The sequence below is a fragment of the Enterobacter cloacae complex sp. P40C2 genome (assembly GCF_014930695.1).
GTDB lineage: Bacteria > Pseudomonadota > Gammaproteobacteria > Enterobacterales > Enterobacteriaceae > Enterobacter > Enterobacter pasteurii.
Map to the genome: position 1 here is coordinate 57,129 of NZ_JADBRP010000013.1, position 57,417 is coordinate 114,545.

Annotated in this window: 51 protein-coding genes (2 of these 51 running past the window's edge); 27 read left to right on the forward strand and 24 right to left on the reverse strand. The window is 57.5% G+C overall.

All coding sequences use genetic code 11. The annotated features are described in order from the left end of the window. A protein-coding gene (rhaR, locus tag IM304_RS19230) for an HTH-type transcriptional activator RhaR (protein ID WP_193355907.1) crosses the window boundary here: on the forward strand, positions 1-666 show its 3' portion. The gene continues 183 nt to the left of window position 1, outside the view; 666 of the gene's 849 nt are visible here — the last part of the coding sequence; its start codon lies off the left edge, out of view; the stop codon is at positions 664-666. Here rhaR and rhaT read toward each other — a convergent pair whose 3' ends face one another. Next, on the reverse strand, positions 667-1,701 hold the full coding sequence (gene rhaT, locus IM304_RS19235) for an L-rhamnose/proton symporter RhaT (protein WP_148422508.1): 1,035 nt from the start codon (positions 1,699-1,701) through the stop codon (positions 667-669). It lies immediately after the preceding gene. 288 nt (positions 1,702-1,989) lie between these two features. On the opposite strand from rhaT, the gene sodA reads away from it, so the two are divergent. Continuing rightward, complete coding sequence (sodA, locus tag IM304_RS19240; protein WP_003861999.1) at positions 1,990-2,610, forward strand: superoxide dismutase [Mn]; 621 nt, start codon at positions 1,990-1,992, stop codon at positions 2,608-2,610. Between the two features lie 66 nt (positions 2,611-2,676). Further along, positions 2,677-3,351: a 6-hydroxyaminopurine reductase gene (gene yiiM, locus IM304_RS19245; protein WP_193355906.1), complete on the forward strand. Its 675-nt coding sequence runs from the start codon at positions 2,677-2,679 to the stop codon at positions 3,349-3,351. A gap of 89 nt (positions 3,352-3,440) precedes the next feature. Here yiiM and cpxA read toward each other — a convergent pair whose 3' ends face one another. Continuing rightward, positions 3,441-4,814 carry an envelope stress sensor histidine kinase CpxA gene (cpxA, locus tag IM304_RS19250; RefSeq protein WP_148422766.1) on the reverse strand — a complete coding sequence of 458 codons (1,374 nt, stop codon included), beginning with the start codon at positions 4,812-4,814 and terminating at the stop codon, positions 3,441-3,443. Then, on the reverse strand, positions 4,811-5,509 hold the full coding sequence (cpxR, locus tag IM304_RS19255) for an envelope stress response regulator transcription factor CpxR (RefSeq protein WP_148422767.1): 699 nt from the start codon (positions 5,507-5,509) through the stop codon (positions 4,811-4,813). Before cpxR ends, cpxA begins: the two co-directional genes overlap by 4 nt. Positions 5,510-5,659: 150 nt before the next feature. Here cpxR and cpxP point away from each other — a divergent pair, with 150 nt between their 5' ends. The 6 genes from cpxP (at position 5,660) to IM304_RS19285 (ending at position 11,787) form a co-directional block, all read left to right on the forward strand. Continuing rightward, positions 5,660-6,166, forward strand: a complete 507-nt coding sequence (cpxP, locus tag IM304_RS19260) for a cell-envelope stress modulator CpxP (RefSeq protein ID WP_148422768.1) — start codon at positions 5,660-5,662, stop codon at positions 6,164-6,166. Between the two features lie 153 nt (positions 6,167-6,319). Beyond that, positions 6,320-7,213: a CDF family cation-efflux transporter FieF gene (fieF, locus tag IM304_RS19265; protein WP_148422769.1), complete on the forward strand. Its 894-nt coding sequence runs from the start codon at positions 6,320-6,322 to the stop codon at positions 7,211-7,213. Between the two features lie 174 nt (positions 7,214-7,387). Then, positions 7,388-8,350, forward strand: coding sequence for a 6-phosphofructokinase (gene pfkA / locus IM304_RS19270; RefSeq protein WP_028014852.1), 963 nt, complete (start codon positions 7,388-7,390; stop codon positions 8,348-8,350). 214 nt (positions 8,351-8,564) lie between these two features. After that, positions 8,565-9,554, forward strand: coding sequence for a sulfate ABC transporter substrate-binding protein (locus IM304_RS19275; RefSeq protein WP_193355905.1), 990 nt, complete (start codon positions 8,565-8,567; stop codon positions 9,552-9,554). Between the two features lie 111 nt (positions 9,555-9,665). After that, positions 9,666-10,409 carry a CDP-diacylglycerol diphosphatase gene (locus tag IM304_RS19280; RefSeq protein ID WP_148422771.1) on the forward strand — a complete coding sequence of 248 codons (744 nt, stop codon included), beginning with the start codon at positions 9,666-9,668 and terminating at the stop codon, positions 10,407-10,409. Positions 10,410-10,482: 73 nt separating this feature from the next. Next, entirely contained in the window at positions 10,483-11,787 is a 1,305-nt protein-coding gene (locus tag IM304_RS19285) for an SLC13 family permease (RefSeq protein WP_193355904.1), read from the forward strand. 98 nt (positions 11,788-11,885) lie between these two features. On the opposite strand, the gene tpiA is transcribed toward IM304_RS19285, so the two are convergent. After that, a complete protein-coding gene (gene tpiA / locus IM304_RS19290; RefSeq protein WP_006808674.1) occupies positions 11,886-12,653 on the reverse strand; it encodes a triose-phosphate isomerase in 768 nt (255 codons plus the stop codon). 111 nt (positions 12,654-12,764) lie between these two features. After that, entirely contained in the window at positions 12,765-13,361 is a 597-nt protein-coding gene (locus IM304_RS19295) for a DUF1454 family protein (protein WP_193355903.1), read from the reverse strand. A 112-nt stretch (positions 13,362-13,473) separates the two neighbouring features. On the opposite strand from IM304_RS19295, the gene IM304_RS19300 reads away from it, so the two are divergent. Next, on the forward strand, positions 13,474-13,893 hold the full coding sequence (locus IM304_RS19300; protein ID WP_148422774.1) for a DUF805 domain-containing protein: 420 nt from the start codon (positions 13,474-13,476) through the stop codon (positions 13,891-13,893). Here IM304_RS19300 and fpr read toward each other — a convergent pair whose 3' ends face one another. The 4 genes from fpr to IM304_RS19320 all read right to left on the reverse strand — a co-directional run bounded on the left by fpr (position 13,894) and on the right by IM304_RS19320 (position 18,296). Beyond that, entirely contained in the window at positions 13,894-14,640 is a 747-nt protein-coding gene (gene fpr / locus IM304_RS19305) for a ferredoxin--NADP(+) reductase (RefSeq protein ID WP_148422775.1), read from the reverse strand. Between the two features lie 96 nt (positions 14,641-14,736). After that, positions 14,737-15,747, reverse strand: coding sequence for a class II fructose-bisphosphatase (gene glpX, locus IM304_RS19310; RefSeq protein ID WP_148422776.1), 1,011 nt, complete (start codon positions 15,745-15,747; stop codon positions 14,737-14,739). Positions 15,748-15,920: 173 nt separating this feature from the next. Continuing rightward, entirely contained in the window at positions 15,921-17,429 is a 1,509-nt protein-coding gene (gene glpK, locus IM304_RS19315) for a glycerol kinase GlpK (protein WP_176609189.1), read from the reverse strand. A gap of 21 nt (positions 17,430-17,450) precedes the next feature. After that, on the reverse strand, positions 17,451-18,296 hold the full coding sequence (locus IM304_RS19320) for an MIP/aquaporin family protein (protein WP_003862030.1): 846 nt from the start codon (positions 18,294-18,296) through the stop codon (positions 17,451-17,453). A gap of 399 nt (positions 18,297-18,695) precedes the next feature. On the opposite strand from IM304_RS19320, the gene zapB reads away from it, so the two are divergent. Next, on the forward strand, positions 18,696-18,935 hold the full coding sequence (zapB, locus tag IM304_RS19325) for a septal ring assembly protein ZapB (protein WP_022649799.1): 240 nt from the start codon (positions 18,696-18,698) through the stop codon (positions 18,933-18,935). Positions 18,936-19,520: 585 nt separating this feature from the next. Here zapB and rraA read toward each other — a convergent pair. From rraA to priA, 7 genes are all read right to left on the reverse strand, one after another. Then, complete coding sequence (gene rraA / locus IM304_RS19330) at positions 19,521-20,006, reverse strand: ribonuclease E activity regulator RraA (protein WP_023304635.1); 486 nt, start codon at positions 20,004-20,006, stop codon at positions 19,521-19,523. Between the two features lie 92 nt (positions 20,007-20,098). After that, positions 20,099-21,019, reverse strand: coding sequence for a 1,4-dihydroxy-2-naphthoate polyprenyltransferase (menA, locus tag IM304_RS19335; protein WP_193355902.1), 921 nt, complete (start codon positions 21,017-21,019; stop codon positions 20,099-20,101). Between the two features lie 68 nt (positions 21,020-21,087). Beyond that, entirely contained in the window at positions 21,088-22,419 is a 1,332-nt protein-coding gene (hslU, locus tag IM304_RS19340; protein WP_148422560.1) for an HslU--HslV peptidase ATPase subunit, read from the reverse strand. Between the two features lie 9 nt (positions 22,420-22,428). Continuing rightward, complete coding sequence (hslV, locus tag IM304_RS19345) at positions 22,429-22,959, reverse strand: ATP-dependent protease subunit HslV (RefSeq protein WP_003862036.1); 531 nt, start codon at positions 22,957-22,959, stop codon at positions 22,429-22,431. A 94-nt stretch (positions 22,960-23,053) separates the two neighbouring features. Then, the gene (ftsN, locus tag IM304_RS19350) at positions 23,054-24,022 is read right to left on the reverse strand and encodes a cell division protein FtsN (protein ID WP_193355901.1); all 969 of its coding nucleotides are present in this window, start codon (positions 24,020-24,022) and stop codon (positions 23,054-23,056) included. A 92-nt stretch (positions 24,023-24,114) separates the two neighbouring features. Continuing rightward, positions 24,115-25,140, reverse strand: a complete 1,026-nt coding sequence (gene cytR / locus IM304_RS19355; protein WP_193355900.1) for a DNA-binding transcriptional regulator CytR — start codon at positions 25,138-25,140, stop codon at positions 24,115-24,117. A 119-nt stretch (positions 25,141-25,259) separates the two neighbouring features. Continuing rightward, positions 25,260-27,455, reverse strand: a complete 2,196-nt coding sequence (gene priA, locus IM304_RS19360) for a primosomal protein N' (protein WP_193355899.1) — start codon at positions 27,453-27,455, stop codon at positions 25,260-25,262. 200 nt (positions 27,456-27,655) lie between these two features. On the opposite strand from priA, the gene rpmE reads away from it, so the two are divergent. After that, positions 27,656-27,868, forward strand: coding sequence for a 50S ribosomal protein L31 (gene rpmE / locus IM304_RS19365; protein ID WP_003862040.1), 213 nt, complete (start codon positions 27,656-27,658; stop codon positions 27,866-27,868). 48 nt (positions 27,869-27,916) lie between these two features. Here the strand turns inward: rpmE and metJ are convergent, their stop codons facing one another. Further along, entirely contained in the window at positions 27,917-28,234 is a 318-nt protein-coding gene (gene metJ, locus IM304_RS19370; RefSeq protein ID WP_003862042.1) for a met regulon transcriptional regulator MetJ, read from the reverse strand. 276 nt (positions 28,235-28,510) lie between these two features. On the opposite strand from metJ, the gene metB reads away from it, so the two are divergent. The 4 genes from metB to katG all read left to right on the forward strand — a co-directional run bounded on the left by metB (position 28,511) and on the right by katG (position 35,596). After that, a complete protein-coding gene (gene metB / locus IM304_RS19375) occupies positions 28,511-29,671 on the forward strand; it encodes a cystathionine gamma-synthase (RefSeq protein ID WP_126304437.1) in 1,161 nt (386 codons plus the stop codon). Positions 29,672-29,673: 2 nt separating this feature from the next. Next, entirely contained in the window at positions 29,674-32,106 is a 2,433-nt protein-coding gene (locus IM304_RS19380) for a bifunctional aspartate kinase/homoserine dehydrogenase II (protein WP_148422565.1), read from the forward strand. Positions 32,107-32,379: 273 nt separating this feature from the next. Next, entirely contained in the window at positions 32,380-33,270 is an 891-nt protein-coding gene (gene metF, locus IM304_RS19385) for a methylenetetrahydrofolate reductase (RefSeq protein ID WP_176609195.1), read from the forward strand. A 145-nt stretch (positions 33,271-33,415) separates the two neighbouring features. Then, positions 33,416-35,596: a catalase/peroxidase HPI gene (gene katG, locus IM304_RS19390; protein ID WP_193355898.1), complete on the forward strand. Its 2,181-nt coding sequence runs from the start codon at positions 33,416-33,418 to the stop codon at positions 35,594-35,596. Positions 35,597-35,677: 81 nt separating this feature from the next. On the opposite strand, the gene IM304_RS19395 is transcribed toward katG, so the two are convergent. From IM304_RS19395 to ptsP, 3 genes are read right to left on the reverse strand one after another with little or no spacing between them, the layout of a single operon-like run. Continuing rightward, positions 35,678-36,781 carry a glycerol dehydrogenase gene (locus IM304_RS19395; protein ID WP_148422567.1) on the reverse strand — a complete coding sequence of 368 codons (1,104 nt, stop codon included), beginning with the start codon at positions 36,779-36,781 and terminating at the stop codon, positions 35,678-35,680. A 12-nt stretch (positions 36,782-36,793) separates the two neighbouring features. Further along, on the reverse strand, positions 36,794-37,456 hold the full coding sequence (fsa, locus tag IM304_RS19400) for a fructose-6-phosphate aldolase (protein WP_193355897.1): 663 nt from the start codon (positions 37,454-37,456) through the stop codon (positions 36,794-36,796). Positions 37,457-37,470: 14 nt separating this feature from the next. Continuing rightward, entirely contained in the window at positions 37,471-39,972 is a 2,502-nt protein-coding gene (gene ptsP / locus IM304_RS19405) for a phosphoenolpyruvate--protein phosphotransferase (RefSeq protein WP_193355896.1), read from the reverse strand. Between the two features lie 302 nt (positions 39,973-40,274). On the opposite strand from ptsP, the gene IM304_RS19410 reads away from it, so the two are divergent. The 5 genes from IM304_RS19410 to IM304_RS19430 are packed head-to-tail and all read left to right on the forward strand — an operon-like array spanning position 40,275 to position 45,237. Further along, positions 40,275-41,354, forward strand: a complete 1,080-nt coding sequence (locus IM304_RS19410) for a PTS fructose transporter subunit EIIC (RefSeq protein WP_020686915.1) — start codon at positions 40,275-40,277, stop codon at positions 41,352-41,354. 14 nt (positions 41,355-41,368) lie between these two features. Next, on the forward strand, positions 41,369-41,689 hold the full coding sequence (locus IM304_RS19415; RefSeq protein WP_148422570.1) for a PTS fructose-like transporter subunit IIB: 321 nt from the start codon (positions 41,369-41,371) through the stop codon (positions 41,687-41,689). 53 nt (positions 41,690-41,742) lie between these two features. Then, positions 41,743-44,037: a formate C-acetyltransferase gene (locus IM304_RS19420; protein WP_193355895.1), complete on the forward strand. Its 2,295-nt coding sequence runs from the start codon at positions 41,743-41,745 to the stop codon at positions 44,035-44,037. Continuing rightward, complete coding sequence (locus tag IM304_RS19425) at positions 44,003-44,878, forward strand: [formate-C-acetyltransferase]-activating enzyme (RefSeq protein ID WP_176609201.1); 876 nt, start codon at positions 44,003-44,005, stop codon at positions 44,876-44,878. The genes IM304_RS19420 and IM304_RS19425 overlap by 35 nt, the downstream gene beginning before the upstream one ends. Before the next feature lie 2 nt (positions 44,879-44,880). Further along, complete coding sequence (locus IM304_RS19430; protein WP_029882885.1) at positions 44,881-45,237, forward strand: PTS fructose-like transporter subunit IIB; 357 nt, start codon at positions 44,881-44,883, stop codon at positions 45,235-45,237. Here IM304_RS19430 and IM304_RS19435 read toward each other — a convergent pair. The 3 genes from IM304_RS19435 to argE all read right to left on the reverse strand — a co-directional run bounded on the left by IM304_RS19435 (position 45,224) and on the right by argE (position 50,276). Continuing rightward, positions 45,224-46,072: an AraC family transcriptional regulator gene (locus IM304_RS19435; protein WP_193355894.1), complete on the reverse strand. Its 849-nt coding sequence runs from the start codon at positions 46,070-46,072 to the stop codon at positions 45,224-45,226. The genes IM304_RS19430 and IM304_RS19435 overlap by 14 nt on opposite strands. 94 nt (positions 46,073-46,166) lie before the next feature. Further along, positions 46,167-48,818, reverse strand: a complete 2,652-nt coding sequence (gene ppc / locus IM304_RS19440; RefSeq protein WP_193355893.1) for a phosphoenolpyruvate carboxylase — start codon at positions 48,816-48,818, stop codon at positions 46,167-46,169. 306 nt (positions 48,819-49,124) lie between these two features. Beyond that, complete coding sequence (argE, locus tag IM304_RS19445) at positions 49,125-50,276, reverse strand: acetylornithine deacetylase (protein ID WP_176609203.1); 1,152 nt, start codon at positions 50,274-50,276, stop codon at positions 49,125-49,127. A gap of 88 nt (positions 50,277-50,364) precedes the next feature. Between argE and argC the strand changes: the two genes are divergently transcribed. From argC to oxyR, 4 genes are all read left to right on the forward strand, one after another. Next, a complete protein-coding gene (gene argC, locus IM304_RS19450) occupies positions 50,365-51,369 on the forward strand; it encodes an N-acetyl-gamma-glutamyl-phosphate reductase (RefSeq protein WP_193355892.1) in 1,005 nt (334 codons plus the stop codon). Between the two features lie 6 nt (positions 51,370-51,375). After that, positions 51,376-52,152, forward strand: a complete 777-nt coding sequence (gene argB / locus IM304_RS19455; RefSeq protein ID WP_148422577.1) for an acetylglutamate kinase — start codon at positions 51,376-51,378, stop codon at positions 52,150-52,152. Between the two features lie 77 nt (positions 52,153-52,229). Further along, a complete protein-coding gene (gene argH, locus IM304_RS19460; RefSeq protein WP_193355891.1) occupies positions 52,230-53,603 on the forward strand; it encodes an argininosuccinate lyase in 1,374 nt (457 codons plus the stop codon). Positions 53,604-53,930: 327 nt separating this feature from the next. After that, entirely contained in the window at positions 53,931-54,848 is a 918-nt protein-coding gene (gene oxyR / locus IM304_RS19465) for a DNA-binding transcriptional regulator OxyR (RefSeq protein WP_025758848.1), read from the forward strand. Here oxyR and sthA read toward each other — a convergent pair. Beyond that, complete coding sequence (sthA, locus tag IM304_RS19470) at positions 54,831-56,231, reverse strand: Si-specific NAD(P)(+) transhydrogenase (RefSeq protein ID WP_148422579.1); 1,401 nt, start codon at positions 56,229-56,231, stop codon at positions 54,831-54,833. The genes oxyR and sthA overlap by 18 nt on opposite strands. 196 nt (positions 56,232-56,427) lie before the next feature. On the opposite strand from sthA, the gene fabR reads away from it, so the two are divergent. Together fabR and IM304_RS19480 are read left to right on the forward strand one after the other, a co-directional pair. Further along, complete coding sequence (fabR, locus tag IM304_RS19475) at positions 56,428-57,066, forward strand: HTH-type transcriptional repressor FabR (protein WP_125915679.1); 639 nt, start codon at positions 56,428-56,430, stop codon at positions 57,064-57,066. A 9-nt stretch (positions 57,067-57,075) separates the two neighbouring features. Then, positions 57,076-57,417, forward strand: partial view of a YijD family membrane protein gene (locus IM304_RS19480; RefSeq protein WP_148422580.1) — the 5' portion only. Its footprint extends 18 nt past the window's final position; 342 of the gene's 360 nt are visible here — the first part of the coding sequence; it begins with the start codon at positions 57,076-57,078; its stop codon lies beyond the right edge, outside the window.

Here is a 57,417-nt window from a genome sequence, read left to right on the forward strand (position 1 = left end):
CGCGGGGATCTGTTCTACATCCGCGCCGAAGACAAACACGCCTACGCCTCGGTTAACGATCTGGTGTTGCAGAACGTCATCTACTGCCCGGACAGACTCCGGCTGAATATCGACTGGGCGGCCAGCATCCCCCGTTTTCTTGATGCCGGCGGCGAACCGCACTGGCGCTTAAGCAGTAGCGGCATGGCTCAGGTGCGCCAGACGATCTCCCAGCTGGAGCAGGAGAGCCAGAAAAGCGATCCGGTGGCTAACCAGATGGCGGAACTGCTTTTCGCCCAGCTGGTTATAACCCTCAGGCGCCATCGTTACGCCACCGATAACCCCTCCGCTACCGCGCAGGAAGCGCTGCTGGACAAGCTGATCGCCCGGCTCGCGGGCAGCCTGAACAAAAGCTTCGTGCTGGAAAAGTTTTGCGAGCAGGAGCAGTGCAGCGAGCGCGCGCTGCGCCAGCAGTTCCGCACCCAGACGGGGATGACGGTGAACCACTACCTGCGCCAGCTGCGCATCTGCCACGCCCAGTACCTGCTGCAGCATACGGAGCTGATGGTCAGCGAGGTGGCGATGCGCTGCGGCTTTGAGGACAGTAACTACTTTTCGGTGGTGTTTAACCGCGAGGTGGGGATGACGCCGGTTCAGTGGCGTCATCACAGTCGAAAGGCGGCCTGATCAGCTCGCCATGCCGAGGCCGACAATGTTGGCGGCAATGATAATCACCACGCAGCCCAGGCTCAGCACGCCCACCGGACGACGTCCGGCGTTATTCCACTCCTTCAGCACCAGCCCAACCAGCCCGCCGCACAGGACGTAGAAGCTCATGTGCAGCATCCAGCTTATGTAGTCGTACTGCGGCGGAATGCTGGCGTGGCCCCAGGCGTAGAAAAAGAACTGCAGATACCACATCAGGCCGCCAAGGGCGGAGAGCAGCACGTTGGTGATGATTAAGGATTTTGCCAGCGAGAAGTCGGCTTTTACCGACAGATTTTTCACCTTTGCCAGACGAATAAAGCAGAAGCCGAGGTTTACCAGCGCGCCGCCGCCCATGATCACCACGTAGCTTGGCAGGGCCACGTACAGCGGGTCGACGCCCAGCGCGGCGGCCGCTTCGTGCATAGGCTTCGCCGCGTTCATGGCGAACGACATGCCCGCCGAGAAGATGCCGCACATCACCGCCAGCAGCAGCCCTTTCTTCAGGTTAAAGTCTTCGGCCTTGATGCCCATCCTGCGCTCTTTCAGCTGGCCCGCACGGGTGACGATACCCACGCCGATCACCGCTACCAGCACGCCCAGCAGGGTCATCCGCCCGCCCTGGGTGTTGATCAGCACGTCGAAATCGCCGTTGAGGATCGGCGTCATCAGCGTGCCGACGATCAGCGTAATGCCAATCGCGATGCCAATCCCCATCGACATGCCGAGGTAGCGCATGGTCAGGCCGTAATTGATATTACCGATGCCCCACATCGCGCCGAACAGAAACACCGGCAGCAGGGTGGAGGCACTGAAGGAGGAGAAGTAGCCCCAGAAATCCGGAAGCAGCATGGCGCTGATGGTCCAGGGCAAAATCAGCCATGATACCGTACCGCCAACGGACCACATGGTTTCCCATGACCAGCCCTTAATCTTTTTAAACGGGGCATAGAAACAGGCTGCACTGGCCGCGCCTATCAAATGCCAGAAGATACCCATCGTAATCGCATGATTCATTTTTACATCCTCATCGTTTTTATAGTCGGTGGCTTCCCGCCGACCTGATGAGTGTAAAAATTAGGCGGTTCAGTAACCTTGAGAAGGTTGCCGCACTTTTGTTCAGGGTGGCAATTATCACGTTAAGCAGGTGAGCAGACTCACAATTTTGTGATTTATCGAAACGCGAATAACCTTATAAAAACTACGGCATTGATAATCATTTTCAATATCATTTAATTAACTATAATGAACCAACTGCTTACGCGGCATTAACAGCTGTGCCGCCCGACACTAATGGAGAGGATTATGAGTTATACACTGCCATCCCTGCCGTATGCCTACGACGCACTGGAACCGCATTTCGACAAGCAGACGATGGAAATCCATCACACTAAACACCACCAGACCTACGTGAACAACGCGAATGCTGCGCTGGAAAGCCTGCCAGAGTTCGCAAACCTGCCTGTTGAAGAGCTGATTACCAAACTGGACCAGCTGCCGGCAGACAAAAAAACCGTGCTGCGTAACAACGCTGGCGGTCACGCTAACCACAGCCTGTTCTGGAAAGGCCTGAAAACCGGCACCACCCTTCAGGGCGACCTGAAAGCGGCTATCGAGCGCGACTTCGGCTCCGTTGATAACTTCAAAGCGGAATTCGAAAAAGCGGCTGCAACCCGTTTCGGCTCTGGCTGGGCGTGGCTGGTGCTGAAAGGCGACAAGCTGGCGGTTGTTTCTACCGCAAACCAGGACTCCCCGCTGATGGGTGAAGCTATTTCTGGCGCATCCGGTTTCCCAATCCTGGGTCTGGACGTGTGGGAGCACGCTTACTATCTGAAGTTCCAGAACCGTCGCCCTGACTACATCAAAGCGTTCTGGGATGTAGTGAACTGGGACGAAGCAGCAGCGCGTTTCGCCGCTAAAAAATAAGGTTGCATTGACGCCTGCGAGAAGCGAGTCTGATGACTCGCTTTTTTTGTATCTGAAGGAGTAGAGATGCATTACCCGGTGAATGTGTTTACAGGCAAGGTAAGGGAGTACGACGGCAGCCGCCCGAGCGCCATCGCCAAGGTGCAGGTCGACGGCGAGCTGACGCTGACCGAGCTCGGCCTGGCGGGTGACCAGCAGGCTGAAAAGAAGATCCACGGCGGGCCCGAGCGCGCGCTGTGCCACTATCCGCGCGAGCACTATCAGCACTGGAAAACCGAATTTCCTGAGCAGGCGGACCTGTTCGTCGCGCCGGCGTTTGGTGAAAATCTGTCGACCGAAGGGCTGACGGAGAAGAACGTCTTTATCGGCGATATTTACCGCTGGGGCGATGCCCTGATTCAGGTGACGCAGCCACGCTCGCCGTGCTTCAAGCTTAACTACCATTTCGGCATTCAGGACATGTCGGCCCGGCTGCAAAACGCGGGTAAAACCGGCTGGCTGTACCGCGTGGTGCAGGCGGGAGAGGTTTCTGCGGATGCGCCGCTGGCGCTCGCCTCGCGCCTGAGCGATGTCTCCGTGCATGAGGCCTGCGCCATTGCATGGCATATGCCGTTCGATGACGAGCAGTATCATCGGCTGCTGTCGGCGGCGGGGCTGTCGACAAGCTGGACCAGAACGATGCAGAAGCGGCGGATAAGCGGGAAGATCGAGAGCAGTTCGCGGAGATTGTGGGGGAAATAATGCCCCTCACCCTAACCCTCTCCCCACAGGGGAGAGGGGACTAAAAACACCCTCTCCCCTGTGGGGAGAGGGCCGGGGTGAGGGGAAAACTACGAACGCTTATACAGCGGCAGCCACAGCGTTAACCGCAACCCGCCCAGCGGGCTGTCATCGGCCTTCACCCAGCCGCGGTGCTGCTGCATGGCGGTTTCGACAATCGCCAGTCCCAGCCCCGTACCGCCAGATTCACGGTCGCGCGCTTCGTCGGTACGATAGAACGGACGGAAAATTTGCTCGCGATCTTCCGGGCTGACGCCTGGACCGTCGTCGTCCACGATGATGGTGATCCCGTCTTTATCCACCGAAAACGCCACTTCAATCTTCGTATGGGAATAGCGCAGGGCGTTACGCACGATATTCTCCAGCGCGCTTTCCAGCGTGTTGGGGTTACCGTACAGCGGCCACGGGCCCGGCGGGAAATTGACGGTGAAGGATTTGCCCATCTGCTCCGCTTCGAACGCCGCGTTGTCCAGCACCTCGTGCCACAGCTGATTGGCTTTCACCGTTTCGCTCACCAGCGCGTTTTTCTGCTGATTGCGCGACATCACCAGCAGATCGTTGATCATGCTGTCCAGGCGCTGGGCTTCCGTCTCAATACGCTCCAGCTCTTTGCTCTCGCCGCTGCGGCGACGCAGCAGGGCGGTACCCAGCTGCAGGCGCGTGAGCGGCGTACGCAGTTCATGCGAGATGTCCGACAGCAGGCGTTGCTGTGCGGTCATCATGCGGTCAAGAGCGCTTACCATCTGGTTGAAGCTGGTTCCCGCGGCCAGAAACTCCTGCGGCCCGGATTCCAGCTCCGGATGCTGCCTCAGGTTGCCCTGTGCCACTTCGTCCGCCGCGTTTTTCAGCTTACGCGCCGGTTTCGCCAGGCTCCATGCCAGCCATAACAGCAGCGGAGAGCTGACCAGCATCGTGACAATCAACAGCAGAAGCGGACGGTCAAACAGCAGGTTGATGAAGTCGGACTGGGAATTGCTCGCTGGGCGAATCAGATAGAGCTGGTAGTTGTCTTCCCCATCCCGTACCGAGAAAGGGCCAACCATCTCTACCCGACCATATTTCTTTTTCTGTGGGTGATCGGCGTTATCCGCCTGGCCAATAAAGTTGCGGATAATCTGCATCTCATTGCGATCGGCCCCAATGACGCGGCCTTCGCTGGTCACCAGCAAAAGGCGTTGTCCGGGGGGCGCCCACTTGTCGATAGCGCGAAACAGCCTGCGCCACCACATTAAATCGTTCGGCGGATCGTTTGCCAGCTCCGCTTCCACGTGCTGCTCGATCATCACGCCCTGACGTTGCTCGCTGTCCAGCAGCTCCGTCATCTGGCGTGAGTCGAGTTTTGGCAACATCAAAACGAGCATTAAAACCAGTGCCAGCGTCAGCCAGAAGATGGCGAAGATGCGGGCGGTTAAGCTGCCTATCATGAAGCGGAAACCATCAGATAACCGCGACCACGCAGGGTTTTAAACCACGGATGACCGTCTTTACGCTCCGGCAGCTTACGGCGCAGGTTCGAGATATGCATATCGATAGCGCGATCGAACGGCGTGAGGCGTTTACCCAGCACTTCCTGGCTTAAATGCTCACGCGACACGACCTGGCCGAGATGCTGCGCCAGCAGATACAGCAGGGTGAACTCGGTGCCGGTCAGCTCAAGAACTTCACCGTCGAAGCTCGCTTCCTGACGGCCCGGATTCAGGCTCAGGGAGTCAACTTCCAGCGTTGGTGAGCTGTTGTCGGTATTCTGCTGCTGCTCGCTCCAGTGGGAACGGCGCAGGATGGCGCGAATACGGGCTACCAGTTCACGATCGTTGAACGGCTTAGGTAAATAGTCATCCGCACCCAGCTCAAGGCCGAGTACACGGTCAAGCTCGCTGCCGCGCGCGGTCAGCATGATAACGGGGGTCTGGTGTGTCTGGCGAAGCTCTTTCAGCGTATCAATACCGTTTTTCTTCGGCATCATTACGTCGAGCAAAAGTAGATCGATGCTGTCGTCAAGGAGACTCAGCGCCTGTTCCCCATCATGGGCAACCAGGACGTTGAAACCTTCCATGTCGAGCAACTCCTTTAAAAGGGATGTGAGCTCTCGGTCATCATCAACTAACAGGATTTTATTCATTGTTTAAATACCTCCGAGGCAGAAATTACGACATCAAGGCTATCTAATCCATGACTTTACGTTGTTTTACACCCCCTGACGCATGTTTGCAGCCTGAATCGTAGACTGTCTCTCGTTGAATCGCGACACGAAAGATTTTGGGAGCAAGTGATGCGCAAAGTTACCGCTGCCGTCATGGCCTCAACGCTGGCGTTCAGTGCGTTTAGCCAGGCTGCTGTAGCTATCAACAGCGATAACGGTTCCTCACTGGAGGGCGCAACGCAGCACAGCAGCCAAAGCCATATGTTTGACGGCATAAGTTTAACCGAACATCAGCGTCAACAGATGCGAGATCTGATGCAGAGGGCACGACACGATCAGCCCCCTGTTAATGTTAGCGAAATGGAGACAATGCATCGCCTTGTCACCGCAGAAAATTTTGACGAAAGCGCTGTACGCGCTCAGGCAGAAAAAATGGCGCAGGAACAGGTTGCCCGCCAGGTAGAAATGGCGAAGGTCCGCAACCAGATGTTCCACCTGTTAACGCCCGAGCAGCAGGCGGTTTTGAATACCAAACATCAGCAGCGTATGAACCAGCTGCGTGAGGTTGCACGGATGCAGCGAAGCTCAGATATGACGCTTTTCAGTAGCAATAGCAGTACCCGTAGTAACCAGTAAACCCTGTTTTCCTTGCCATAGACACCATCCCTGTCTTCCCCCACATGATGTGGGGGTTTTTTTTGCCCGTCGTTCAGGTTTGTTAACGCTTTATTCATCCTTTCACTCCACCACCATCCGTTATACTAGCGCCATGGCATGACAGGAGTGTTTATGAATCAATCCTATGGACGGCTGGTAAGCCGGGCCGCAATAGCCGCGACGGTAATGGCGTCGTGTTTGCTGATCATTAAAATTTTCGCGTGGTGGTACACCGGGTCGGTCAGTATTCTGGCGGCGTTAGTGGACTCTCTGGTGGATATCGCCGCCTCGCTGACCAACCTGCTGGTGGTGCGCTACTCGCTGCAACCGGCGGATGAAGAGCATACGTTCGGCCACGGCAAAGCGGAATCGCTGGCCGCGCTGGCGCAAAGCATGTTTATTTCCGGCTCGGCGCTGTTCCTGTTTTTAACCGGCATTCAGCACCTTATTTCGCCTTCTCCGATGAACGATCCGGGCGTTGGCGTGGTCGTAACGGTAGTTGCACTTATAAGCACACTTGTTCTTGTAACGTTCCAGCGCTGGGTGGTAAGAAAAACACAAAGCCAGGCGGTACGGGCAGATATGCTTCATTATCAGTCTGATGTTATGATGAATGGGGCTATTCTTATTGCGCTTGGTCTGGCCTGGTATGGCTGGCACCGGGCCGACGCGTTGTTTGCGTTAGGGATAGGGATCTATATTTTGTACAGCGCGTTGCGCATGGGGTATGACGCGGTACAGTCGCTTCTGGACCGTGCGCTACCCGACGCAGAACGTGATGAAATTTATACCATCGTGACCTCCTGGCCTGGCGTCAGTGGTGCCCACGATCTTCGTACGCGGCAGTCAGGGCCGACCCGCTTTATTCAGATTCATTTGGAAATGGAAGACAACCTGCCGCTGGTTCAGGCGCATATGATAGCTGAACAGGTGGAGCAGGCGATTTTGCAGCGTTTCCCTGGGTCAGACGTCATTATTCACCAGGATCCGTGCTCGGTCGTTCCCAGGGCATTTGAGCTTTCGTAATTCGTTGTAAAAAAGTGAGCCAGACCAGCATTTTGTGGATAAATTACCACCATATGGCCTGACCTGAATCAATTCAGCTGGAAGGGATTGATATACTATTTGCAGTATTCGACGGTTGAGCAGTTTCTTCCGGCAGCAGATTTCAATTTTGCATTCCTAAGTTCAGAGGTAGTCATGATTAAGAAAATCGGTGTGTTGACAAGCGGCGGTGATGCGCCGGGCATGAACGCGGCAATTCGTGGGGTTGTCCGTGCAGCGCTGACGGAAGGTCTGGAAGTTTTTGGTATCTATGACGGTTATCTGGGTCTGTATGAAGACCGCATGGTTCAACTCGACCGTTACAGCGTGTCTGACATGATCAACCGTGGTGGTACATTCCTCGGCTCCGCGCGCTTCCCGGAATTCCGTGACGAACACATCCGTGAAGTGGCTATCGAAAACATGAAAAAACGCGGCCTGGACGCGCTGGTGGTTATCGGCGGCGACGGCTCATACATGGGTGCAAAACGTCTGACCGAAATGGGCTTCCCGTGCATCGGCCTGCCTGGCACCATCGATAACGATATCAAAGGCACCGATTACACCATCGGTTACTTCACCGCCCTGGGTACCGTTGTGGAAGCCATCGACCGCCTGCGTGACACCTCTTCTTCGCACCAGCGTATTTCTATCGTTGAGGTGATGGGCCGTTACTGCGGTGACCTGACCCTGGCGGCGGCCATTGCCGGTGGGTGTGAGTTCGTGGTGGTTCCGGAAGTGGAATTCAGCCGTGAAGATCTGGTTGCTGAAATCAAAGCCGGTATCGCGAAAGGTAAAAAACACGCGATCGTTGCCATCACCGAGCACATCTGTGATGTTGATGAACTGGCGAAGTATATCGAAACCGAAACCAAACGCGAAACCCGTGCAACCGTTCTGGGCCACATCCAGCGTGGCGGTTCCCCGGGTCCATACGACCGCATCCTGGCGTCCCGCATGGGCGCGTACGCTATCGAGCTGCTCCTGCAGGGGCACGGCGGCCGTTGCGTCGGCATCCAGAACGAACAGCTCGTTCACCATGACATCATCGACGCGATTGAAAACATGAAGCGTCCGTTCAAAGGTGACTGGCTGGACTGCGCGAAAAAACTGTACTGATCGGCATTCAGGATAAATGCAAAACGGTAACCCCAGGGTTACCGTTTTTTTTGTGTGCTCCCTCTCCTGTGGAGAGGGCTGGGGTGAGAGCATCAGGCCACTCATCCACTTTTTTATTCCCTCACGTTATAGCCAATCTTTTTTTATTCTTTAATCATCCATTCGCTTTCTGGCACGCTGCATTCATCAAAACACTGCATAAGAGAGCCGGGCGATGAACAAATGGGGCGTGGGGTTAACATTATTGCTGGCATCGACCAGCGTACTGGCAAAGGACATTCAGCTACTGAACGTGTCGTATGATCCGACGCGTGAACTGTACGACCAGTACAACAAGGCCTTCGCGGCGCACTGGAAGCAGGAAACCGGCGATAACGTGGTGGTTCGCCAGTCTCACGGCGGTTCCGGCAAGCAGGCGACGTCCGTGATCAACGGCATCGAAGCCGATGTGGTCACCCTCGCGCTGGCCTATGACGTGGACGCGATTGCCGAACGTGGCCGTATCGACAAAAACTGGATCAAGCGCCTGCCGGATAACTCTGCGCCATACACCTCGACCATTGTCTTCCTGGTGCGTAAAGGCAACCCGAAACAGATCAAAGACTGGAACGATCTGGTTAAGCCGGGCGTGTCCGTCATTACTCCGAACCCGAAAAGCTCCGGCGGCGCACGCTGGAACTACCTGGCGGCCTGGGGCTATGCGCTGCACCACAACAGCGGTGACCAGGCGAAAGCGCAGGACTTCGTCAAGGCGCTGTTTAAAAACGTCGAAGTGCTGGACTCCGGCGCGCGCGGCGCGACCAATACCTTCGTTGAGCGCGGCATTGGCGACGTGCTGATTGCCTGGGAAAACGAAGCCCTGCTGGCAACCCACGAGCTGGGTAAAGACAAGTTTGAGATCGTTACCCCAAGCGAATCCATTCTGGCCGAGCCGACCGTCTCCGTGGTCGATAAGGTCGTGGATAAAAAAGGGTCCCGGGCGGTGGCGGAAGCTTACCTGAAGTATCTCTACTCGCCGGAAGGCCAGGAAATCGCGGCGAAAAATTACTACCGCCCACGGGATGAATCTGTCGCGAAGAAGTATGAAAACGCCTTTCCGAAGCTGAAGCTGTTCACTATCGATGGGGTGTTTGGCGGCTGGACGAAAGCGCAGAAGGAGCACTTCTCTAACGGCGGCACCTTCGACCAGATCAGCAAGCGTTAAGCGTTTCACAACGCACGACACGGTTACCCGGTGTGAGAAATCCACCGGGTTTTTTATTTGGTCATCATTTTGCGTTACTCTTTTGCCTTTATTGAAAACAGGGAACGCGTTGTGAAAAAAATTATCTTATCGATCCTGATTATTATCGCCCTTGCCGCAGGCGGCGTGTACTGGATGAAAGCGGGTAATCCGAATGCGTTGCGCCATATCGTTCTCGACCAGTGTGTGCCCAACCAGCTGCAAAACCATAATCCGGCGCCGTGCGCGGAGGTGAAGCCGGATGCCGGCTACGTGGTGTTTAAAGACCGCAACGGGCCGCTGCAATATCTTCTGATGCCCACCTACCGTATCAACGGCACCGAAAGCCCGCTGCTGACCGAGCCTCAGACGCCGAACTTCTTCTGGCTGGCATGGCAGTCGCGTAACTTTATGAGCATGAAGCGGGGAGCTGAGGTACCCGACAGCGCCGTTTCGCTGACCATCAACTCCCCGACCGGACGCACGCAAAACCATTTCCATATCCATATCTCCTGCCTGCGCCCGGACGTGCGCGAGAAGCTTAACGCGGCGCAGGGGCAAATCAGCACCCAGTGGCTACCGCTTCCGGGCGGGCTGGAAGGGCACGAGTACCTTGCCCGTCGGGTGACGGAGAACGAGCTGGTGCAGCGTAGTCCGTTTATGATGCTGGCGGAGGAGCTGCCGGAAGCGCGCGACCATATGGGGCGCTTCGCGCTGGCGATGGCGCAGCAGTCTGACGGATCGTTTGTGCTGCTGGCGACGGAGCGTAACTGGCTTGCCTTTAACCGCGCGTCGGCTGAGGAATTACAGGATCATCAATGCGATATCCTGAAGTGACCCCACCATAAATAGCGTTTACTCGTCCTGCCTGTCGCCGTAGACTTGCTGAAAAATTCTACAGGAGACAGGTATGTCGCTCTGGTTAACGCATCCTCTGTTGCTTCCCTCGCTGATCGTCGGCGTCACCATCGTCCTGTGGGCGACGTCGCTATTGCCGGAATTTATCACCGCGCTGCTGTTCTTCACGGCGGCGATGGCCGCCAGAATTGCCCCGCCGGAAGCGATCTTTGGCGGTTTTTCCTCGTCGGCTTTCTGGCTGGTATTCAGCGGCTTTGTGCTGGGCGTGGCGATCCGTAAAACCGGTCTGGCAGACAGGGCCGCCCGGGCGCTATCGGCGAAACTCACCGACTCCTGGGTGCTGATGGTGGCGAGCGTGGTGCTGCTGAGCTACGCCCTGGCGTTCGTGATGCCGTCAAACATGGGGCGTATTGCGCTGCTGATGCCGATTGTCGCGGCCATGGCGAAGCGGGCCGACATTCCCGACGGCTCGCGCGCCTGGTTTGGCCTGGCGCTGGCGGTCGGCTTCGGCACCTTCCAGCTCTCGGCCACTATCCTGCCCGCCAACGTGCCTAACCTGGTCATGAGCGGCGCGGCGGAAGGCTCGTACGGTATTCACCTGAACTACGTTCCCTACCTGCTGTTGCACACGCCTGTTCTGGGCATGCTCAAGGGCCTGATTCTGATTGGCCTGATCTGCTGGCTGTTCCCCGGCAGCCCGAAACCGGCGAAGGATCTCACGCCGTCTGAACCGATGGGGCGTGACGAAAAGCGACTCGCCTGGCTGCTGGCGGTGGTGCTGATGATGTGGGTGACGGAGAGCTGGCACGGCGTGGGGCCAGCGTGGACGGGGCTGGCGGCCTCGATTATCGTCATGCTCCCGCGCATTGGTTTTATCACCGGCGAGGAGTTCTCGGCGGGGGTAAATATGCGCACCTGTATTTACGTTGCGGGTATTCTCGGGCTGGCGATCGTCGTGACGCAAACCGGTATCGGTTCGGCTGTGGGAGAGGTGCTGCTTCATATCATGCCGCTGGATGCGGACCGACCGTTTACCAGCTTCCTGGCGCTGACCGGGATCACCACGGCGCTCAACTTCATTATGACCGCCAACGGCGTTCCGGCGCTCTATACCACGCTGGCGCAGAGCTTTTCCGACGCGACCGGTTTTCCGCTGCTGTCGGTGATTATGATTCAGGTGCTGGGGTACTCCACGCCGCTGCTGCCGTATCAGGCGTCGCCGATTGTGGTGGCGATGGGCTTAGGGAAAGTGCCCGCGAAGGCGGGAATGCTGCTCTGCCTGGCGCTGGCGATTGCGACGTATCTGGTGCTGCTGCCGCTGGATTACTTGTGGTTTAGCGTGTTGGGGAAAGTGTAGTTCGGCGCGAGGGGTTTCCCCTCACCCCAACCCTCTCCCACAGGGAGAGGGAGGAGAAGAGCGGTGGGCAAGCGCAAGCGCCACCCGCCACAACAGCATTACGCCTGTTTAGCCGCTTCTGCTGCCTTAACGATCACCGCGAAAGCGTCAGCCTTCAGGGATGCGCCGCCAACCAGCGCGCCGTCGATGTCTGGCTGGGTGAACAGCTCGGCAGCGTTGGATGCGTTAACGGAACCGCCGTACTGGATGATAACCTGCTCAGCCACTTTCGCGTCTGCTTTAGCAATGTGGTCACGGATGAACTTGTGCACCGCCTGAGCCTGCGCTGGCGTTGCAGATTTGCCGGTGCCGATCGCCCATACTGGCTCGTAAGCGATAACCGCGCCTTCGAACGCTGCCGCACCCTGAGTTTTCAGCACGGCGTCGATCTGACGAGCGCATACTTCTTCAGTTTTGCCCGCTTCGTTTTCTGCTTCGGTTTCACCGATGCACAGAACCGGGATCAGACCCTGCTCTTTCAGCACGGCGAATTTCTTTGCGATGAACTCGTCAGATTCTTTGTGGTAGGTGCGACGCTCAGAGTGGCCGATAATGATGTATTTCGCGCCGATATCTTTCAGCATTTCAGCGGAGGTTTCACCAGTGAATGCGCCGGACAGGTTAACGTCAACGTTCTGCGCGCCCAGCACGATGTGGCTGCCGTCAGCGGCACGTTTAGCCAGATCCAGATACATATCCGGCGGAGCGATAGCAACCGCGCAGCCGGTCACGCCAGCCAGCTCTTTACGCAGGTTAGCAACCAGTTCGTTTACCATGTGGCGGCTGCCGTTCAGTTTCCAGTTACCCATCACTAAAGGATGTCGCATTTCAATTCTCCACGCTCAATAAGCGAATTAAGGAATATGGCCACCCTTAAGGGCAGCATGGTCTGTGAATCAGTATAGAGATTTTCCCTCGAAAGGCTTTGCTTTTTGTCATTAATTCGCCCCCTCGAGTGCGTCTGATAGTGCCAGCTTAATCGGTTCAACTGCGAAGGTCAGCCCCTTTTCGCCGTTATCTGCCACAACATAGCGAACGGCACCTTCCGTATCGGCGTAATAGCGTTTGTTTTTACCGGCAGCGAGCAGTTTTTGCAGCTTTTGCTGGCTCTGCGTTTTGGTGAAGGTGGGCGTAAAGGCGTGCAGGATAGCGCTCATATACTCCAGCGCTTTTGCTTTCGCCGCTTTCTGCTCTGGCCCCTGAATCGGCAGCCAGGTGATCTGCATGCTTTTGATTTTCAGCGTTCCGCGCTCCAGCGCGGTGGAGGCATACAGATTCTCGTTAATTTTGCTGGCCGCGCGGGTCAGGGTCGGCGTATCGCGGGCGCCGTCAATCGCACGGAACTCTCCCAGCGGAAGCGAGGGATTGTCTTTGTTAAAGGCCTCGCGGAACTGGCTGATTGACCGATCGAAAGAGGGGGCGCCCGCCAGAAGATAGGGGGCGGTGACCGGGGACGTGGTTTCCGCGGCATGCAGGGTGAAACTGGCGCTCAGCATCGCTAAACACATAAAAAGAGAGTGTGCCGAACTTTTCATCAACATTGCCCCTGGCCGTCATTGCCCATGATTAAAACGATATCTGGTCGGCTTGTCAAAAGGTCACAACTCCAGGGTAAAATGCGGGCTAAACGATAATAAGGAACCTTACATGACCATACAGCAGTGGCTGTTTTCATTCAAAGGGCGTATTGGACGCCGTGACTTCTGGATCTGGATGGCAACGTGGGTTATCGCCATGCTGCTTCTGTTTTTTGTTGCCTTCAACGCCTGGCTGAGCACGCAAACCGCGGCGTTTGCGCTGGTCTGTTTACTGTGGCCAACCGCCGCCGTGGTGGTTAAGCGTCTGCACGATCGTGGCCGCTCCGGCGCATGGGCATTTCTGATTATTCTGGCGTGGATGCTGGTGGCGGGGAACTGGGCGATGCTGCCCTCGATCCTTCCCTGGGTGGTAGGCAGGCTGCTACCGACCATTATTTTTGTGATGATGGTGGTCGAGCTGGGCGCGTTTATCGGCACCCAGAGCGAGAACAAATACGGAAAAGATACCCTTGAGGTGAAGTACCGCTGATCACCAGTAGTGTTCGGCGGTCATATGGCCCGGCCGACGGCGAAGGTGCTTCGTCATCTGCCGGGTATCCTTCAGCAGCTGCTGCGTGTCGCGCACCATCTGCGGGTTACCGCACAGCATCACGTGGCTGGTTTCAGTATTCATCGGCAAACCAACCGCCTCTTCCAGCGCGCCGCTTTCAATCAGCGCCGGAACGCGACCGGTTAACGAGCCGGCCGCGTTTTCCCGGCTGACCACCGTCTGAATTTTTAACTTTCCGCCGTACCGCTGTTCCAGCGCCTGCATCTGCGGCAGATAGCTCAGGTCTGCGGCGTATCGCGCAGCGTGAACCAGCACGATGTTTTTAAAGCGATCCAGATCTTTACCGTACTGCAAAATAGAGAGATACGGGCCGATGGCCGTGCCGGTCGCCAGCATCCAGAGCGTTTCGCAGTCCGGGATTTCATCCAGCACGAAGAACCCCGCCGCGTCGCTGACAATCTGCACTTCATCACCCGGTTTCAGCGCGGCAAGGCGCGGGCTAAGCTTACCGTCCGGGACGGTAACAAGGTAGAACTCGAGATCCGGATTATCAGGCGCATTAACGTAAGAGTAGGCCCGCTGTACGCGTTCACCGTCGATATCCAGCCCGAGCTTGGCAAACTGCCCGGCGGTAAACGGATGAACGGGAGCGTGAAGGGTGAGACTAAATAGCGCATCGGTCCAGAACTGTACCTTTGTGACTTTACCTGTTACCCAGTCCGCCATGATCTTCTCCTGTGCTGTTTCTCTGTTCTATCTTCCGTACTTATGGGAAACATTTCCAGCCCCTTCGGGCCGGAAAGCTCGATCGATCAAACGGTTTTACAGAATGTGCGTCTGCACGTCCGGGTCTTTACGATCCAGATAGTGGATAGACTGAATGCGGCGAATGGTGCGCGATTTACCGCGGATAAGCAGGGTCTCGGTGGTTGCCATGTTGCCCTTGCGCGTAATGCCGTCCAGCAGATCGCCTTTGGTAATGCCGGTTGCGGAGAAGACCACGTTATCGCTGCGCGCCATCTCGTTCAGCGCGAGCACCTTATTGGCTTCGATGCCCATTGCCGCGCAGCGCGCCAGTTCGTCCTCACCGATGCGACGGTTCTCGTCGCTGTCGCCTTTGACCTCATGGCGCGGCAGCAGGCGCGCCTGCATATCGCCGTCCAGCGCGCGGATCACTGCCGCAGAGACCACGCCTTCCGGCGCGCCGCCGATGCCGTACAGCACGTCGACCTCGCTGTCCGGCATGCAGGTCAGAATAGACGCGGCAACGTCGCCATCAGGAATGGCAAACACGCGCACGCCCAGCGTTTGCAGGTATGCGATGGTGGCGTCGTGGCGTGGTTTTGCCAGAATGGTCACGGTGAGCTCGCTGAGCGGCTTACCCAGCGCCGCCGCGATATTGCGCAGGTTAGCGTCCAGCGGCAGGCTGAGGTCGATAGCGCCCTTCGCGCCGGGGCCGACAATCAGCTTTTCCATATACATATCGGGCGCGTTAAGGAAGCAGCCCTTATCGCCCACGGCGAGCACTGCCAGCGCGTTGGCCTGGCCCATCGCCGTCATGCGCGTGCCTTCAATCGGGTCGACCGCGATATCCACCGCATCGCCTTTGCCGGTTCCGACTTTTTCGCCGATGTAGAGCATCGGGGCTTCGTCGATTTCGCCTTCGCCAATGACGATAGTGCCGTCAATATTGACCTGATTAAGCACAATACGCATGGCATGGACAGCCGCGCCGTCTGCGGTATTTTTGTCGCCACGACCCAGCCACTTATAGCCTGCGAGGGCGGCCGCTTCGGTGACGCGGGAAAACTCGATAGCAAGTTCACGTTTCATGAGGTACTCGTACAATCAAAAGGAATTGCACGAAGTTTATCATAGAGTGGGGATGGGTGAGGGAACCGGTGCGGCCGGAACCCCTCACCCCGGCCCTCTCCCCAAAGGGGAGAGGGTGTTTTAAGTCCCCTCGCCCCTTTGGGGAGAGGGTTAGGGTGAGGGGTGAGTCTGTCTTACTCGTCGTGCTCTTCCCACGCCAGGGCGCGTTTCACCGCTTTCTTCCAGCCGCTGTAGCGGTAGTTACGCTCGGTGGTTTCGATGCCGGGGCGGAATTCGCGTTCGATCACCGCTTTTTCCTGAAGCTCGTCGAGGTTCTGCCAGAAGCCTACCGCCAGACCTGCCAGATACGCCGCGCCCAGGGCCGTCACTTCACGCACCTCAGGACGCTCTACGCGGGTACCCAGAATGTCGGACTGGAACTGCATCAGGAAGTTGTTGGCCACCGCACCGCCATCCACGCGCAGGGCGTGCAGGCGAATGCCGGAGTCAGCCTGCATCGCTTCCAGCACGTCGCGCGTCTGGTAGGCAATGGATTCCAGCGTGGCGCGAATGATGTGGTTAGCGTTTACGCCACGCGTCAGGCCGAAAATCGCGCCGCGGGCATACGGATCCCAGTACGGTGCGCCCAGGCCGGTAAACGCGGGCACCACGTATACGCCGTTGGTGTCTTTCACCTTGGTCGCGAAGTATTCGGAGTCAAACGCATCGCCGATCAGCTTCATCTCGTCACGCAGCCACTGAATGGACGCTCCCGCCATGAATACCGCGCCTTCCAGGGCGTAGTTCACTTCGCCGCGCGGGCCGCAGGCGATGGTGGTCAGCAGGCCGTTCTCCGATTTCACCGCTTTCTCGCCGGTATTCATCAGCATAAAGCAGCCGGTACCGTAGGTGTTCTTCGCCATCCCTTCCTTGACGCACAGCTGGCCGAACAGCGCCGCCTGCTGGTCACCGGCGATACCGGCGATAGGAATACGCGTGCCGCCTTTACCACCAATGTTGGTCTGGCCGTACACTTCTGACGATTTACGCACTTGCGGCAGCATGGCGCGCGGAATGTCCAGCGCGTCCAGCATCTTGTCGTCCCACTCCAGAGTGTTGATGTTGAACAGCATGGTACGCGAGGCGTTGGTGTAGTCGGTAACGTGGACACGCCCCTGGGTCATCTTCCAGATAAGCCAGGTATCGACGGTGCCGAACAGCAGCTCGCCGCGTTTTGCGCGCTCGCGTGAACCTTCCACGTGGTCGAGGATCCACTTCACCTTGGTGCCGGAGAAATAAGGGTCAACCACCAGGCCGGTGGCGCTGCGTACGTACTCTTCCATTCCGTCGCGCTTCAGCTGTTCGCAGATCTCTGACGTACGGCGGCACTGCCAGACGATGGCGTTGTAAATCGGTTTTCCGGTTTCACGCTCCCAGACCACGGTGGTTTCACGCTGGTTGGTGATACCGATCGCGGCGATTTCGTCGGAACTGATATCGGCTTTCGCCAGCACTTCCACCAGCGTGGAGCTTTGTGACGCCCAGATCTCCATCGGGTCGTGCTCAACCCAGCCTGGACGCGGATAAATTTGCTCAAATTCGCGTTGAGATACGCTGACAATGTTCGCGTCATGATCCATTACGACAGCGCGGGAGCTGGTGGTGCCCTGGTCGAGCGCAACGATATATTTTTTTTCGGTCATGGTATGTGTCCCGTAGTCAGATTACAGCGAAGCTTTTTGTTGTGTGGTGGAAGTCGTCTCTTTCTCCTCCTCCACACAGGTGTCGCACGGTAAGTGGCGACCAATTAATTTGCGATAGCCGAAGGCGCCCAGCGCAGCCCCTACGATCGGCCCGAACAGCGGAACCAGGAAGTAAGGAATGTCTTTGCCACCGGTGAAGGCGACGTCGCCCCATCCCGCAAAGAAGGCGAAGGTTTTTGGACCCAGATCGCGCGCCGGGTTCATCGCAAAGCCGGTCAGCGGACCCATTGATGCGCCAATCACCGCAATCAGCAGACCAATCAGCAGCGGCGCCAGCGGGCCACGCGGAATGCCGTTACCGTCATCGCCCAGCGCCATAATGACGCCCATCAGAATAGCGGTAATCACCATTTCAACAGCGAACGCCTGCACAAAATTGATATGCGGATTGGGGTACGTTGAGAAAATGCCAGCCAGATCCAGACTTTCGACACTACCACGCACCATATGATGCGTCTGCTCGAAGTCGATGAAAAGATTGTAATAAAGCCCGTAAACTAACGCCGCTGCGCAAAAGGCGCCGGCAAACTGAGAAATGATGAAGGGAACAACTTTGCGTCCGTCAAAGCACGCGAACAGCCATAACGCGATGGTCACCGCCGGGTTAAGATGTGCGCCGGAAACGCCTGCGGTCAGGTAGATGGCCATCGCCACGCCCAGACCCCAGATGATACTGATTTCCCACTGACCGAAACTGGCACCCGCCACTTTCAGTGCAGCAACACAGCCTACTCCGAAGAATATCAACAACCCGGTACCAAGGAACTCGGCAATGCACTGGCCTTTTAAGGTTGATGTCTGACTCATAATCGGAATCCTGCATAAGAGTAATGTTTATTGTTAGCGTGACTGCCCGTGACGGTCACGATGCCCTGTAGACACAGTGTTAATTTATCGTTAACGAGCAAAAACGAGAAATATCGAAATCAAAATGTGTGGTACACGTCAATAAAATGAGCGTTTTCGCGTCATAAAGCGCGTTTTTGCATCAACCGATGAAAGCCTGCTGAATCATTTCTTTAACTTATGGGTTAACAACTTAGGGGTATATGCCGCGAACGCACCAGGACGAGGCCGAAAAGTGTTGCAAACCGCGATCTGCGTGGCATGCCGCTGGACAGGGGCGACGGCGCTCCATACAATCGGAACATATGTTGTGCGCGTTTACGTTAAAGCGTCGCCTTGCAATTCAGGAGAGGTAGGATCATGTCTTTAGAAGTGTTTGAGAAACTGGAATCGAAAGTACAGCAGGCGATTGACACCATCACGCTGCTGCAAATGGAAATTGAAGAGCTGAAAGAGAAGAACAACTCCCTGTCTCAGGAAGTTCAGAACGCTCAGCACAGCCGCGAAGAACTGGAGCGCGAAAACAACCAGCTGCGCGAACAGCAGAACGGCTGGCAGGATCGCCTTCAGGCGCTGCTGGGACGTATGGAAGAAGTCTGATTTCCGTTAGGAATGAATTGAGTAGGCCGGGTAAGGCGAAGCCACCACCCGGCTTTTTTTATGGTTTTCGTCAACTGACAATAACCATAAAAAAGGCCGCCCGAGGCGGCCTTAACGCTACTTGTCCTGCGCTGTCGTAGCAAAAGCAACAAACCCAATAGGTTCATCACTCTTTACAACGAGTACGCTGGCGACAATGAACGCGATACATAAATAGCGTTTCATTATGCGGTCCCTGCTGCTTACCGCTCCACCGTTCACCACCGGTGATAAGTCGGTGGACACAAGCCCGGTTAAAGATTGCTTTACGGTTGTGAATACACCTTTCCCAGGACCGATGCCCATTTGCGAGATGGCGGAAAGGGACACAGCATCATAATGAGCAACAGCTGCGGAGTTAAGGTTTCCACACATAATTAGGAATTTATAAAGGGTCGACAGGGGTTACGTGAGGAATGAACCAGGATAAGATAAAAATCCTGGTTAAAGGTTGCAATATCACCCAACGGACCGCGAATCCCGAGGGACAAAAAAACCGCCACATTCCTGTTGGCGGTTTTTTTATGCATCTCGCTTACCGATTAACTACTCAATATCCAGCGCATCCTCGGAAAGGATAATGCCGGTATTGTCAGCGTAAAGGTGGTCGCCGGAGAAGAAGGTCACGCCGCCAAAATTAACGCGCACGTCGCTTTCGCCGATGCCGTCACCCGCCGCGCCTACCGGAATGGCCGCGATGGCCTGAATACCAATATCCAGGTCTTCCAGATCGTCTACCTGGCGTACGGAGCCGTAGACCACAATGCCTTCCCACTCGTTTTGCACGGCGAGGCGAGCGAGGTCCGCATCGATAAGCGCACGGCGCACCGAACCGCCACCGTCGACCAGCAGGACGCGGCCACGGCCGTTCTCTTCGAGCAGATCGTACAGCAACCCGTTGTCCTCGAAACATTTCACCGTAATGATTTGCCCGCCAAACGACGACCGTCCGCCAAAGTTGGAGAACAGGGGTTCAACGACGTTGACATCTTCCTGGTAGATGTCGCAAAGCTCGGAGGTATCGTATTTCATAGGTTTAACGCTCTGTTGCTGCGAATGTGTTCAGTATATCGTGCGAAATGCGTTGTTGGCAAAATCATCAATTGTTAATTGATATTTGTCAGCTAACTGAGCGTCTGGCTTAAGACAATCCCGATGACGAACAGCAGGTTAGTCAGCAATGCGCCTTTTACGGTGCGCTCCAGCATCGGCGGCATGGCGGCCGGGCTGAGTTCACGCATGACAAAGCGGGCCTGTTTAATCAGCAGCGGTGCGGCGAGCACGAACAGCCAGCCCCACAGGCTGTGCAGCGAAATCAGGTTAAACAGCGCCAGGCAAACCAGCGCGCCGATGAGCAGGCAGGCGTGATAGCGGCGTGCATTCACCGGCCCCAGACGCACGGCCAGCGTGTTTTTGCCGTTCTCACGATCGCTGTTGATGTCGCGCAGGTTGTTGATGTTAAGTACCGCCGTCGCCAGCAGGCCACAGGCGGTCGCGGGGAGGAACAGGGCAGGGATCACCGTATGCGCCTGTAAATACCAGCTTCCCATTACGCTCAGCCAGCCGAAGAACACCAGCACGGAAATATCGCCCAGGCCAATATATCCGTAAGGGCGCGTGCCAACGGTATAGGTAATGGCCGCGATAATAGCGAGCAGACCCAGCACCAGGAAGCCAATGAAATCGCTGGTGGTTTTCGAGGCGACCGTCACCAGCGCCAGCCCTGACAGACAAATCAGTACCACGGTGATAATCAGCGCGCGCTTCATCTGTGCCTGGGTAATCACCCCTTTTTGCATCCCGCGCAGTGGCCCGATACGGTCAGGCTTGTCGCTGCCTTTTACCGCATCGCCGTAGTCGTTCGCGAGGTTAGAGAGGATTTGCAGAAGTCCTGCGGTAATCAGCGCCAGACCCGCAACCAGCGGATCGAAATGGCCCTGCCACCAGGCAAGAGTGGTGCCGACGATAATGGCGGCAAAAGCCAGAGGAAGCGTTTTAGGGCGCAGACTTTCGAGCCAGGCCTGCGTACGGCTGATATCAGTCATAGTTATTTAGCCAATAAAAATGGGGGCCATAGCCCCCATCAACAGTGATGAAAATGCATTGAACGCGATTATAGAATAAAACGGCTCAGATCTTCATCTGCCACTAACGCATCCAGGTGTTTACCCACGTATTCTGCGTCAATGGTAATGCTTTGGCCGTTCAGGTCGCTTGCATCGTAAGAGATGTCTTCCATCAGGCGTTCCAGGACGGTGTGCAGACGACGCGCGCCGATGTTCTCGGTGGTTTCGTTGACCTGCCATGCGGCCTGGGCGATGCGCTTGATGCCATCGTCGGTGAACTCGATGTTCACGCCTTCGGTCGCCATCAGCGCTTTGTACTGTACGGTTACAGAGGCGTTTGGCTCGGTCAGGATGCGTTCGAAATCTTCGGTGGTCAGCGCCTGCAGCTCAACGCGGATTGGCAGACGACCCTGCAGCTCCGGGATCAGGTCAGACGGGCTGGCAATCTGGAACGCACCAGAGGCGATAAACAGGATGTGGTCAGTTTTCACCATCCCGTGCTTGGTGGAGACGGTGCAGCCTTCCACCAGCGGCAGCAGGTCGCGCTGTACGCCTTCGCGGGAGACGTCCGGGCCGGACGCGTTTCCGCGCTTACAGATTTTGTCGATTTCGTCGATAAACACGATACCGTGCTGCTCAACCGCGTCGATAGCGTCCTGCTTCAGCTCTTCCGGGTTAACCAGCTTCGCGGCTTCTTCTTCAATCAGCAGCTTCATCGCGTCTTTGATTTTCAGCTTACGCGCTTTCTGCTTCTGGCCGCCCAGGTTCTGGAACATGGACTGTAGCTGGCTGGTCATCTCTTCCATGCCCGGAGGGGCCATGATTTCAACGCCCATTGGCGCGGCAGCGAGATCGATCTCAATCTCTTTGTCGTCCAGCTCGCCTTCGCGCAGCTTTTTACGGAATGCCTGACGCGCAGCGGAAGGTTCAGACTGCTGTTCAGCCTGGCCCCAGTTGTTTTTTGCCGGTGGGATCAGCACGTCGAGAATACGCTCTTCGGCCATCTCTTCAGCGCGATAGCGGTTTTTCTCGATAGCCTGGACGCGCACCATTTTAATCGCGGAATCGGTCAGATCGCGGATGATGGAGTCCACTTCTTTACCCACGTAGCCCACTTCGGTGAACTTGGTGGCTTCTACTTTGATGAACGGCGCGTTAGCCAGTTTGGCCAGGCGACGGGCGATTTCGGTTTTACCGACACCGGTCGGGCCGATCATCAGGATGTTTTTCGGCGTCACCTCGTGGCGCAGCTCTTCGTCGAGCTGCATACGACGCCAGCGGTTACGCAGGGCGATAGCCACGGAGCGCTTGGCGTTATCCTGGCCGATGATGTGTTTGTTCAGTTCGCTGACAATTTCGCGTGGGGTCATTTCAGACATGGGCGATCCTTACGCTTTAGACGGTAATTCTTCGATGGTGTGATTGTGGTTGGTATAGATGCAGATATCACCTGCAATATCCAACGCTTTCACCGCGATATCGCGCGCGTTCATGTCGGTATTTTCCAACAGCGCACGGGCTGCAGCCTGGGCGTACGGGCCGCCAGAGCCGATGGCAATCAGGTCGTTTTCTGGCTGAACCACGTCACCGTTACCGGTGATGATCAGTGAGGCGTTTTCGTCGGCCACGGCCAGCAGCGCTTCGAGCTTGCGCAGCATGCGGTCGGTACGCCAGTCTTTTGCCAGCTCAACGGCGGCTTTCACCAGATGGCCCTGATGCATTTCCAGCTTGCGTTCAAACAGTTCAAACAGCGTGAAGGCATCCGCCGTGCCGCCTGCGAAACCGGCGATCACCTTATCGTTATAAAGACGACGCACTTTCTTCACGTTGCCTTTCATGACGGTATTACCCAGCGTGGCCTGGCCATCACCGGCAATTACCACCTGGCCGTTACGGCGTACACTTACTATTGTTGTCACGAGCAGACCCCCTGGTTACAAATTCGGGAAACAGAAGCCCTGAGCCTGTGCTCAGGGCTGAATTAAATGATAGATGGGGGAGATTTTGGGGGTTTCAACCCCCGGAGGCGAGTCGAATGCAGTTTGTATGGCCAGCCACTTTCAAACGGGAAATGGTGCCATCGGCATTTTCTTTGCCTTTGACCGGGCCAATCACCACGCGATTCCAGCCGTTGTTGGTGGTGATGCGTGAGTCGAATCCTTCAAATGCCAGCTGAGCACGCACCGTTTCTGCCTGCTCTGCGCCTTTAAATGAACCGCACTGAACCATCCAGCGACGTTCATCCTTTTTCTCAGCCGTCTGCTTTGGTGCTTCGGTCTCTCTGGAGACCGGCGCAGCCTGCTGCGTTTTAGGCTGTTGCGCGGTCGTATGCGCAGGCGTCTGCAGCAGATCCTGATACGGCTGAGCCGTTTGCTTTTGCGGCTGCGCTTTCGGCTGCTGCTGGACAGGCTGCGTTTGCGCGGTACGCGTCTGCTGCTGCGGTTGCGTGCGCGGCTGTTGTACCGGCTGCGTTTGCGTCCACTGCTGCTGTTGCGTTTGCTGCTGAGCCTGACGCTGGCGCTGCAACGTTTGCTGACGCTGCGCCGGGGTTTGTTCATTCCACGGCACTTCGTTCAGCTGCGTAGGCTGCTGGCGCATGTCCGCCTGCATCTGAGCAAGCAGTTGACGCTGTTCGTCCGTCAGCTGGTCGGCATTCTTCACTTCTCCCCCGGCTGAGGGTTCGGTAGGCGCACGTACGCCAGGCTGGCGGCTTTCCAGCTCTTTAATGTAGCGCCAGCGCTCTTCAGGCTTCGGAGGCAGGCCGTTGCCGACAACCTTATTCCCCTGAAGGGCTTCAGACTCTTCTTTTTTATGGTGCGTAATGAAGTAGAGGCCGCCAATAAAGGCCACCAGCACAGCCGCAGCAATGGCGACCATAGCTGGCGAGACAGCAGACAGGCTACGTTGCTTGCTTTTTGAACTACTCTTTTTGCGTCGCGAAGGTGCCGGCTGGCCGCGACGTACATAATCTCGTTGTGCCACTATCGTTTCGCTGTATTTATTCGTTCGTCAGCCCGCCATGTTACTTAAGCGACGGGGCTTTGACCAGATAAGGGTGCCGAAAGGTATTTACTTTAAGTTAATGCCTGGGTAGAGCCACGTACAATTAGCTCACAGTCCAGTAGCCGTGACCCGCTGCTAACTGTTTGACCGTGCAGCTGATCGAGTAAAAGCAGCATCGCTTCCCGGCCGATGTCATACCGCGGTTGTGCGACGGTAGAAAGCGGCGGATCGCAAAATTCCGAAAGTGAAATATTATCAAAGCCGATAATCGACAGATCCTGCGGCACGCGCAGGCCCCGGCGCTTAGCGTACGATAAGGCACCCAGCGCCATCACGTCGCTGTGACAGAAGACCGCGGTAGGCGGCTCCGGCAAGGCCAGCAGTTTTTCCAGCGCCTGTCCGCCTGCTTCAAAGGTGAAATCACCGCGCGCAATGTAGTGCGGATCGACGACAGCACCGGTACGGCGCAGCGCCTGAACATAGCCCTGCAGGCGATAATGGCACAGCGGCATCTCTTCCGGCCCGGCAATACAGCCGATACGCTTATGCCCCAGCTCCTGAAGATAGTTCACGGCGTTAAACGCGGCGGTCAGGTTGTCGATATGCACCGTCGGCAGCTCCAGCTCCGGCGCGAACTCGTTAGCCATTACCATCGGCGGCAAATTGCGCTGTTCCTCGATGCTGGCATCAAACGGCAGGCGTGAGCCAAGCAGCAACATGCCGTCAATCTGCTTGGTGATAATCAGGTCAATGAACGTTTTTTCCTGCTGGTTCTGATGGGCGCAGTCGCCAATCAGCACCAGATAGCCCTGGGCTGCGGCCGTCACTTCAATGCCGCGGATAATTTCACTAAAGAAGGGATCGCAGATATCCGGCACAATCACCAGAATGGTGCGGGATTCATTGCGTTTCACGTTGCGCCCCATGGCCTGCGGGAAATAACCGACCTCGAGCGCCGCCTTTTCAACCCGGTTTCGGGTCGCCTGGGAGACTTTGTCAGGGTTCATCAATGCGCGGGACACGGTTGCCGTTGAAACTTGTGCTTTCTCGGCAACGTCTTTCATGGTCGCCGAGGCAACCTCTTTCCTGGACTTCAACGTCTTCTCCTCGCCTGAACACCGAACTGCGGACATCACCATTTTTACAGATAGTTAATGGAATCGGTTACAGAATTTTCATAAAAAGTGTGAGGCGCGTTAAATTTTTCGATCCGCATTCAGCCTTCAATCGGATCGACGTCCAGTACCCACTTCACTTTGCGCGCTTCCGGCAGGGTATTAATTAGCGCCAGCGTGCCGCTGACGATCTGCTGCAAACGGATACGCGAGGGATGCTGAAGTAAAATTTGCCAGCGGAAACGGCCGCCGCGCTTCGGAGCGAGCGCGGGCACCGGGCCTAAAATCCACAGCTGATTGTCCACCAGCGGGCTGGCTTGCAGCAGGTTTCTCAGCTGCTGCAGGAAAAGCGGTGCCTGCTGGTTGTTATGGTCTTCCGCGCGGATGAGGACGTGGCTGGTCCACGGGGGTAGCTGCATCGTCTGGCGTTCGGCCAGCGCCTGCTCTGCGAAGGCGTCATAGCCTTTGTGCAGCAGGGTTTGCAGCAGCGGGTGTTCAGGATGGTGCGTTTGCAGCACCACCTCGCCCTGTTTCCCCGCGCGCCCGGCACGACCCGCCACCTGGGTATAAAGCTGGGCGAAACGCTCGGCGGAGCGGAAGTCTGCTGAGAACAGCGCACCGTCGACGTCCAGCAGGGCGACCAGCGTCACGTCCGGGAAATGGTGCCCTTTCGCCAGCATCTGGGTACCAATCAGGATGCGCGCGCCGCCGCGATGCACTTCCGCCAGCTGCTGTTCCAGCGCCCCTTTACGGCTGGTAGTGTCCCTGTCGATACGGGAAACCGGCACGTCCGGGAAGAAGGGCACGAGCGCCTGTTCAAGCTGTTCCGTGCCCAGACCGACCGGCACGATATGCGTTGAGCCGCAGGACGGGCACTGGCGCGGCACCGGGCGCTGGCTGTCGCAGTGGTGGCAGCGCAGGTGGCGCTGAGCCTGGTGGAAGGTGTAATAGTGATCGCAGCGCGGGCACTCGGCAATCCAGCCGCAGTCGTGGCACAGCAGGGCGGGCGCGAAGCCGCGTCGGTTAAGGAACAGGATCACCTGGTTGCCCGCCTGCAGGTGCTGACGCATGCGGCTAATCAGCGCCGGGGCTAGCCCGGCCTGCACCTGCTGACCTTTCAGATCCAGCACGTGCTGGATCGCCGGACGGGCATTTCCCGCGCGGCGGGTCAGGCGCAGCATGTGGTATTTGCGCTGGCGAACGTTGTGCAGCGTTTCAAGCGCGGGCGTGGCGGAGCCGAGAATAATGGGAATTTGCTCGCTGTGCGCGCGGTACACCGCCAGGTCGCGGGCGTGGTAGCGCCAGCCTTCCTGCTGCTTATAGGAGCTGTCGTGCTCTTCATCTATTACGATAACGCCGAGATTTTTAAACGGCGTAAACAGCGAGGAACGGGTGCCGATCACAATCGCCGCTTCGCCATTTTTTGCCTTCAGCCAGGCGCTGAGGCGCTCGCTATCGTTCAGGCCGGAGTGCAGCACCTCAACGGGCGCATTAAAGCGCTCGCGAAAGCGGGCGATGGTTTGCGGCGTCAGGCCGATTTCCGGCACCATCACCAGCGCCTGTTTGCCCTGCGCGAGCACGTTTTCCAGCACGCTCAGATAAACTTCGGTTTTACCGGAGCCGGTGACGCCCGCCAGCAGCCAGGCGGAAAAATGGTCGGAGGCGCTGTGAATCGCCCCCACGGCGGTGGCCTGCTCGGTGTTAAGACGCAGGCGATCGCCCGAGACGGAAAAGCCGTCGCGCCAGTCGTGAAGAGCGGGTGCTTCGCTGGCCAGCTCGCTCAGCCCCTTCTTTCGTAATGCCTGTAGCGCGGTCTCGCTGACCTCAAGCTCGTCCACCTGATGGCGCCAGATTTTTCCCTGGCGCAGTGCGGCCAGCGCCTGCTGCTGCTTCTGCGAGCGCTTCAGGCTGTTAATGTCCACGGCCTGACCCTGCTCGGTGGCAAACCAGTACCACATCGGCGCATGGCTGGCGCGCTTTCCCTGGCGCAGCATAATCGGCAGCGCGTGGAACAGTACATCCCCAACCGGATGGTGATAATAGTCTGCCGCCCACAGCAGGAGTCGCCAGACGCTGGAAGAATAAACGGGCTCGCTGTCCAGGACCTCAACAACCGATTTCAGCTCGTTAAGCGGCAGTTCGCTCTGTTCGCTGACGGAAACCACGACCCCTACGCGCTGCTGTTTGCCAAACGGCACGGTCACGCGACAGCCCGCTTTGGCGCTCATGCTGTCGGGCAGCAGGTAGTCAAAGGTGCGGGGAAGCGGAACGGGCAGGGCAACGTGAGCGACGGGCATCGAATCTTCCTGACTTGAAAAGTGGCGCGTTAGTATACACATTAGTGAAAGCGGCGTGCGGATCAGTTTGCATACGTTGGTCAAATTCTGTATGATTCGCCGCCTTTGGTGTAGTTTACGCCAAAGAACTTACATTCAACATCGCGTGGTGTCTGGCGTTAGGGCTGGAAGAGCGACGCGGCCTTAACTGAGGTTCTCCCATGAAAAAAGATATTCACCCGAAATACGAAATGATTACTGCAAACTGCTCTTGCGGTAACTCTATCCAGATCCGCTCTACCGTGGGTCACGATCTGAACCTGGACGTGTGCGGCAAATGCCACCCGTTCTACACTGGTAAGCAGCGTGATGTTGCAACCGGTGGCCGTGTTGACCGCTTCAACAAGCGTTTCAGCATCCCGGGCGCTAAATAAGTTTCCCGAAAAAAAGGCACCGCGAGGTGCCTTTTTTGTATCCGCTTATCAGTATTCCCACGTCTCCGGGTCGATACCCAGTTCACGCATGATCACCTTCGCCTCTTCCGGGATTTCGTCACTACGCTCTTTGCGCAGATCGTCATCGTTCGGCAACGGTTGGCCGGTAAACGCATGCAGGAACGCTTCGCAAAGCAGTTCGCTGTTGGTTGCGTGACGCAGGTTGTTCACCTGACGACGCGTACGTTCATCGGTGAGGATCTTCAACACCTTCAGAGGAATGGAAACCGTAATTTTCTTTACTTGCTCACTCTTCTTACCGTGCTCAGCGTATGGGCTGATATATTCGCCGCTCCATTCAGCCATGAGATACCTTTAATCCTCTCAGTCATTAATCTAAAGGTGCAAAACCGGTAACTGACGGTTTTGAACCGTAATCTTGCGTAGTTTACCGTAGAGACGATACCGAGGCACGGATATTGCCGCTGCAACGTGTCCTAAAGCATATAATTTTAACGGCTATTTGCGCATTGCTCAATCTATACGCAAAGAAGTTTAGATGTCCAGATGTGTTGACGTCCATACTTTCAGTGTTTACTCTGGTGACTGACTTTTCACCTCATTCGCCAGGAAGCCCTCACCATGACGCGTAAACAGGCCACTATCGCAGTGCGTAGCGGATTAAATGATGACGAGCAGTACGGCTGCGTAGTCCCGCCCATTCATCTTTCCAGTACCTATAACTTCACCGGATTTAATGAACCCCGCGCGCATGATTACTCGCGTCGTGGCAACCCTACGCGTGACGTGACCCAGCGCGCGCTGGCGGAGCTGGAAGGTGGCGCAGGTGCAGTATTAACCAATACCGGCATGTCCGCTATTCACCTGGTGACAACGGTTTTCCTGAAGCCGGGCGACCTGCTGGTTGCGCCGCACGACTGCTACGGCGGCAGCTATCGTCTTTTTGATAGCCTGGCGAAACGCGGCTGCTACCGCGTGCTGTTTGTCGATCAAAACGACGAACAGGCGCTAAAACAGGCGCTGGCCGAGCGGCCGAAGCTGGTTCTGGTGGAAAGTCCAAGCAATCCACTGCTGCGCGTCGTCGATATTGCGAAAATTTGTCAGCTCGCAAGGGATGCGGGAGCGATAAGTGTAGTGGATAATACGTTCCTCAGTCCGGCCCTTCAGAACCCACTCGCACTGGGTGCCGATCTGGTATTGCATTCATGCACTAAATATCTGAACGGCCATTCTGACGTGGTAGCGGGCGTGGTAATTGCCAAAGATCCCGACGTTGTCACGGAACTGGCATGGTGGGCCAATAACATTGGCGTCACCGCGGGTGCGTTCGACAGCTACCTGCTGCTGCGCGGCATCCGTACGCTTTCACCGCGTATGGACGTGGCGCAGCGCAATGCCCAGGCGATTGTCGATTTCCTGAAAACCCAGCCGCTGGTGAAGAAGCTCTATCACCCGTCGCTGCCGGAAAACCAGGGGCACGAGATTGCCGCGCGCCAGCAGAAGGGATTTGGCGCGATGTTAAGTTTTGAACTGGACGGCGACGAGCAAACGCTGCGTCGCTTCCTGAGCGGGCTGTCATTGTTTACGCTGGCGGAATCCTTAGGTGGGGTTGAAAGCTTGATCTCCCACGCCGCGACGATGACGCACGCGGGTATGGCACCAGAAGCACGTGCCGCCGCCGGGATTTCCGAGACGCTATTGCGTATCTCGACCGGTATTGAAGATTCTGAAGATTTAATTGCCGATCTGGAAAATGGCTTCCGGGTCGCAGCCAAGGGGTAATCATGAGTGTGATAGCGCAGGCAGGGGCGAAGGGTCGTCAGCTGCACAAGTTTGGTGGTAGTAGTCTTGCTGATGTGAAATGTTACCTGCGCGTAGCAGGGATCATGACAGAGTATTCACAGCCGGGGGACATGATGGTTGTCTCCGCGGCGGGCAGCACCACCAACCAGTTGATTAGCTGGCTGAAGCTCAGCCAGACCGATCGCCTCTCTGCGCATCAGGTGCAACAGTCCTTACGTCGTTACCAGAGCGAGCTGATTGCCGGCCTGCTGCCTGCGGACGTGGCGGACGGGCTGATTAGCGCCTTCACGCATGACCTTGAGCGCCTGGCTGCCCTGCTGGACAGCGGGATCACCGATGCGGTGTACGCCGAAGTGGTCGGCCACGGTGAAGTGTGGTCCGCGCGCCTGATGGCTGCCGTGCTGCAACACCTGGGCGTGGACGCGGCCTGGCTCGACGCGCGTGATTTCCTGCGCGCAGAACGCGCCGCACAGCCGCAGGTGGATGAAGGGTTGTCCTACCCGCTGCTGCAACAGCTGCTGGTGCAGCATCCGGGTAAACGTATTGTCGTCACCGGCTTTATCAGCCGCAGCAACGCGGGCGAAACCGTGCTGCTGGGGCGTAACGGGTCTGACTATTCGGCAACGCAGATCGGCGCGCTGGCGGGAGTGTCCCGCGTCACCATCTGGAGCGACGTGGCCGGTGTGTACAGCGCTGACCCGCGCAAGGTGAAAGACGCCTGCCTGCTGCCGCTGCTGCGTCTCGACGAAGCCAGCGAGCTGGCCCGTCTGGCGGCACCGGTGCTGCACGCCCGCACGCTGCAGCCGGTTTCCGGCAGCGACATCGATCTACAGCTGCGCTGTAGCTACACGCCAGATCAGGGTTCCACGCGCATCGAACGCGTGCTGGCATCCGGTACCGGGGCGCGTATTGTTACCAGCCACGATGACATCTGCCTGATTGAGTTCCAGGTGCCCGCGGGCCAGGACTTCAGGCTGGCGCATAAAGATATCGACACGATCCTGAAACGTGCCCAGGTGCGTCCGCTGGCCGTGGGCGTGCATAACGATCGCCAGCTGCTGCAGTTCTGCTACACCGCTGAAGTGGTGGACAGCGCCCTGAAAATTCTTGATGAAGCGGGCCTGCCGGGCGAGCTTCGTCTGCGTCAGGGGCTGGCGCTGGTGGCGATGGTGGGGGCGGGCGTCACCCGTAACCCGCTGCACTGCCACCGTTTCTGGCAGCAGCTGAAAGGCCAGCCGGTTGAGTTTACCTGGCAGTCGGAAGAGGGCATTAGCCTGGTGGCCGTGCTGCGTAAAGGGCCAACCGAAAGCCTGATTCAGGGTCTGCATACCTCGCTGTTCCGCGCGGAGAAACGCATCGGCCTGGTGCTGTTTGGGAAAGGAAATATCGGTTCCCGCTGGCTGGAGCTGTTCGCCCGCGAGCAGGTTACCCTTTCGGCGCGTACCGGGTTTGAATTTATTCTTGCAGGCGTGGTGGACAGCCGCCGCAGCCTGCTGAAATACGAAGGGCTGGACGCCAGCCGGGCGCTGGCCTTCTTTAACGATGAAGCGGTTGAGCAGGACGAAGAGTCGCTGTTCCTGTGGATGCGCGCGCACCCGTACGACGATCTGGTGGTGCTGGACGTCACCGCCAGCGAACAGCTTGCCGATCAGTATCTGGATTTCGCCAGCCACGGTTTCCACGTCATCAGCGCCAACAAGCTGGCGGGGGCGAGCAGCACCGATAAATACCGCCAGATCCACGACGCGTTCGAAAAAACCGGTCGTCACTGGCTCTATAACGCCACCGTTGGCGCGGGACTGCCGGTCAACCATACCGTGCGCGACCTGATTGAAAGCGGCGACAGCATTCTGGCGCTGAGCGGCATCTTCTCCGGGACGCTCTCCTGGCTGTTCCTGCAATTTGACGGCACCGTACCGTTCACCGACCTGGTGGATCAGGCGTGGCAGCAGGGCTTAACCGAGCCGGATCCGCGCGTTGACCTTGCCGGTAAAGACGTGATGCGTAAGCTGGTGATCCTGGCGCGTGAAGCGGGCTACGACATTGAGCCGGGCCAGGTTCGCGTTGAGTCGCTGGTGCCTGCGGGCTGCGAGGAGGGATCTGTCGATCACTTCTTCGAGAACGGTGACGAGCTGAACGAACAGATGGTGCAACGTCTGGAAGCGGCTAACGAGATGGGGCTGGTGCTGCGCTACGTGGCGCGCTTCGAGGCTAACGGTAAAGCGCGCGTGGGCGTGGAGGCGGTGCGCCCTGAGCATCCGCTGGCGGCACTGCTGCCGTGCGATAACGTCTTCGCCATCGAAAGCCGCTGGTACCGCGATAACCCGCTGGTGATCCGTGGCCCGGGCGCGGGACGCGATGTAACCGCCGGAGCGATCCAGTCCGACATCAACCGTCTGGCTAAGCTGCTGTAATCCACCCCTCACCCTAAACCTCTCCCCAAAGGGGAGAGGGGACTGCTCGGTGCGGTCTTTTCCCCCTCGCCCCTTTGGGGAGAGGGCCGGGGTGAGGGGCCTTTTCACCCCCATCATGAACGCCCTTCATCTTCCCTGAACAATCCTCACCGTTATTGTTGATTATTTCTGTTGACGTCACTCCGCTTTTCCGTCATTTTTACATCTGGACGTCTAAACGTATAGAAGTTCACAACACAACAAACAACGACACGCGAAAGATAGAGGTAAGGTATGAGCTTTTTTCACGCCAACCAGCGGGAAGCACTGAATCAGAGCCTGGCCGAAGTTAACGGCCAGATTAACGTCTCTTTTGAATTTTTCCCGCCGCGCACCAGTGAAATGGAGCAAACCCTGTGGAGCTCTATCGATCGCCTGAGCAGCCTGAAGCCAAAGTTTGTCTCCGTGACGTACGGCGCGAACTCCGGTGAACGTGACCGCACGCACAGCATCATCAAGGGCATTAAAGACAGAACCGGTCTGGAAGCGGCACCGCACCTGACCTGTATCGACGCCACCCGAGACGAACTGCGCGCCATTGCCCAGGACTACTGGAACAACGGTATTCGCCACATTGTGGCCCTGCGCGGCGACCTCCCGCCGGGCAGCGGTAAGCCAGAGATGTTTGCCACCGATCTGGTCGGGCTGCTGAAAGAGGTTGCCGACTTCGACATCTCCGTTGCGGCGTACCCTGAAGTGCATCCGGAAGCGAAAAGCGCCCAGGCAGACCTGCTTAACCTGAAGCGTAAAGTGGAGGCCGGTGCCAACCGCGCCATTACTCAGTTCTTCTTTGATGTGGAAAGCTACCTGCGCTTTCGTGACCGCTGCGTCTCAGCGGGTATTGACGTCGAAATCATCCCGGGCATTCTGCCGGTCTCAAACTTTAAGCAGGCGAAGAAATTCGCTGATATGACCAACGTGCGCATTCCGCTGTGGATGTCCAAAATGTATGAAGGGCTGGACGACGATCCGGAAACCCGCAAGCTGGTGGGGGCCAATATCGCCATGGACATGGTTAAGATCCTGAGCCGAGAAGGGGTGAAAGATTTCCACTTCTATACCCTGAACCGCGCGGAAATGAGCTACGCCATTTGCCATACGCTTGGCGTTCGTCCTGCCCTGTAAGGTAAAAAACCCTCACAAGTGTGAGGGTTTTTTAATCGAACCGATAGTTAAAAGGTATTAACTATCGAATCTGTGGATTAATTCAACTATCTCTTATCGCTAGTGGTGTATATCGTAACGGTAACACTGTAAAGGGAGCATAGCGATGAGCACGTCAGACGAGACCAATAACGCGGCATCCGCCGGCAAATGCCCGTTCCACCAGGGCGGCGTCGATCACAGCGCGGGTGCAGGTACCAGCAGCAAAGAGTGGTGGCCTAAACAACTCCGCATCGATCTTTTAAACCAACATTCCAGTCGTTCTAACCCTCTGGGTGAAGACTTCGACTACCGCAAAGAATTCAGCAAGCTCGATTATTCCGCGCTTAAGGGCGATCTCAAGGCGCTGTTAACCGACTCACAGCCGTGGTGGCCTGCCGACTGGGGCAGCTATGCGGGCCTGTTCATCCGTATGGCCTGGCACGGCGCGGGGACTTACCGCTCCGTTGACGGGCGCGGCGGTGCCGGACGCGGTCAACAACGCTTTGCGCCTCTGAACTCCTGGCCTGATAACGTCAGCCTGGATAAGGCTCGTCGCCTGCTGTGGCCAATCAAGCAAAAATACGGACAAAAAATCTCCTGGGCTGACCTGTTTATCCTCGCGGGTAACGTGGCGCTGGAGAACTCAGGTTTCCGTACCTTTGGTTTCGGCGCCGGGCGTGAAGACGTCTGGGAACCGGATCTGGACGTGAACTGGGGTGATGAAAAAGCCTGGCTGACCCACCGTGACCCCGAAGCGCTGGCGAAGCGCCCGCTGGCGGCCACTGAAATGGGTCTGATTTACGTAAACCCGGAAGGGCCAAACGCCAGCGGTGAACCGCTGTCTGCGGCAGCCGCGATCCGCGCCACCTTCGGCAACATGGGCATGAATGACGAAGAGACCGTTGCGCTGATTGCGGGCGGCCACACGCTCGGCAAAACCCACGGCGCAGGTGAAGCGACGCACGTCGGCACCGACCCGGAAGCGTCACCGATTGAAGCGCAGGGCTTAGGCTGGACCAGCACACACGGTACCGGTATTGGCGCTGACGCCATTACCTCCGGGCTGGAGGTTATCTGGTCACAAACCCCGACCCAGTGGAGCAACTACTTCTTCGAGAACCTGTTCAAGTACGAATGGGTGCAGACCCGCAGCCCGGCAGGCGCGATTCAGTTTGAAGCCGTAGACGCGCCTGAGATCATGCCGGACCCGTTCGACCCGTCGAAAAAACGCAAGCCAACCATGCTGGTCACCGACCTGACGCTGCGTTTTGACCCGGAATTCGAGAAGATTTCCCGTCGCTTCCTGAACGATCCGCAGGCCTTCAACGAAGCCTTTGCGCGCGCGTGGTTCAAACTGACCCACCGCGATATGGGGCCAAAAGCGCGCTACATCGGTCCGGAAGTGCCGAAAGAAGATCTGATCTGGCAGGATCCGCTGCCGCAGCCGGTGTTCAGCCCGTCGAAAGAGGATATCGAAAGCCTGAAGGCGGAAATCGCAGCCTCGGGTCTCTCCGTAAGCGAACTGGTCTCGGTCGCCTGGGCGTCTGCATCCACCTTCCGCGGTGGCGACAAGCGTGGCGGCGCCAACGGTGCGCGTCTGGCGCTTGCGCCTCAGCGCGACTGGGACGTTAACGCCGCTGCCGTGCGCGCGTTACCGGCTCTGGAAGCTATCCAGCGCACCACCAACAAAGCGTCACTGGCCGATATTATCGTGCTGGCGGGCGTCGTGGGCGTTGAGCTGGCGGCAAAAGAGGCAGGCGTTTACGTCAACGTACCGTTTAACCCGGGCCGCGTGGATGCGCGTCAGGACCAGACGGATATTGAGATGTTCAACCTGCTCAAACCGATTGCCGACGGCTTCCGCAACTACCGTGCCGAGGTGGATGTGTCCACAACCGAGTCACTGCTGATTGATAAAGCCCAGCAGCTGACGCTGACCGCGCCGGAGATGATGGTGCTGATCGGCGGTCTGCGCGTGTTGGGCGCAAACTTCGATGGCAGCAAGAATGGTGTGTTCACCAACCGCGAGGGCGTGCTGAGCAACGACTTCTTCGTGAACCTGCTGGATATGAACACCCAGTGGAAAGCAGCCGACGACACAAACGAGCTGTTTACCGGCAGCGATCGCGCCAGCGGTGAGGTGAAATACACCGCGACCCGCGCCGACCTGGTATTCGGTTCTAACGCCGTTCTGCGCGCGCTGGCCGAAGTTTACGCCAGCAGCGATGCACACGAGAAGTTCGTGCGCGACTTCGTTGCCGCATGGGCGAAGGTCATGGATCTGGATCGCTTTGATCTGAAGTAGCCCTTCGCCGGTCAGCGCTAACGCTGGCCAGGCCGCAGGCAAAAAAATCCCCGCCGGAGCGGGGATTTTTATTAACGCGGTTTACTCCCACTCTTCCAGGAACCGCTGCCCGTACTGGTCGGCTACCAGCAGCGCCGCGTACACCTGATCCGGCGACACGCCGCCCGGCATGTTGTGGATGGTCTCCCCTTCCGCGCAAGACGCTTCTGCAATCAGACGCATTTTGGCCGGAATATCCTCTTTAATGTTCAGCTGCGCCAGCGTGATCGGCAGCCCAACGCTGTGGCAAAGCGCGGCGACGGTCTCAATTTCTTCAACCGGCGCGTTCTCCAGCACCAGCTGCGTCAGCGTGCCGAACGCCACTTTTTCACCGTGGTAGAAATGATGTGCATCCGGCACCGCCGTCATGCCGTTGTGAATGGCGTGCGCCGCCGCCAGCCCGCCGCTTTCGAATCCCACGCCGCTCAGATAGGTGTTCGCTTCGATAATGCGTTCCAGTGCGGGGGTGACGACGTGCTGCTCCGCCGCGAGCATCGCTTTTTCGCCCTCTTCAACCAGCGTGTTGTAGCACAGCTCGGCCAGCGCTAACGCTGCCTGGGTGCACTTGCCGCCCGCCATGGTCGTGGCGCCGCTGCGCGAGCAGGCGCGTGCTTCAAACCAGGTTGCCAGGGCATCGCCAATCCCGGCGGCCAGCAGGCGCGCGGGCGCGCCGGCAACCACTTTGGTATCGACAATCACCATGTTCGGGTTGTGCGGCAGCATCAGGTAACGGTCGAACTCGCCGTTGTCGGTGTAAATGACGGAAAGGGCGCTGCACGGCGCATCGGTGGAGGCGATGGTCGGCGCAATGGCCACCGGCACGTCCATAAAGTGCGCCAGCGCCTTGGCGGTATCCAGCGTTTTGCCGCCGCCGATGCCCAACACTGCCAGGCAGTCGGCGCTATCGGCCAGTTTCTTCAGACGATCGATTTCGTTTTGCGAACATTCGCCGCCAAACGGCGCGATTTCAGCATGAAGTTCAGCTTTTTTAAAGCTCTGACGCAGGGTTTCTTCGGCAAAACCCAGCACAAACTTATCGCCCACCACCAGCCAGCGAGCCGCCAGCGGCTTCAGATAGTCGCCGAGACGAGTGAGAACATCAGCGCCCTGGATGTACTTCCCCGGCGATTGAATAATACGGTCCATAACATTTCTCCCTTAGAGGTTGAGGTTACCAAACGCGTTTTTCCAGTCCTGCTCGAACTTCTCTATAGCTGACTCTACCGCCGGCGTGCCGAGCATTTGTTGCGCTACGTCTAAGGGAAGCGTGATTGCCTCGCAGCCGGCCAGCAGGCAGTCCAGCGCCTGGCGCGGCGTTTTAAAGCTGGCAGCCAGCACCATGCTCTCTGGCGCATGCTGTTCCAGCAGGGATTGCAGCTCCTGTACCGTGCGAATGCCGTCACCGCCCTGCGCGTCGACGCGGTTTACATACGGTGCGACATACTTCGCTCCTCCCAACGCGGCCAGTAACCCCTGAGCGGCGCTGTAAACGGCGGTTCCCAGCGTGGTAATTCCCTCTTTTTTCAGCGCCTTAATCGCGATGAGCCCCTGCGCGGTAACGGGAATTTTTACCACGATGTCCGGCAGGGCATTGCTCAGCCGTTTTGCTTCCGCCACCATTCCTTCTGCGTCGCGGCTCATGGTCTGGGCAAAAAGCCTGCCTTCCGGGCCGATAGCATGCTGCAGGCGCGGCAGCACCTCCCAGACAGATTCGCCGCTGGCGGCCACGATGCTTGGGTTGGTGGTCACGCCCGCAATCGGAAAAATACGTGCAAGGCGTTCAACTTCCGCCACGTTGGCGGTATCCAGATACAGTTCCATCACTCTTCCTCGTTTTAGAGTTCTAATTCGTGTTGCAGCAGGGAAGCGATAGCCTCCTGAGAGCTGGCATTAACCAGAGCACTGCGAAAATCGTCATGCATGATGCGGCGGGCCAGGCGGGAGAAAATGCGCATATGCTGGTCGCCGGCGGCGTGTTTGTTCAGCGTCAGCATGATGATGAATTGCGCCTCCTCGTCCCCCCACATCACAGGCGCTTTCAGGCGGGCGACGCTGATGGTGGATTGTTCAATATGTTCTGATTTGCTGTGTGGAATGGCGAAACCAAAACCCAGCCCGGTTGAAAATACCGCTTCGCGCGCCCACAGGTCGGCCTCCAGCTTGCGCGGATAGCGGCATCGCCCGGCGAGCAGCAGGTTATCGGTCATGCCTTTCATGACCTCTTCTTTACTGTTCCAGTCGTTATCCAGCGAAATACAGCGTGGCGTGACAAGCGGCGTATCCTGCTGGTTCATGCGGAACTGGGCGAGCAGGTGTTCCACTTCAAGCGAGGTGCGACACGCCATGGCCTGGTTCAGCAGCTGGCGACAGGCGCGGCTATCAAGCTGCGCCAGGCGTGCTTTGGTAGCAGGAATGGCAGGGGAGCCCATGCTCAGTTCGTCCAGCCCCAGACCCACCAGCAGCGGCAGTACCGATCCTTTCGCGCCTAACTCCCCGCAGAGGCCAATCCACTTACCCTGGCGGTGAACGGCCTGCACCGCGTAGTCCAGCGCCCGCAGGAAGGCGGGGTTCAGGCTGTTGTAGTGGCGCGTGACTTTGGCGTTGTCGCGGTCCACGGCCAGCAGATACTGCGTCAGGTCATTGCTGCCGATGCTAAAGAAATCAATCTCTTCGCAGCACTGATCGATGATGAACATTACCGAAGGGACTTCCAGCATAATGCCGAGCGGGATTTTCTCATCAAACGGAATATGTTCAGCACGGAGCTGCTGCTTCGCTTCGGCGAGCTTCTCCTTCACCCACAGGATCTCTTCCATGGAGGAGATCATCGGGATCATGATCTTAAGGTTTCCGTGGGCAGAGGCGCGAAGGATCGCCCGAAGCTGGGTCGTGAAAAGCGATGAATACTCTTCATATATGCGCACGGCGCGGTAGCCGAGGAACGGGTTGTTCTCGGCCGGGATATTCAGGTACTCCACCGGCTTATCGCCGCCGATATCCATGGTGCGCACAATAATGCTGCGGTCATTTGCACTTTCCAGCGCCTGACAGAAAATGTTGTACAACTCGTTTTCGCCGGGTGCGCTGGCACGATCCATATAGAGCATTTCAGTGCGGAACAGGCCCACGCCTTCGGCACCATTACCAAACGCTGCCTGGGCCTCCACCGCGTGGGCAATGTTGGCGGCAATTTCAATGCGCAGGCCGTCGGCGGTTCTGGCTTCACGGTCAAGCCAGACGCGCTGTTGCTCGCGTATCGCCTGCTGGACGCGCGCTTCCTGCCGATAATAACGCGCCACGGCATCGCTGCCATTGACGACCACCGCACCGGCATTGCCGTCCACAAATACAGGCTGATTGCGCCATTGCAGCAGGCTTTCGCTGTCGACGCCCACCAGCGTCGGAATATTGAAGGAGCGCGCGAGGATCACGGTATGCGAGGTGGTGCCGCCACTTCTGAGCAGCAGCCCTTTAAGCAGCGTTTTATCAAGTTCAAGGAACTGCCCGGGAGTGAGATCGTCCGCGAGGCAGACGCCCGGCTGCGTCAGCTGGCCGGGAGCCGGGAAACGCGCTTCACCGTAGATATGTTGTAAAAGCTGGTAGCAGACGTCGCGCACGTCCAGCACGCGCTCCTGCAAATAGGCGCTGCTGGAACGGGAGAACGTGTCGCAGAAATGGTTTGCCGTGGCGACGATGGCCTGGGCGCAGCTTAGGCCCTGGCTGACTCCTGACAGGAGGTGCTGACGCAGCGAGGTATCTGTAGCCAGCGAGCGGTGGGCTTCAAGAATAGCGCTGGCGGTGCTGTCGCTGTCCAGCGCGCGCAGCGCAATGTGTTTGACCAGCAGCGTCAGCCCGTTATCCAGCGCCGACTGCTCGGCTTCAACGCTTTGCGCGTCGGGTAAATCGGTCAGGGCGTTGAGGTCCAGCGAGGTCAGTAACGTCAGGATGCCGCGTGCGCTGCCGCTGCATACCGGAGTGGCGCGAAACAGCGTCGGGTTCAGGCGTGTCAGCGATTCCGGCAACGGATCCAGCTCCGTGCTGATTACCCCTTCAAGCGGCGCGTCGCAATGCGGAAACTCCTCTTTTAGCCACCTTTCCAGCTGCTGCCGGGCATGCTGCTCGTCTTCACCATCGATCAGCAGGCGGCAGGCATCGCCCGCCAGCGTATCGGTTCCAATCAGCGCCAGCGCGCTTTTGGCATTGCCTTTACGATCCGTACGCAGGTTATGCCACTCAATTTGCGAGATAAACGTATTGCACAGCGTTTCCACATGACTTGCCGGACGCGCGTGAACGCCGTTGGGCAGTTCACAGGTAAATTCCACTACCAGAGCCATACACACTCCTGAAACCAATCGTCAATTATGCGAAACAGCATACGAGCGTGATGATGAGGCGCGCCATGTGACAAAACTGCCAAAAGCTGGACAAATGTAATGTCACCTTAAAAGTGAGATTTCACTCACAGGTTGTGACGGTTTGCTTAATGTGAGGTCAGTGCGAAATTTCGAGGCGGATCGCATTTTCATTCCGACATTACAAAAATCCAGTAAATGGCCTTTTTGTCTCCTGTCCGCCGTCTTCCTGATTGCCTATTGTTTGCCACAACATCTTTGTGGATAAAGGGCTGGAGCGGCATATGAAAGCGTTGGTGCATATTCTCAAGAACACGCGGCAGCATCTGATGACAGGGGTGTCGCACATGATCCCGTTTGTGGTCTCGGGCGGCATTCTGCTGGCGGTTTCGGTCATGCTTTACGGCAAAGGTGCGGTACCCGACGCCGCAACCGATCCCAATCTGAAAAAGCTCTTTGATATCGGCGTGGCGGGTCTGACGCTGATGGTGCCGTTTCTCGCTGCCTATATTGGCTACTCCATTGCAGAACGCGCCGCGCTGGCCCCCTGTGCTATTGCCGCCTGGGTGGGCAACAGCTTCGGTGCGGGGTTCTTTGGCGCGATTATCGCCGGGATTTTCGGCGGCATTGTCGTCTGGTATCTGAAAAAACTGCCCGTGCCGAAAGTGCTGCGCTCCGTCATGCCTATCTTCATCATCCCGATTATCGGCACGTTTATCACGGCAGGCATCATGATGTGGGGGCTTGGCGAGCCTGTAGGCGCGCTTACCACCGGTCTCACCCAGTGGCTGCAAGGCATGCAGCAGGGCAGCATCGTGGTACTCGCCATCATTATCGGCCTCATGCTGGCGTTCGATATGGGCGGTCCGGTTAACAAAGTGGCGTATGCCTTCATGCTGATTTGCGTCGCGCAGGGCGTCTACACCGTCGTTGCGATTGCCGCCGTGGCTATTTGCATACCGCCGCTGGGGTTAGGCCTGGCGACGCTGATTGGCCGCAAAAATTTTACTGGTGAAGAACGTGAAGCAGGTAAAGCGGCGCTGGTGATGGGCTGCGTGGGCGTCACCGAGGGAGCGATTCCGTTTGCCGCAGCCGATCCGCTGCGCGTGATTCCTTCCATTATGCTGGGCTCCGCCTGCGGCGCGGTCACTGCTGCGGTTATGGGCGCGCAATGCTATGCCGGATGGGGCGGGTTAATTGTGCTTCCCGTGGTGGACGGCAAGCTCGGCTATATCGCAGCGGTTGCCGTGGGTGCAGTGGTGACGGCAGTCAGCGTCAACGTGCTGAAGCGTATTGCCCGTAAGAACACAAAGCAGGTCGAGGAAAAAGAGGATGACCTGGATCTGGATTTCGAAATTAACTGAGTGAGGAAGAGAACATGGCCCGAATTATCGCAGTAACCGCATGTCCGTCTGGCGTAGCCCATACCTATATGGCTGCCGAAGCGCTGGAAAGCGCCGCAAAAGCCAAAGGCTGGGAAGTGAAGGTAGAAACGCAGGGGTCGATTGGTCTTGAGAACGAACTAACGGCGGAGGATATCGCCGCAGCAGATATCGCGATCCTGACTAAAGACATCGGCATTAAATTCGAGGAGCGTTTTGCCGGGAAAACCATCGTGCGCGTCAATATCAGCGACGCGGTAAAGCGTGCCGACGCCATCATGAACAAAATCGATGCCCACCTGGCGCAAACCGCCTGATGCTCTCCCGCCCTTCGGGGCGGGCTGGTTTTTTCCGTTACAGGAGTTCCCTCATGACGAATCGTATACCGCGCCTGAAAGATGCGCTCTTTGCCAACCCTCGCGAGATCTCGCTTGAGCGTGCGCTGCTCTATACCGCCAGCCATCGGCAGACGGAAGGCGAGCCGGTTATTCTCCGGCGCGCGAAAGCAACGGCACACATTCTCGACCATGTGGAGATTGCGATTCGTGATGAAGAACTGATTGCCGGAAACCGCACCGTTAAGCCGCGTGCAGGCATTATGTCCCCGGAGATGGATCCCTACTGGCTGCTCAAGGAGCTGGACCAGTTCGCCACCCGTCCACAGGACCGCTTTGAAATCAGCGATGAGGATAAGCAGACCTACCGTGAGGTGCTGTATCCCTATTGGGAAAACCGGTCGATGAAAGATTTCATCAACGGCCAGATGACGGATGAGGTGAAAGCCGCGGTCGGGACGCAGATTTTTAGCGTCAACCAGACGGATAAAGGGCAGGGGCATATCATTATTGATTATCCGCGCCTGCTCAATAACGGGCTGGGAGCGCTGGTGGCGGAAATGCGTGAACGCTGCGCTCGCGATGCGCAAAACACGTTCTATGCGGCAGCGCTGATACTGCTTGAAGCGTCCCAGCGCCATATTCTGCGTTATGCAACGCTCGCTGAAGAACTGGCTCAGAGCAGCAATTCGGCACGTCGCGAAGAATTGCTGGCAATGGCCGACATCTCGCGGCATAACGCGCAGCATAAGCCGCAAACCTTCTGGCAGGCGTGTCAGCTATTCTGGTACATGAACGTCATTTTGCAGTACGAATCCAACGCCAGTTCGCTCTCCATCGGGCGTTTTGACCAGTATATGCTGCCGTTTTATCAGGCCTCGTTAATGCAGGGAGACGATCCGGCGTTTCTGAAAGAGCTGCTGGAATCGCTGTGGGTGAAGTGTAACGACGTGGTGCTCTTGCGCTCGACCAGCAGCGCCCGTTATTTTGCCGGGTTCCCGACCGGGTATACCGCGCTGCTGGGCGGCCTGACGGAAAGCGGGCGTAGCGCGGTGAACGTGCTTTCGTTCCTGTGCCTGGACGCCTACCAGAGCGTTCAGCTTCCCCAGCCTAACCTCGGCGTACGGGTAAACGAACTGATCGACCGACCTTTCCTGCTGAAAACAGCGGAGACTATTCGCCTGGGCACCGGAATTCCTCAGATTTTCAACGATGAAGTAATAGTACCTGCGTTTTTAAATCGCGGCGTGTCGCTGGAAGACGCGCGTGACTACGCGGTTGTTGGCTGCGTTGAACTGTCGATTCCAGGTAAAACTTACGGCCTGCACGATATCGCCATGTTTAACCTGCTGAAGGTAATGGAAATCGCTATGCAGGAGAACGAAGGCAATAGCGAGCTGACGTACGAGGGGTTAATTGAACACATACGCGGCAGGATTAATCACTACATTGCGCTGATGGTGGAAGGGAGCAACATTTGCGATATCGGCCATCGCGACTGGGCGCCCGTGCCGTTGCTCTCCTCCTTTATCAGCGATTGTCTGGAAACGGGGAAAGACATTACTGACGGTGGCGCACGCTATAACTTCTCCGGCGTGCAGGGGATTGGCATTGCCAATCTGAGCGACTCGCTTCATGCCCTGAAAGGGCTGGTGTTTGAACAGCAGCGCTTAAGTTTTGACGAGCTACTGGCGGTGCTAAAAGCGAATTTTGCCACCCCGGAGGGCGAAAAGGTGCGCGCGCGGCTGATCAATCGCTTTGAGAAATACGGTAATGATATCGACGATGTCGACAATATCAGCGCGGAGCTGCTGCGCCATTACTGTAAAGAGGTCGAAAAATACCGCAACCCGCGCGGTGGGATCTTCACGCCTGGCTCGTATACCGTCTCTGCGCACGTGCCGCTTGGTGCGGTCGTGGGCGCTACGCCGGATGGCCGCCTGGCGGGCGAACAGCTGGCGGACGGAGGGCTCTCTCCGATGCTCGGCCAGGATATGCAGGGGCCGACGGCCGTGCTGAAATCGGTAAGCAAGCTGGATAACTACCTGTTATCTAACGGTACGCTGCTAAACGTTAAGTTCACCCCCGCCACGCTGGAAGGCGATGCCGGGCTGCAGAAGCTGGCGGACTTCCTCCGCGCGTTTACGCAGCTTAAGCTGCAGCATATCCAGTTCAACGTGGTCAACGCGGAAACCCTGCGTGAGGCGCAACGGCGTCCGCAGGATTTTGCCGGGCTGGTGGTGCGCGTTGCCGGCTACAGCGCCTTCTTTGTTGAGCTGTCGAAGGAGATCCAGGATGACATTATCCGTCGGACCGCGCATCAGCTGTGACGTGGTTGAAGCACGCCCCGACGTAGCGCGTATTTTCAATATTCAGCGCTATTCGTTGAACGATGGGGCAGGTATTCGCACGGTAGTCTTTTTCAAAGGCTGCCCTCACCGTTGCCCGTGGTGCGCCAACCCGGAGTCGATCTCGCCAAAAATTGAGACGGTTCGCCGGGAGAGCAAATGTCTGCACTGCGCACCCTGCCTGCGCGATGCGGACGAGTGCCCGTCCGGGGCGTTTGAGCGCATCGGGCGCGACGTGACGCTGGACGAGCTTGAACGCGAGGTGATGAAGGATGATGTCTTCTTTCGCTCATCGGGAGGCGGGGTGACGCTGTCAGGCGGGGAAGTATTAATGCAGGCACCCTTTGCGACGCAGTTGCTTAAGCGTTTGCGCCGCTACGGTATTCGCACCGCTATTGAGACGGCGGGAGATGCGCCCCTGTCCCGACTGCTGCCGCTGGCACGCCAGTGTGACGAAGTGCTGTTTGATCTGAAGATTATGGATCCTGAGCAGGCGCGCGCGGTGACGGCAGTAAATCTTCCCAGAGTGCTGGAAAACCTTACGCAGCTGGTGGCCGAAGGCATCAACGTCATCCCCCGCGTGCCGCTTATTCCGGGCTATACGCTAACCGACGCCAACATGGCGCGCGTGCTGGCATTTTTGTTACCTTCAGGGATACGGCAGCTGCATTTATTACCGTTTCACACGTATGGTGAACCAAAATACCGTCTGCTTGGGCAACAATGGTTGATGCGGGAGGTCAATCCTCCGACAGCTGACGAGGTCGCGGCAATGCGCCGTATGGCCGAAGATAAAGGGTTTCATGTCACCACTGGAGGTTAAAAATGACAGTAATAGCAGGGCGTCATCTGGTGGCGGTAACCGCGTGCGTGAGCGGCGTGGCGCATACTTACATGGCCGCAGAACGGCTGGAGCGGATTTGCCAGCAGGAGAAATGGTCAGTGCGCATTGAGACGCAGGGGGCGTTAGGCATTGAAAGTGAACTGACGGAGGACGATATCCGCCGCGCCGATGTCGTATTGCTTATCACGGATATTGAGCTGGCGGGTAACGAACGCTTCGAATCCGCTCGCTATGTGAAATGCGGGATTAATGCTTTCCTGCGGGATCCGCAAAAGGTCATGGCAGCGGTACGAAAAATGGTATCCGCACCGCAGCATACGCAGGTCATTCTGGACTAGCCGCTTTCCCGGTCAGCTGGCTGTGATACTGGCGACGGTATTCCGACGGCGAACGCTCCGTATTTTTACGGAATAAGCGGCAGAAATAGTTACTGTCGACAAAACCGCAGGCATGCGCCACTTCTTTTACCTTTAAGTCATACCCTTTCAGCAGCTGACGCGCGTGCTCCAGCCGCGTGTGGGTCAGGTATTCATTAAAACCGATCGCGCCGGTTTTCTGGAAAAGATGCGATAAATAGTTCGGAGAGATGTAAAACGCCTGCGCTACGGATTCCCGGGTAAGCGGAGTCGCATAATGCTCATCGATATAAACGCGTATGGCTTCAAACAGCGCCTGGCTGCGGGAGGCGGTCTGGATCTGACTACCCAGCAAGTCGACGCAGTGGCTAAGCAGGCTGGTGACAACCAGCCGCGCTGTCTGCTGTTCGTGCGGCTGCATCTGCATTTCATGAAGCGTCTGTAGCAAGAAGGAGCCGATGCGGGGGCCACGACGGGCAACGTGCTGTTTTGCAAGGTTACGAACGTCTACGCCGTCCCAGTGCAAAAGGCTAAATCCAAGCTGCTGTTTGCCAAACAGGATGCTCAGCGTTGTCGCGGGCATGTGCCATTGCGGATCGTTCCAGCCGCCAGCCGGGACGTATAAAACATCACCCTGCTGTAATACGCAAGCCGCCGGGTCTTTCACCGAGCCTTCGAGCACGATCTCCAGACGGGGGAAATCGACCTGCAGGGCGAGCTCGGGTGCGCAGAGGGCTGGGTTGGCGAAATGCACCTGACGCAGCGGCGTCGTGCCGCCGATCAGGTCAGTCAGGATATGGGTAATATCGTGCTGCATGGTGTAAATACCGAGGTATTGCCGGGCGGCGCAAACGCTTACCCGGCCTGCCTGTCGCAGGCCCGGGCAGGCGTAGCGCCCCGGGGACTGAGCATTAACCGGTGTTACGCATGCCCGCCGCAACGCCCGCAATCGTCACCATCAGCGCCTGTTCAACGCGTGGATCGGGATCTTTACCTTCCTCTTCCGCCAGACGCGAACGGTGCAGCAGTTCAGCCTGCAAAACGTTCAGCGGGTCGGTGTAGATGTTGCGCAGCTGAATTGACTCGGCGATCCACGGCAGGTCTTCCATCAGGTGGGAGTCGTTGGCGATATCCAGCACCACCTTGATGTCGCCTTCCAGCAGCTCGCGCAGCTCTTTACCCAGCGCCCACAGCTCTGGTTTAACCAGGCGCTGATCGTAGTATTCCGCCAGCCACAGGTCGGCTTTCGAGAAGACCATCTCCAGCATGCCCAGACGGGTGGAGAAGAACGGCCAGTCGCGGCACATGGTTTCCAGCTCACTCTGCTTACCGTCTTCCACCACTTTTTGCAGCGCCGCACCGGCACCCAGCCAGGCGGGCAGCATCAGGCGGTTTTGCGTCCAGGCAAAGATCCACGGAATGGCGCGCAGGGATTCAACGCCGCCGGTCGGGCGACGCTTGGCCGGACGCGAGCCCAGGGGCAGTTTACCCAGCTCCTGCTCAGGCGTTGCTGAGCGGAAGTAAGGTACGAAGTCTCTGTTTTCACGCACGTAGCCGCGGTACAGGTCGCAGGAGATGTCAGACAGCTCATCCATAATGCGGCACCAGGATTCTTTTGGCTCCGGCGGCGGCAGCAGGTTTGCTTCCAGGATCGCGCTGGTATAGAGCGACAGGCTGCTGATGGTCACTTCCGGCAGGCCGTACTTGAAGCGGATCATCTCGCCCTGCTCGGTCACGCGCAGGCCGCCTTTCAGGCTTCCCGGCGGCTGAGAGAGCAGCGCTGCGTGCGCTGGCGCACCGCCACGGCCAATTGAGCCACCGCGTCCGTGGAACAGGGTCAGCTCAATGCCGGCTTTCTCGCAGGTTTTAATCAGCGCGTCCTGCGCCTGATACTGCGCCCAGGATGCCGCCATCACGCCCGCATCTTTTGCGGAGTCGGAATAGCCAATCATGACCATCTGCTTGCCCTGAATAAAGCCGCGATACCAGTCGATGTTCAGCAGCTGGGTCATCACGTCGTTGGCGTTGTTCAGGTCGTCGAGGGTTTCAAACAGCGGTGCCACCGGCAGGGCATAGTCGATGCCCGCTTCTTTCAGCAGCAGGTGAACGCCCAGCACGTCGGACGGCGTTTTCGCCATGGAGATCACATAGGCGGCCACCGATCCTTTCGGCGCATCCACGATCGCTTTACAGGTGTTGAGCACCTCGCGGGTTTCGTTGCTTGGCTCCCAGTTGCGCGGCAGCAGAGGGCGCTTGGAGTTCAGCTCGCGGATCAGGAACGCCTGCTTGTCGGCTTCTGACCAGCTTTCATAGTCACCGATGCCGAGATAGCGGGTCAGTTCGCCCAGCGCTTCGGTATGACGGGTACTTTCCTGACGTACGTCGATACGCACCAGCGGCACGCCGAAACACTTCACGCGGCGCAGGGTGTCGAGCAGTTCACCGTTGGCGATGATGCCCATCCCGCAGGCCTGGAGCGATTTATAGCAGGCGTACAGCGGTTCCCAGAGCTGTTCGTTCTGGCTTAGCAGTCCTTCCGGCTTCGGCAGGCGCTGGCCCTTGAGGCGCGCTTCCAGCCAGGCCTGAGTGGCCATCAGCTGGCCGCGCAGTTTTTTCATCAGGAAACGGTACGGCTCGCTGGCGCCTTCTTCACCGGCCAGCGCGCGCAGTTCCGGCGTGGCTTCCACCATCGACAGCTCGGAGATCAGCACCTGAATATCTTTCAGGAACAGGTCGGTTGCTTTCCAGCGGCTCAGCAGGAGAACGTGTCGGGTAATGTCCGCCGTCACGTTCGGGTTGCCGTCGCGGTCGCCGCCCATCCAGGAGGTGAAGCGTACCGGCACAAAGTCGACCGGCAGGCGGTAGCCGAGGTTCTCTTCCAGCTGTTCGTTCAGCTCGCGCAGGTAGTTCGGCACCCCTTCCCACAGGCTGTTTTCCACCACCGCAAAGCCCCATTTGGCTTCGTCAACCGGGCTTGGGCGATGCTTACGAATTTCGTCGGTGTGCCAGGACTGGGCAATCAGCTGACGCAGGCGACGCATGAGCTGGTTACGTTCATAGTCGGCAATGTCTTTGTTATCCAGCTGCTTCAGACAGTTGTTCACTTCCACCATTTTGTGGATCAGCGTACGACGGGTGATTTCGGTTGGGTGCGCGGTCAGAACCAGCTCCAGCGAAAGGGATTCCACCGCTTTTTTGATGGTGTCTTCGTTGAGGTCGGGACGATCTTTGAGTTTACGAAGGGTGCGGGCAATGACTTCCGGGTTGCTGGCCGCTTCGCCTTTTGGCGAAATGCTGTGATATTGCTCAGCGGTGTTTGCCAGGTTAAGGAACTGGCTGAACGCGCGGGCAACGGGCAGCAGCTCATCGTTAGAGAGGTTCTGCAAGGTGGTGAGCAGCTCCTGACGGTTCGCCTCGTTACCGGCACGGGAAGATTTGGACAGCTTGCGGATGGTTTCAACGCGGTCGAGGATGTTTTCCCCCAACGCGTCTTTGATGGTATCTCCAAGCACCTTGCCGAGCATACTGACATTACTACGCAACGCGGAATATTGTTCGTTCATAAAAACCCAGTCACCCCATCATTTTTGTTTATGCCCAGGCGAAAATTTTCTGGACAATATTTTGTCATCTCCCTTTATAAAGCCACGTAAAACCCCCGTCGTCAATTGCTGCGAAAACGGTTCAGCAGATGAATAAATGTGGGTAATTTACGAAATTTAATTCGCTTTGCGTCAGATAAGAGATGCTTATGGGAATGTGACGGAGATCGCGGGATTTATTCCCCTCACCCTGCCCTCTCCCCAAAGGGGAGAGGGTGTTCAAATTCCCTCTCCCCTTTGGGGAGAGGGTTAGGGTGAGGGGTCGTCTTAATGCCAGCAGAAGTGATGCACGACCTGAGTAATCAGTTCGCGGGTTGGCTTGATGAAGCGGGTTTCCAGATATTCATCCGGCTGGTGCGCCTGGTTGATAGAGCCAGGGCCAAGGACCAGCGTTGGGCACAGGGTCTGAATAAACGGGGCTTCGGTGCAATAGTTCACCACGTCGGTTTTCTCACCGAGCAGCTTTTCCACCACTTCGACCAGCTGGTGATCCGGCGGGCATTCGTAGCCCGGGATCGGCGGATGCAGCTCGGAGACCGTCAGGCGGCCCGGCCAGCGCTCGCTTACCGGGGCCAACGCTTCGTTCAGCAAGCCGTCGAGATCGCTCAGCGTCATGCCCGGCAGCGGGCGGATGTCCATGTGCAGCTCGCAGCAGGCGCAGATACGGTTAGAAGCATCACCGCCGTGCAGGCTGCCGAGATTCAGGGTCGGATACGGCACGGTGAACGCGTCGTAGTGATACCGCTCTTTCAGGTCATCGCGCAGGGTCATGATGCGGCCGATGGCGTCATGCATCAGCTCAATGGCGTTCACCCCGCGCGCCGGATCGCTGGAGTGACCGGACTGGCCGAGCACGCGCACCGCCGTGGAAATATGGCCCTTGTGCGCACGGATCGGCTGCAAAGAGGTTGGTTCACCGATGATCGCGCAGTCCGGGCGAATCGACGTGTTTTCAGAAAAATAGCGTGCGCCCGCCATGCTGGTCTCTTCATCGGCGGTCGCCAGAATGTAGAGCGGTTTTTTCAGAGTCGTCACGTCCACGTCACGCAGCGCGTCGAGAATAAAGGCGAAGAAGCCTTTCATGTCCGCCGTGCCCAGCCCGTAGAGCTTGTTGTCATGCTCGGTCAGGGTGAACGGGTCGCGGGTCCAGCGGCCATCGTCAAACGGCACGGTGTCGGTATGACCGGCCAGCAGCAGGCCGCCCGCACCGGTACCGGTGCTGGCGAGCAGGTTGAATTTATGGCGTGTTCCGGGGACGGGCTGAACCTCAACGTTAAACCCAAGATCGCTAAACCAACCCGCCAGCAGATTGATTAAAGACTCATTGCTCTGATCCAGTGCTTCTTCGGTCGCGCTGATGGAGGGTGTGGCAATCAGGGCGCGGTAAATCTCGATAAATGGCGGTAAGTTCATTTTCATTGTTGACACACCTTAGGTCGTGATAGTATCAATATTCATGCAATAAATGTGAATAAAAATACATTAACGTTGAGCATAAAGGAACCCGATGTTGAATACGCTGATTGTAGGCGCTAGCGGTTATGCGGGCGCAGAGCTTGTAAGCTACGTGAATCGCCACCCTCATATGACCATAACCGCTTTGACCGTGTCAGCGCAAAGCAATGATGCCGGAAAGTTAATTTCTGATTTGCATCCGCAGCTTAAGGGCATTGTCGATTTGCCGCTGCAGCCAATGTCTGACATCAGCGAGTTTACCGACGGCGTCGACGTGGTGTTTTTGGCCACCGCGCACGAGGTCAGCCACGACCTGGCGCCGCAATTCCTGGCGGCCGGTTGCGTGGTGTTCGACCTCTCCGGCGCGTTCCGCGTTAACGACGGTGCGTTTTACGAAAAATATTACGGTTTTACCCATCAGCACCCGGATCTGCTCGAAAAAGCGGTGTACGGCCTGGCGGAGTGGAGCGCGGATAAACTCAAGGAAGCGAATCTGATTGCCGTGCCCGGCTGCTACCCGACGGCGGCGCAGCTCTCCCTTAAGCCGCTGATCGACGCGGGCCTGCTGGATCTGAACCAGTGGCCGGTGATCAACGCCACCAGCGGCGTGAGCGGTGCCGGGCGCAAGGCGGCGATCTCCAATAGCTTCTGCGAAGTGAGCCTTCAGCCGTATGGCGTGTTCAACCATCGCCATCATCCTGAAATCACCACCCATCTGGGCGCGGACGTGATTTTCACGCCGCATCTGGGCAGCTTCCCGCGCGGGATCCTCGAAACCATTACCTGCCGCCTGAAGCCGGGCGTGACCAAAGAACAGGTAAGTGAAGCCTTCACGCAGGCGTATGCGGATAAACCGCTGGTGCGTCTGTACGACAAAGGCGTGCCGGCGCTGAAAAACGTGGTCGGCCTGCCGTTCTGCGATATCGGCTTTGCCGTTCAGGGCGAGCACCTGATTGTGGTCGCCGCAGAAGATAACTTACTCAAAGGCGCTGCCGCACAGGCAATGCAGTGTGCAAATATTCGTTTCGGCTTCCCTGAAACGCAGGCTCTTATTTAAGGTGTGATGATGAACCCATTAATTATCAAACTCGGTGGTGTGCTGCTGGACAGCGAAGAAGCGCTGGAGCGTCTGTTTACCGCGCTGGTTAACTATCGCGAATCACACCAGCGTCCGCTGGTGATTGTGCACGGCGGCGGCTGCGTGGTGGACGAGCTGATGAAAGGGCTCAACCTGCCGGTGATAAAGAAAAACGGCCTGCGCGTCACGCCTGCCGACCAGATTGACATCATTACCGGTGCGCTGGCGGGTACGGCGAACAAAACGCTGCTGGCGTGGGCGAAGAAACACCGTATCGCGTCCGTTGGGCTCTACCTCGGCGATGGCGACAGCGTAAAAGTGACCCAGCTCGACGAAGCGCTCGGCCACGTTGGGCTGGCGCAGCCGGGCTCGCCTGAGCTGATTAACACGCTGCTGGAAGGCGGTTTCCTGCCGGTGGTGAGCTCTATCGGCGTGACCGAAGAGGGCGAGCTGATGAACGTGAATGCGGACCAGGCGGCAACCGCGCTGGCGGCAACGCTGGGCGCAGACCTGATCCTGCTCTCTGACGTAAGCGGTATTCTGGACGGCAAAGGCCAGCGCATTGCGGAAATGACCGCCGCGAAAGCCGAGCAACTGATTGAGCAGGGCATTATTACCGACGGCATGATCGTCAAAGTCAACGCCGCGCTGGATGCGGCTCGCACGCTGGGTCGCCCGGTGGATATCGCCTCCTGGCGTCACGCGGAGCAGCTTCCGGCGCTGTTTAACGGCACGCCAATTGGCACGCGTATTCTGGCGTAATCGATTTTCTGTTTTGCAGGCCCGGCAAGCGCAGCACCGCCGGGCAATGACATTCAAAGATATTAAGGAAGCATGTTATGGCACTTTGGGGTGGGCGTTTTACACAGGCAGCGGATCAGCGGTTCAAACAGTTCAATGACTCTTTGCGCTTCGACTACCGCCTGGCCGAACAGGATATTGTCGGCTCTGTGGCCTGGTCCAAAGCGCTGGTGACCGTGGGCGTGCTGACCGCAGATGAACAGCAGCAGCTTGAAGAGGCGCTGAATAACCTGCTGGAAGAGGTGCGGCTGGATCCGCAGCAAATCCTGCAAAGCGATGCGGAAGACATTCACAGCTGGGTGGAAGGCAAACTGATCGACAAAGTGGGCCAGCTGGGTAAAAAGCTGCACACCGGCCGTAGCCGTAACGACCAGGTCGCGACCGATCTGAAGCTGTGGTGTAAAGAGACCGTTGGCGAACTGCTGGCGGCTACCCGTCAGCTGCAGAGCGCGCTGGTGGAAACGGCGCAGAACAACCAGGACGCGGTCATGCCGGGTTATACCCACCTGCAGCGCGCGCAGCCGGTGACCTTTGCGCACTGGTGTCTGGCCTACGTTGAGATGCTGGCGCGTGACGAAAGCCGCCTGCAGGATACGCTCAAGCGCCTGGACGTGAGCCCGCTGGGCAGCGGTGCGCTGGCGGGAACAGCGTATGAAATCGACCGTGAACAGCTGGCAGGCTGGCTGGGCTTTGCCTCTGCTACCCGCAACAGCCTGGACAGCGTGTCTGACCGCGACCACGTGCTGGAGCTGCTCTCAAACGCGTCTATCGGCATGGTGCACCTGTCGCGCTTTGCTGAAGACCTGATCTTCTTTAACTCGGGCGAAGCCGGCTTCGTCGAGCTGTCCGACCGCGTGACGTCAGGCTCTTCCCTGATGCCGCAGAAGAAAAACCCGGACGCGCTGGAGCTGATCCGCGGGAAGTGTGGCCGCGTGCAGGGTGCGCTGACCGGCATGATGATGACCCTGAAAGGGCTGCCGCTGGCGTACAACAAAGACATGCAGGAAGATAAAGAGGGGCTGTTCGACGCGCTCGACACCTGGCTGGACTGCATGCACATGGGCGCGCTGGTGCTGGACGGCATTCAGGTGAAGCGTCCGCGTTGTCAGGAAGCGGCCCAGCAGGGCTATGCGAACTCTACCGAACTGGCGGACTACCTGGTGGCGAAAGGCGTACCGTTCCGCGAAGCGCACCACATCGTGGGCGAAGCGGTGGTGGAAGCCATTCGTCAGGGTAAACCGCTGGAAGATCTGCCGCTTGCCGACCTGCAAAAATTCAGCGCGGCTATCGGGGATGATGTGTATCCGATTCTGGCGCTGCAGTCCTGCCTGGACAAGCGTGCCGCGAAAGGCGGCGTGTCGCCTAAGCAGGTGGCGCAGGCGATAGCGGACGCGAAAAACCGGCTGGTTTGAACCGTGCGGGCTGGTGCCCTCACCCCGGCCCTCTCCCACAGGGAGAGGGAGCAAACCCTAAAAATGGCAACTTCGGTTGCCATTTTGCTTTTATCCCCGGGCTTTTTTACGCAAAAAAAAAGCGGACCACGGGGTCCGCAAAAGTTCACGTTGGCTTTAGTTGTTCGAGTTTTGAGAGAAACTCGATGACGGTGACGGGTCGTCAAGGGTCAAACACGTTCCGCCTCGTCTGTGTGATGTATTATTCAACAGAATGCTTGATAGGGATAATCGTTCGTTGCTATGCTATCTATCGCCATGAACTATCGTGGCGACGGAGGATGAATAATGAATATTCGTGATCTTGAATACCTGGTAGCGTTAGCCGAGCACCGCCATTTTCGCCGCGCGGCAGACTCCTGCCACGTCAGCCAGCCCACGCTGAGCGGCCAGATCCGCAAGCTGGAAGACGAGCTGGGCGTGATGCTGCTGGAGCGCACCAGTCGTAAGGTTCTGTTCACACAGGCAGGTCTGCTGCTGGTGGATCAGGCGCGCACCGTGCTGCGCGAGGTCAAAGTGCTCAAGGAAATGGCAAGCCAGCAGGGGGAGGCGATGTCCGGCCCGCTGCACATCGGCCTGATCCCAACCGTTGGCCCGTATCTGCTGCCGCACATCATTCCCATGCTGCACCAGACGTTCCCGAAACTCGAAATGTATCTGCATGAAGCGCAAACCCATCAGCTGCTGGCGCAGCTGGACAGCGGCAAGCTCGACTGCGCGATTCTGGCGCTGGTAAAAGAGAGTGAAGCCTTTATTGAAGTGCCGCTGTTCGATGAACCTATGATGCTGGCGATCTATGAAGATCACCCGTGGGCGAACCGCGACCGCGTGCCGATGGCCGATTTGGCCGGTGAAAAGCTGCTGATGCTGGAAGATGGCCACTGCCTGCGCGATCAGGCGATGGGCTTCTGCTTCGAGGCGGGCGCTGACGAAGATACCCATTTCCGCGCAACCAGCCTGGAAACGCTGCGTAATATGGTCGCGGCGGGAAGCGGAATTACGCTGCTGCCTGCACTGGCCGTGCCGCGCGAGCGTAAGCGTGATGGCGTGGTCTATCTGCCGTGCATTAAGCCGGAGCCGCGTCGTACGATTGGCCTGGTGTATCGTCCGGGGTCACCGCTGCGCAGCCGCTATGAGCAGCTGGCAGAGGCCATCCGCGGTGCGATGGATGGCCATTTCGACAGCGCGTTAAAACAGGCGGTTTAAGCCGTTCAGCGCGGCTACCCGATAGGCTTCCGCCATTGTCGGGTAGTTAAAGGTGGTGTTAACGAAGTACTCAATGGTGTTACCGCCACCTTTCTGCTCCATGATCGCCTGGCCGATGTGAATGATTTCCGCCGCGCGTTCACCAAAGCAGTGAATGCCGAGGATCTCTTTCGTCTCGCGATGGAACAGGATCTTCAGTGTACCCACGCTCATTCCCACGATTTGCGCCCGCGCCAGGTGTTTAAACTGAGCACGGCCCACCTCGTAAGGCACCTTCATGGCAGTCAGCTGCTGCTCGGTTTTCCCTACGGAGCTGATTTCCGGAATGGTGTAGATCCCCGTCGGAATATCTTCAATCAGATGCGCGGTCGCTTCACCTTTTACCAGCGCCTGAGCGGCAATGCGCCCCTGATCGTAAGCGGCTGATGCCAGGCTTGGGTAACCAATCACGTCGCCTACCGCGTAAACGTGCGGCAGCGCGGTCTGGTACATGCTGTTGACCTTCAGCTGGCCACGGCTGTCGGTTTCGAGCCCGATGTTTGCCAGCTGCAGGGAGTCGGTGTTGCCGGTGCGGCCGTTGGCATACAGCAGGCAGTCTGCTTTCAGCTTTTTACCGGATTTCAGGTGCATAATCACACCGTCGTCGCAGCCCTCGATCTTCTCGTACTCCTCGTTGTGACGGATCACCACGCCGCTGTTCCAGAAGTGGTAGGAGAGAGAATCTGACATCTCCTGATCCAGAAACGCCAGCAGGCGGTCGCGGGTGTTGATCAGGTCAACTTTGACCTCCATTCCCCGGAAGATAGACGCATATTCACAGCCAATCACGCCAGCGCCATAGATAATCACGTGGCGAGGTTCATGATGCAGGCTGAGGATGGAGTCGCTGTCGTAAATGCGCGGGTGCGAGAAATCCACGTCTGCCGGATGATACGGGCGTGAACCGCAGGCGATCACAAACTTTTCAGCGGTGATCGTCTCAACCGAACCGTCATGACACTCCAGGGCCAGGGTGTGTTCGTCCACAAAATGCGCGTTTCCTTGCAGAATTTCACAGTGGTTACGCTCATAGAAACCCTGACGCATGCGCGTCTGCTGGTTAATGACCGTGTCTGCGTGGTTCAGGATGTCGGCAAAAGAGGAACGAAGAAGTCGGGAGTGGTCGCTGTAAAGAGGGTTCTGGTTAAATTCAATAATGCGGCTAACGGCGTGGCGGAGGGCTTTTGAAGGGATGGTGCCCCAGTGGGTGCAACCGCCGCCGACGTTATGGTAGCGCTCTATTACCGCTACTCTGGCTCCCTGTTTTACCAGACCCATAGCAGCACCTTCGCCGCCGGGGCCGGAACCAATAACTATTGCGTCGTAATCGTAGGAATGTGGCATGGCAAGGCTTACCTGTTCTTATACATAAAAGCAACAGAATCATAACATCATTGCCGGGGTAACCCAATTATCGTTGTGCTTTTTTCGGGCAGTGGAGCACAAACCGCGCGTAAACAATCATTCACAAAGCTGAGCAAACAGATTAATTTTATTCTCTGGTATAGTGCCAACGGGCCTTTGGAAGGATTCAACTATCGTGATGGGCGTAAGAGCACAACAAAAAGAGAAAACCCGGCGTTCGCTGGTGGAAGCCGCATTCAGTCAACTGAGTGCTGAGCGGAGTTTTGCCAGTTTAAGCCTGCGAGAAGTCGCACGCGAGGCCGGGATTGCGCCAACGTCCTTCTACCGTCATTTCCGTGATGTGGATGAACTGGGCCTGACCATGGTCGATGAGAGCGGTCTGATGCTGCGCCAGCTTATGCGCCAGGCGCGCCAGCGTATCGCCAAAGGGGGCAGCGTGATCCGCACCTCCGTGTCGACATTTATGGAGTTTATCGGCAATAACCCTAACGCGTTTCGCCTTTTGCTGCGCGAGCGCTCCGGCACGTCGGCGGCGTTTCGCGCCGCGGTTGCGCGTGAAATTCAGCATTTTATCGCGGAACTTGCCGACTATCTCGAAATCGAAAACCATATGCCGCGTGCGTTTACTGAAGCTCAGGCTGAGGCGATGGTGACCATTGTTTTCAGCGCGGGTGCCGAAGCGCTGGATGTCAGCATCGAACAACGCAAGCAGCTCGAAGAGCGGCTGGTATTGCAGCTGCGGATGATCTCCAAGGGTGCGTATTACTGGTATCGCCGTGAACAAGAAAAGTTGGCACATCAAACCGATGAGTGAAGGTGAGTAATGAAACAGTCAGGTCAGGATAAAGGAACGCTGTTGCTGGCATTGATCGCTGGCTTATCCATTAACGGTACGTTTGCCGCTATTTTTAGCTCAATCGTTCCGTTTTCGATTTTCCCGATTATCGCGCTGGTGCTGACGGTGTACTGCCTGCATCAGCGTTATCAGAACCGCACTATGCCTGTCGGGTTACCGGGGCTGGCCGCAGCCAGCTTTATTCTGGGCGTGCTGTTGTACAGCACCGTTGTGCGAGCAGAATACCCGGATATCGGCTCTAACTTCCTGCCTGCGGTACTGTCCGTTGCGCTGGTGTTCTGGATCGGCTCGCGCATGCGTAGCCGCAAG

Bases quoted from the DNA above. Each gene is read 5' to 3' on its own strand.
- rhaT (WP_148422508.1), bottom strand. From the start codon at position 1,701: ATGAATCATGCGATTACGATGGGTATCTTCTGGCATTTGATAGGCGCG.
- sodA (WP_003861999.1), top strand. From the start codon at position 1,990: ATGAGTTATACACTGCCATCCCTGCCGTATGCCTACGACGCACTGGAA.
- yiiM (WP_193355906.1), top strand. From the start codon at position 2,677: ATGCATTACCCGGTGAATGTGTTTACAGGCAAGGTAAGGGAGTACGAC.
- cpxA (WP_148422766.1), bottom strand. From the start codon at position 4,814: ATGATAGGCAGCTTAACCGCCCGCATCTTCGCCATCTTCTGGCTGACG.
- cpxR (WP_148422767.1), bottom strand. From the start codon at position 5,509: ATGAATAAAATCCTGTTAGTTGATGATGACCGAGAGCTCACATCCCTT.
- cpxP (WP_148422768.1), top strand. From the start codon at position 5,660: ATGCGCAAAGTTACCGCTGCCGTCATGGCCTCAACGCTGGCGTTCAGT.
- fieF (WP_148422769.1), top strand. From the start codon at position 6,320: ATGAATCAATCCTATGGACGGCTGGTAAGCCGGGCCGCAATAGCCGCG.
- pfkA (WP_028014852.1), top strand. From the start codon at position 7,388: ATGATTAAGAAAATCGGTGTGTTGACAAGCGGCGGTGATGCGCCGGGC.
- IM304_RS19275 (WP_193355905.1), top strand. From the start codon at position 8,565: ATGAACAAATGGGGCGTGGGGTTAACATTATTGCTGGCATCGACCAGC.
- IM304_RS19285 (WP_193355904.1), top strand. From the start codon at position 10,483: ATGTCGCTCTGGTTAACGCATCCTCTGTTGCTTCCCTCGCTGATCGTC.
- tpiA (WP_006808674.1), bottom strand. From the start codon at position 12,653: ATGCGACATCCTTTAGTGATGGGTAACTGGAAACTGAACGGCAGCCGC.
- IM304_RS19295 (WP_193355903.1), bottom strand. From the start codon at position 13,361: ATGAAAAGTTCGGCACACTCTCTTTTTATGTGTTTAGCGATGCTGAGC.
- IM304_RS19300 (WP_148422774.1), top strand. From the start codon at position 13,474: ATGACCATACAGCAGTGGCTGTTTTCATTCAAAGGGCGTATTGGACGC.
- fpr (WP_148422775.1), bottom strand. From the start codon at position 14,640: ATGGCGGACTGGGTAACAGGTAAAGTCACAAAGGTACAGTTCTGGACC.
- glpX (WP_148422776.1), bottom strand. From the start codon at position 15,747: ATGAAACGTGAACTTGCTATCGAGTTTTCCCGCGTCACCGAAGCGGCC.
- glpK (WP_176609189.1), bottom strand. From the start codon at position 17,429: ATGACCGAAAAAAAATATATCGTTGCGCTCGACCAGGGCACCACCAGC.
- IM304_RS19320 (WP_003862030.1), bottom strand. From the start codon at position 18,296: ATGAGTCAGACATCAACCTTAAAAGGCCAGTGCATTGCCGAGTTCCTT.
- zapB (WP_022649799.1), top strand. From the start codon at position 18,696: ATGTCTTTAGAAGTGTTTGAGAAACTGGAATCGAAAGTACAGCAGGCG.
- rraA (WP_023304635.1), bottom strand. From the start codon at position 20,006: ATGAAATACGATACCTCCGAGCTTTGCGACATCTACCAGGAAGATGTC.
- menA (WP_193355902.1), bottom strand. From the start codon at position 21,019: ATGACTGATATCAGCCGTACGCAGGCCTGGCTCGAAAGTCTGCGCCCT.
- hslU (WP_148422560.1), bottom strand. From the start codon at position 22,419: ATGTCTGAAATGACCCCACGCGAAATTGTCAGCGAACTGAACAAACAC.
- priA (WP_193355899.1), bottom strand. From the start codon at position 27,455: ATGCCCGTCGCTCACGTTGCCCTGCCCGTTCCGCTTCCCCGCACCTTT.
- rpmE (WP_003862040.1), top strand. From the start codon at position 27,656: ATGAAAAAAGATATTCACCCGAAATACGAAATGATTACTGCAAACTGC.
- metJ (WP_003862042.1), bottom strand. From the start codon at position 28,234: ATGGCTGAATGGAGCGGCGAATATATCAGCCCATACGCTGAGCACGGT.
- metB (WP_126304437.1), top strand. From the start codon at position 28,511: ATGACGCGTAAACAGGCCACTATCGCAGTGCGTAGCGGATTAAATGAT.
- IM304_RS19380 (WP_148422565.1), top strand. From the start codon at position 29,674: ATGAGTGTGATAGCGCAGGCAGGGGCGAAGGGTCGTCAGCTGCACAAG.
- metF (WP_176609195.1), top strand. From the start codon at position 32,380: ATGAGCTTTTTTCACGCCAACCAGCGGGAAGCACTGAATCAGAGCCTG.
- katG (WP_193355898.1), top strand. From the start codon at position 33,416: ATGAGCACGTCAGACGAGACCAATAACGCGGCATCCGCCGGCAAATGC.
- IM304_RS19395 (WP_148422567.1), bottom strand. From the start codon at position 36,781: ATGGACCGTATTATTCAATCGCCGGGGAAGTACATCCAGGGCGCTGAT.
- fsa (WP_193355897.1), bottom strand. From the start codon at position 37,456: ATGGAACTGTATCTGGATACCGCCAACGTGGCGGAAGTTGAACGCCTT.
- ptsP (WP_193355896.1), bottom strand. From the start codon at position 39,972: ATGGCTCTGGTAGTGGAATTTACCTGTGAACTGCCCAACGGCGTTCAC.
- IM304_RS19410 (WP_020686915.1), top strand. From the start codon at position 40,275: ATGAAAGCGTTGGTGCATATTCTCAAGAACACGCGGCAGCATCTGATG.
- IM304_RS19415 (WP_148422570.1), top strand. From the start codon at position 41,369: ATGGCCCGAATTATCGCAGTAACCGCATGTCCGTCTGGCGTAGCCCAT.
- IM304_RS19420 (WP_193355895.1), top strand. From the start codon at position 41,743: ATGACGAATCGTATACCGCGCCTGAAAGATGCGCTCTTTGCCAACCCT.
- IM304_RS19425 (WP_176609201.1), top strand. From the start codon at position 44,003: ATGACATTATCCGTCGGACCGCGCATCAGCTGTGACGTGGTTGAAGCA.
- IM304_RS19430 (WP_029882885.1), top strand. From the start codon at position 44,881: ATGACAGTAATAGCAGGGCGTCATCTGGTGGCGGTAACCGCGTGCGTG.
- IM304_RS19435 (WP_193355894.1), bottom strand. From the start codon at position 46,072: ATGCAGCACGATATTACCCATATCCTGACTGACCTGATCGGCGGCACG.
- ppc (WP_193355893.1), bottom strand. From the start codon at position 48,818: ATGAACGAACAATATTCCGCGTTGCGTAGTAATGTCAGTATGCTCGGC.
- argE (WP_176609203.1), bottom strand. From the start codon at position 50,276: ATGAAAATGAACTTACCGCCATTTATCGAGATTTACCGCGCCCTGATT.
- argC (WP_193355892.1), top strand. From the start codon at position 50,365: ATGTTGAATACGCTGATTGTAGGCGCTAGCGGTTATGCGGGCGCAGAG.
- argB (WP_148422577.1), top strand. From the start codon at position 51,376: ATGATGAACCCATTAATTATCAAACTCGGTGGTGTGCTGCTGGACAGC.
- argH (WP_193355891.1), top strand. From the start codon at position 52,230: ATGGCACTTTGGGGTGGGCGTTTTACACAGGCAGCGGATCAGCGGTTC.
- oxyR (WP_025758848.1), top strand. From the start codon at position 53,931: ATGAATATTCGTGATCTTGAATACCTGGTAGCGTTAGCCGAGCACCGC.
- sthA (WP_148422579.1), bottom strand. From the start codon at position 56,231: ATGCCACATTCCTACGATTACGACGCAATAGTTATTGGTTCCGGCCCC.